55 protein-coding genes (2 of these 55 running past the window's edge) are annotated in these 55,411 nt (G+C 71.4%); 36 read left to right on the top strand and 19 right to left on the bottom strand.

Annotated features, from left to right (window positions below; genetic code table 11):
• The 3 genes from ABZZ17_RS09480 to ABZZ17_RS09470 form a co-directional block, all read right to left on the bottom strand.
• A protein-coding gene (locus tag ABZZ17_RS09480) for a hypothetical protein (RefSeq protein WP_356873796.1) crosses the window boundary here: on the bottom strand, positions 1 to 2,873 show its 5' portion. 148 nt of this gene lie to the left of the window's left edge; 2,873 of the gene's 3,021 nt are visible here — the first part of the coding sequence; it begins with the start codon at positions 2,871 to 2,873; its stop codon lies beyond the left edge, outside the window.
• Positions 2,873 to 4,735: an HSP90 family protein gene (locus ABZZ17_RS09475; protein WP_356873794.1), complete on the bottom strand. Its 1,863-nt coding sequence runs from the start codon at positions 4,733 to 4,735 to the stop codon at positions 2,873 to 2,875. The genes ABZZ17_RS09480 and ABZZ17_RS09475 overlap by 1 nt, the downstream gene beginning before the upstream one ends.
• 106 nt (positions 4,736 to 4,841) lie before the next feature.
• On the bottom strand, positions 4,842 to 5,828 hold the full coding sequence (locus ABZZ17_RS09470) for a hypothetical protein (protein WP_356873792.1): 987 nt from the start codon (positions 5,826 to 5,828) through the stop codon (positions 4,842 to 4,844).
• Positions 5,829 to 6,145: 317 nt separating this feature from the next.
• On the opposite strand from ABZZ17_RS09470, the gene ABZZ17_RS09465 reads away from it, so the two are divergent.
• The 7 genes from ABZZ17_RS09465 to ABZZ17_RS09435 all read left to right on the top strand — a co-directional run bounded on the left by ABZZ17_RS09465 (position 6,146) and on the right by ABZZ17_RS09435 (position 14,341).
• Positions 6,146 to 6,757 (top strand): hypothetical protein, encoded by a 612-nt coding sequence (locus ABZZ17_RS09465; protein ID WP_356873790.1) that lies wholly within the window; start codon positions 6,146 to 6,148, stop codon positions 6,755 to 6,757.
• Positions 6,758 to 6,871: 114 nt separating this feature from the next.
• Positions 6,872 to 7,540, top strand: a complete 669-nt coding sequence (locus ABZZ17_RS09460; RefSeq protein WP_356873788.1) for a toxin-antitoxin system, toxin component — start codon at positions 6,872 to 6,874, stop codon at positions 7,538 to 7,540.
• A 2-nt stretch (positions 7,541 to 7,542) separates the two neighbouring features.
• Positions 7,543 to 8,748, top strand: coding sequence for an MAB_1171c family putative transporter (locus tag ABZZ17_RS09455; protein ID WP_356873786.1), 1,206 nt, complete (start codon positions 7,543 to 7,545; stop codon positions 8,746 to 8,748).
• Between the two features lie 40 nt (positions 8,749 to 8,788).
• Positions 8,789 to 9,970, top strand: a complete 1,182-nt coding sequence (locus ABZZ17_RS09450; protein WP_356873783.1) for an MAB_1171c family putative transporter — start codon at positions 8,789 to 8,791, stop codon at positions 9,968 to 9,970.
• A gap of 66 nt (positions 9,971 to 10,036) precedes the next feature.
• Entirely contained in the window at positions 10,037 to 11,248 is a 1,212-nt protein-coding gene (locus ABZZ17_RS09445; protein WP_356873781.1) for an FAD-dependent monooxygenase, read from the top strand.
• Positions 11,249 to 11,344: 96 nt separating this feature from the next.
• Positions 11,345 to 12,607, top strand: coding sequence for an NADH:flavin oxidoreductase/NADH oxidase family protein (locus tag ABZZ17_RS09440; RefSeq protein WP_356873779.1), 1,263 nt, complete (start codon positions 11,345 to 11,347; stop codon positions 12,605 to 12,607).
• A gap of 318 nt (positions 12,608 to 12,925) precedes the next feature.
• A complete protein-coding gene (locus ABZZ17_RS09435) occupies positions 12,926 to 14,341 on the top strand; it encodes an FAD-dependent monooxygenase (protein WP_356873777.1) in 1,416 nt (471 codons plus the stop codon).
• Positions 14,342 to 14,364: 23 nt separating this feature from the next.
• Here ABZZ17_RS09435 and ABZZ17_RS09430 read toward each other — a convergent pair whose 3' ends face one another.
• The 3 genes from ABZZ17_RS09430 to ABZZ17_RS09420 form a co-directional block, all read right to left on the bottom strand.
• Positions 14,365 to 15,474, bottom strand: a complete 1,110-nt coding sequence (locus tag ABZZ17_RS09430) for a PP2C family protein-serine/threonine phosphatase (RefSeq protein ID WP_356873775.1) — start codon at positions 15,472 to 15,474, stop codon at positions 14,365 to 14,367.
• A gap of 171 nt (positions 15,475 to 15,645) precedes the next feature.
• Positions 15,646 to 17,091: a DUF692 family multinuclear iron-containing protein gene (locus ABZZ17_RS09425; RefSeq protein WP_356873773.1), complete on the bottom strand. Its 1,446-nt coding sequence runs from the start codon at positions 17,089 to 17,091 to the stop codon at positions 15,646 to 15,648.
• A gap of 7 nt (positions 17,092 to 17,098) precedes the next feature.
• Positions 17,099 to 17,341, bottom strand: a complete 243-nt coding sequence (locus tag ABZZ17_RS09420; protein ID WP_356873771.1) for a hypothetical protein — start codon at positions 17,339 to 17,341, stop codon at positions 17,099 to 17,101.
• Between the two features lie 341 nt (positions 17,342 to 17,682).
• Between ABZZ17_RS09420 and ABZZ17_RS09415 the strand changes: the two genes are divergently transcribed.
• The 6 genes from ABZZ17_RS09415 (at position 17,683) to ABZZ17_RS09390 (ending at position 21,616) form a co-directional block, all read left to right on the top strand.
• The gene (locus ABZZ17_RS09415) at positions 17,683 to 17,976 is read left to right on the top strand and encodes a hypothetical protein (protein WP_356873769.1); all 294 of its coding nucleotides are present in this window, start codon (positions 17,683 to 17,685) and stop codon (positions 17,974 to 17,976) included.
• Between the two features lie 76 nt (positions 17,977 to 18,052).
• Positions 18,053 to 18,550: a DUF2975 domain-containing protein gene (locus ABZZ17_RS09410; RefSeq protein ID WP_356873767.1), complete on the top strand. Its 498-nt coding sequence runs from the start codon at positions 18,053 to 18,055 to the stop codon at positions 18,548 to 18,550.
• The gene (locus ABZZ17_RS09405; RefSeq protein WP_356873765.1) at positions 18,550 to 18,771 is read left to right on the top strand and encodes a helix-turn-helix transcriptional regulator; all 222 of its coding nucleotides are present in this window, start codon (positions 18,550 to 18,552) and stop codon (positions 18,769 to 18,771) included. Before ABZZ17_RS09410 ends, ABZZ17_RS09405 begins: the two co-directional genes overlap by 1 nt.
• Before the next feature lie 218 nt (positions 18,772 to 18,989).
• Positions 18,990 to 19,691, top strand: coding sequence for a hypothetical protein (locus ABZZ17_RS09400; RefSeq protein WP_356873763.1), 702 nt, complete (start codon positions 18,990 to 18,992; stop codon positions 19,689 to 19,691).
• A 132-nt stretch (positions 19,692 to 19,823) separates the two neighbouring features.
• On the top strand, positions 19,824 to 20,378 hold the full coding sequence (locus ABZZ17_RS09395; RefSeq protein WP_356873761.1) for a toxin-antitoxin system, toxin component: 555 nt from the start codon (positions 19,824 to 19,826) through the stop codon (positions 20,376 to 20,378).
• A gap of 2 nt (positions 20,379 to 20,380) precedes the next feature.
• Entirely contained in the window at positions 20,381 to 21,616 is a 1,236-nt protein-coding gene (locus ABZZ17_RS09390; RefSeq protein ID WP_356873759.1) for a DUF6545 domain-containing protein, read from the top strand.
• A gap of 65 nt (positions 21,617 to 21,681) precedes the next feature.
• Here the strand turns inward: ABZZ17_RS09390 and ABZZ17_RS09385 are convergent, their stop codons facing one another.
• Positions 21,682 to 23,292, bottom strand: a complete 1,611-nt coding sequence (locus tag ABZZ17_RS09385; protein WP_356873757.1) for an FG-GAP-like repeat-containing protein — start codon at positions 23,290 to 23,292, stop codon at positions 21,682 to 21,684.
• A gap of 452 nt (positions 23,293 to 23,744) precedes the next feature.
• On the opposite strand from ABZZ17_RS09385, the gene ABZZ17_RS09380 reads away from it, so the two are divergent.
• The 3 genes from ABZZ17_RS09380 (at position 23,745) to ABZZ17_RS09370 (ending at position 26,046) form a co-directional block, all read left to right on the top strand.
• Entirely contained in the window at positions 23,745 to 24,308 is a 564-nt protein-coding gene (locus ABZZ17_RS09380; protein WP_356873755.1) for a hypothetical protein, read from the top strand.
• Positions 24,309 to 24,419: 111 nt separating this feature from the next.
• Positions 24,420 to 24,683: a hypothetical protein gene (locus tag ABZZ17_RS09375; RefSeq protein WP_356873753.1), complete on the top strand. Its 264-nt coding sequence runs from the start codon at positions 24,420 to 24,422 to the stop codon at positions 24,681 to 24,683.
• 214 nt (positions 24,684 to 24,897) lie between these two features.
• Positions 24,898 to 26,046 (top strand): DUF475 domain-containing protein, encoded by a 1,149-nt coding sequence (locus ABZZ17_RS09370; protein WP_356873751.1) that lies wholly within the window; start codon positions 24,898 to 24,900, stop codon positions 26,044 to 26,046.
• Positions 26,047 to 26,197: 151 nt separating this feature from the next.
• Here ABZZ17_RS09370 and ABZZ17_RS09365 read toward each other — a convergent pair whose 3' ends face one another.
• The 3 genes from ABZZ17_RS09365 to ABZZ17_RS09355 are packed head-to-tail and all read right to left on the bottom strand — an operon-like array spanning position 26,198 to position 27,976.
• Entirely contained in the window at positions 26,198 to 26,659 is a 462-nt protein-coding gene (locus ABZZ17_RS09365; RefSeq protein ID WP_356873749.1) for a protease inhibitor I42 family protein, read from the bottom strand.
• A 28-nt stretch (positions 26,660 to 26,687) separates the two neighbouring features.
• Positions 26,688 to 26,816: a hypothetical protein gene (locus ABZZ17_RS09360; protein WP_356873747.1), complete on the bottom strand. Its 129-nt coding sequence runs from the start codon at positions 26,814 to 26,816 to the stop codon at positions 26,688 to 26,690.
• A gap of 23 nt (positions 26,817 to 26,839) precedes the next feature.
• Entirely contained in the window at positions 26,840 to 27,976 is a 1,137-nt protein-coding gene (locus ABZZ17_RS09355) for a barstar family protein (RefSeq protein WP_356873745.1), read from the bottom strand.
• Between the two features lie 266 nt (positions 27,977 to 28,242).
• Between ABZZ17_RS09355 and ABZZ17_RS09350 the strand changes: the two genes are divergently transcribed.
• The 3 genes from ABZZ17_RS09350 (at position 28,243) to ABZZ17_RS09340 (ending at position 30,419) form a co-directional block, all read left to right on the top strand.
• Positions 28,243 to 28,842 (top strand): TIGR03086 family metal-binding protein, encoded by a 600-nt coding sequence (locus tag ABZZ17_RS09350; RefSeq protein WP_356873743.1) that lies wholly within the window; start codon positions 28,243 to 28,245, stop codon positions 28,840 to 28,842.
• A gap of 164 nt (positions 28,843 to 29,006) precedes the next feature.
• Entirely contained in the window at positions 29,007 to 29,558 is a 552-nt protein-coding gene (locus ABZZ17_RS09345) for a hypothetical protein (RefSeq protein ID WP_356873741.1), read from the top strand.
• Positions 29,559 to 29,597: 39 nt separating this feature from the next.
• Positions 29,598 to 30,419 carry an APH(3'') family aminoglycoside O-phosphotransferase gene (locus tag ABZZ17_RS09340; protein ID WP_356873739.1) on the top strand — a complete coding sequence of 274 codons (822 nt, stop codon included), beginning with the start codon at positions 29,598 to 29,600 and terminating at the stop codon, positions 30,417 to 30,419.
• A 126-nt stretch (positions 30,420 to 30,545) separates the two neighbouring features.
• Here the strand turns inward: ABZZ17_RS09340 and ABZZ17_RS09335 are convergent, their stop codons facing one another.
• Positions 30,546 to 30,968, bottom strand: coding sequence for a MarR family transcriptional regulator (locus tag ABZZ17_RS09335; RefSeq protein ID WP_356873737.1), 423 nt, complete (start codon positions 30,966 to 30,968; stop codon positions 30,546 to 30,548).
• A gap of 162 nt (positions 30,969 to 31,130) precedes the next feature.
• Here ABZZ17_RS09335 and eno point away from each other — a divergent pair, with 162 nt between their 5' ends.
• From eno to ABZZ17_RS09320, 3 genes are all read left to right on the top strand, one after another.
• A complete protein-coding gene (gene eno / locus ABZZ17_RS09330) occupies positions 31,131 to 32,438 on the top strand; it encodes a phosphopyruvate hydratase (protein ID WP_356873735.1) in 1,308 nt (435 codons plus the stop codon).
• Between the two features lie 246 nt (positions 32,439 to 32,684).
• On the top strand, positions 32,685 to 33,689 hold the full coding sequence (locus tag ABZZ17_RS09325) for a helix-turn-helix domain-containing protein (protein ID WP_356873733.1): 1,005 nt from the start codon (positions 32,685 to 32,687) through the stop codon (positions 33,687 to 33,689).
• A gap of 136 nt (positions 33,690 to 33,825) precedes the next feature.
• Entirely contained in the window at positions 33,826 to 34,251 is a 426-nt protein-coding gene (locus tag ABZZ17_RS09320) for a hypothetical protein (protein WP_356873731.1), read from the top strand.
• Positions 34,252 to 34,281: 30 nt separating this feature from the next.
• Here ABZZ17_RS09320 and ABZZ17_RS09315 read toward each other — a convergent pair whose 3' ends face one another.
• A complete protein-coding gene (locus ABZZ17_RS09315; protein ID WP_356873729.1) occupies positions 34,282 to 34,731 on the bottom strand; it encodes a VOC family protein in 450 nt (149 codons plus the stop codon).
• A gap of 98 nt (positions 34,732 to 34,829) precedes the next feature.
• Between ABZZ17_RS09315 and ABZZ17_RS09310 the strand changes: the two genes are divergently transcribed.
• The 6 genes from ABZZ17_RS09310 (at position 34,830) to ABZZ17_RS09285 (ending at position 40,536) form a co-directional block, all read left to right on the top strand.
• Positions 34,830 to 35,411: a TetR family transcriptional regulator gene (locus ABZZ17_RS09310; protein WP_356873912.1), complete on the top strand. Its 582-nt coding sequence runs from the start codon at positions 34,830 to 34,832 to the stop codon at positions 35,409 to 35,411.
• Between the two features lie 265 nt (positions 35,412 to 35,676).
• Positions 35,677 to 36,069 (top strand): hypothetical protein, encoded by a 393-nt coding sequence (locus tag ABZZ17_RS09305; protein ID WP_356873727.1) that lies wholly within the window; start codon positions 35,677 to 35,679, stop codon positions 36,067 to 36,069.
• Positions 36,070 to 36,221: 152 nt separating this feature from the next.
• A complete protein-coding gene (locus ABZZ17_RS09300; RefSeq protein WP_356873725.1) occupies positions 36,222 to 36,626 on the top strand; it encodes a type II toxin-antitoxin system PemK/MazF family toxin in 405 nt (134 codons plus the stop codon).
• 161 nt (positions 36,627 to 36,787) lie between these two features.
• A complete protein-coding gene (locus tag ABZZ17_RS09295) occupies positions 36,788 to 38,788 on the top strand; it encodes a sel1 repeat family protein (protein WP_356873723.1) in 2,001 nt (666 codons plus the stop codon).
• Between the two features lie 229 nt (positions 38,789 to 39,017).
• Positions 39,018 to 39,617, top strand: coding sequence for a hypothetical protein (locus tag ABZZ17_RS09290; protein ID WP_356873721.1), 600 nt, complete (start codon positions 39,018 to 39,020; stop codon positions 39,615 to 39,617).
• A 136-nt stretch (positions 39,618 to 39,753) separates the two neighbouring features.
• Positions 39,754 to 40,536, top strand: coding sequence for a sulfite exporter TauE/SafE family protein (locus ABZZ17_RS09285; RefSeq protein ID WP_356873719.1), 783 nt, complete (start codon positions 39,754 to 39,756; stop codon positions 40,534 to 40,536).
• A gap of 49 nt (positions 40,537 to 40,585) precedes the next feature.
• Here the strand turns inward: ABZZ17_RS09285 and ABZZ17_RS09280 are convergent, their stop codons facing one another.
• Positions 40,586 to 41,032 carry a DUF1772 domain-containing protein gene (locus tag ABZZ17_RS09280; protein ID WP_356873717.1) on the bottom strand — a complete coding sequence of 149 codons (447 nt, stop codon included), beginning with the start codon at positions 41,030 to 41,032 and terminating at the stop codon, positions 40,586 to 40,588.
• A 90-nt stretch (positions 41,033 to 41,122) separates the two neighbouring features.
• On the opposite strand from ABZZ17_RS09280, the gene ABZZ17_RS09275 reads away from it, so the two are divergent.
• Positions 41,123 to 41,701 carry a TetR/AcrR family transcriptional regulator gene (locus tag ABZZ17_RS09275; protein ID WP_356873715.1) on the top strand — a complete coding sequence of 193 codons (579 nt, stop codon included), beginning with the start codon at positions 41,123 to 41,125 and terminating at the stop codon, positions 41,699 to 41,701.
• Positions 41,702 to 41,864: 163 nt separating this feature from the next.
• Complete coding sequence (locus tag ABZZ17_RS09270; RefSeq protein ID WP_356873713.1) at positions 41,865 to 43,028, top strand: PP2C family protein-serine/threonine phosphatase; 1,164 nt, start codon at positions 41,865 to 41,867, stop codon at positions 43,026 to 43,028.
• 28 nt (positions 43,029 to 43,056) lie between these two features.
• Here the strand turns inward: ABZZ17_RS09270 and ABZZ17_RS09265 are convergent, their stop codons facing one another.
• Positions 43,057 to 45,816: a SpoIIE family protein phosphatase gene (locus ABZZ17_RS09265; protein WP_356873711.1), complete on the bottom strand. Its 2,760-nt coding sequence runs from the start codon at positions 45,814 to 45,816 to the stop codon at positions 43,057 to 43,059.
• A 233-nt stretch (positions 45,817 to 46,049) separates the two neighbouring features.
• Between ABZZ17_RS09265 and ABZZ17_RS09260 the strand changes: the two genes are divergently transcribed.
• From ABZZ17_RS09260 to ABZZ17_RS09250, 3 genes are all read left to right on the top strand, one after another.
• Complete coding sequence (locus tag ABZZ17_RS09260; protein ID WP_356873710.1) at positions 46,050 to 46,793, top strand: class I SAM-dependent methyltransferase; 744 nt, start codon at positions 46,050 to 46,052, stop codon at positions 46,791 to 46,793.
• Between the two features lie 400 nt (positions 46,794 to 47,193).
• Complete coding sequence (locus ABZZ17_RS09255; RefSeq protein ID WP_356873708.1) at positions 47,194 to 48,558, top strand: diacylglycerol kinase family protein; 1,365 nt, start codon at positions 47,194 to 47,196, stop codon at positions 48,556 to 48,558.
• Between the two features lie 87 nt (positions 48,559 to 48,645).
• Positions 48,646 to 48,882 carry an amphi-Trp domain-containing protein gene (locus ABZZ17_RS09250; protein ID WP_356873706.1) on the top strand — a complete coding sequence of 79 codons (237 nt, stop codon included), beginning with the start codon at positions 48,646 to 48,648 and terminating at the stop codon, positions 48,880 to 48,882.
• 98 nt (positions 48,883 to 48,980) lie between these two features.
• On the opposite strand, the gene ABZZ17_RS09245 is transcribed toward ABZZ17_RS09250, so the two are convergent.
• The 3 genes from ABZZ17_RS09245 to ABZZ17_RS09235 form a co-directional block, all read right to left on the bottom strand.
• Entirely contained in the window at positions 48,981 to 50,591 is a 1,611-nt protein-coding gene (locus tag ABZZ17_RS09245) for an FAD-dependent oxidoreductase (protein ID WP_356873704.1), read from the bottom strand.
• Between the two features lie 127 nt (positions 50,592 to 50,718).
• The gene (locus ABZZ17_RS09240) at positions 50,719 to 51,258 is read right to left on the bottom strand and encodes an EF-hand domain-containing protein (RefSeq protein ID WP_356873702.1); all 540 of its coding nucleotides are present in this window, start codon (positions 51,256 to 51,258) and stop codon (positions 50,719 to 50,721) included.
• A 145-nt stretch (positions 51,259 to 51,403) separates the two neighbouring features.
• A complete protein-coding gene (locus ABZZ17_RS09235) occupies positions 51,404 to 52,048 on the bottom strand; it encodes a GAP family protein (protein WP_356873700.1) in 645 nt (214 codons plus the stop codon).
• A 249-nt stretch (positions 52,049 to 52,297) separates the two neighbouring features.
• On the opposite strand from ABZZ17_RS09235, the gene ABZZ17_RS09230 reads away from it, so the two are divergent.
• On the top strand, positions 52,298 to 53,338 hold the full coding sequence (locus tag ABZZ17_RS09230; protein WP_356873698.1) for a vWA domain-containing protein: 1,041 nt from the start codon (positions 52,298 to 52,300) through the stop codon (positions 53,336 to 53,338).
• A gap of 204 nt (positions 53,339 to 53,542) precedes the next feature.
• Positions 53,543 to 53,875 (top strand): carboxymuconolactone decarboxylase family protein, encoded by a 333-nt coding sequence (locus ABZZ17_RS09225; RefSeq protein ID WP_356873696.1) that lies wholly within the window; start codon positions 53,543 to 53,545, stop codon positions 53,873 to 53,875.
• 74 nt (positions 53,876 to 53,949) lie between these two features.
• Here the strand turns inward: ABZZ17_RS09225 and ABZZ17_RS09220 are convergent, their stop codons facing one another.
• Both ABZZ17_RS09220 and ABZZ17_RS09215 read right to left on the bottom strand, forming a co-directional pair.
• Positions 53,950 to 54,288 carry a hypothetical protein gene (locus tag ABZZ17_RS09220; RefSeq protein WP_356873694.1) on the bottom strand — a complete coding sequence of 113 codons (339 nt, stop codon included), beginning with the start codon at positions 54,286 to 54,288 and terminating at the stop codon, positions 53,950 to 53,952.
• 171 nt (positions 54,289 to 54,459) lie between these two features.
• On the bottom strand, positions 54,460 to 54,975 hold the full coding sequence (locus tag ABZZ17_RS09215) for a hypothetical protein (RefSeq protein ID WP_356873692.1): 516 nt from the start codon (positions 54,973 to 54,975) through the stop codon (positions 54,460 to 54,462).
• Positions 54,976 to 55,344: 369 nt separating this feature from the next.
• Between ABZZ17_RS09215 and ABZZ17_RS09210 the strand changes: the two genes are divergently transcribed.
• A protein-coding gene (locus tag ABZZ17_RS09210; RefSeq protein WP_356873910.1) for an STAS domain-containing protein crosses the window boundary here: on the top strand, positions 55,345 to 55,411 show its 5' end (the start). 329 nt of this gene lie beyond the right edge of the window; 67 of the gene's 396 nt are visible here — the first part of the coding sequence; its start codon is at positions 55,345 to 55,347; its stop codon lies beyond the right edge, outside the window.

The following is a 55,411-nucleotide window of genomic DNA, read 5'->3' as shown; positions in this document are numbered from 1 at the left end:
GCCGCGATCCGGACGGCTTCGGCGCGCGGTACCTCGCCGTCCGCGCCGCCCGCCTCGTAGGCGACCACGGCGCCCTCCGCCTCGACGAGTGCCTCGGGGAAGCGGTCCACCTGGGCCAGCACCCGGGCGCGGCGGTAGCGCACGGCACCGTGCTGGTACCAGTGGACGAATTCCTCGTCGTCCTCGGGTACGGCCGCGCGCACCGCGTCCGCCCGTGTCAGGTGTTCCAGTGCCGCGTCCAGACCGTCCGCCTCCCGGGCGAGGACCGTCGTCCGGGCGAACTCGCACATCATCTGGATGACGGGGGACGGGTTGGGCGCCTGCTCGTGTGCGTCGACCGCGCGGCGGTAGGCGGTGTCGGCCGCGTCCCAGCGTTCGCCGAGGGCGAGGGTGACGGCTGCCTCGGCCGCCACCATGGTGTGGAGTTCGCGGTCCTCCTGCCAGGCGGCGACGGTGTCGGCCAGCCGCAGGAACTCCTCGGCGGCGGGCAGGTACTCCTCCAGTTCCCGCAGTCCGCGGGCCAGCGTCAGGCGTACCTGGGCGATCAGGCGCTCGTTGGCGGCTGCGGCGGCCCCGTCGGACAGGACGGACTCCAGTACGGCGACGGCGTCGGCCTGCTGGCCGCAGCGCATCAGCACGTCGGCGAGTTGCAGCCGGATGTCGGTCGCTTCCTCGAAGGAGCCGTGCCGGTCGTAGCGGTCGGCGGCCTCCGAGTAGTGGCGGACCGCGCCCGTCGTGTCCCCGACGTGGGAGGCGGCGTGGCCGAGCAGGCCGTACGTCGGGGCGAACGGAAAGTCCGTTTCGTCGTACCGTACGGCTTCGGCCAGGGCCTGGTGCAGGGCCTCCACGGCTTCCTCCGGCTGCTGCCGGGCCAGCAGGACCTGGGCGAGCTGGCCGCGGATGCGGGGAGCCCGCCACGGGCGTCCGGCAGCCGTCAGGTCGTCCAGGGCCGCGCGGAGCTCGGTCTCGGCCAGGGCGAAGTCGCAGCGGCGTGCGGCGGCGTCGGCCGCGAGGCACCGTGCGCCGGCCACCTGGTGGCGTACGGACAGCCGTTCGGCCTCGACGCGCAGCCGGTCGCGGAGCGCTTCCGACCACTCCCCCACAGAGTCGTGTTCGCTCTCGTTCTCGTTCTCGTCCAGCGCCACGTTGTGGGCTGCGAGAGCGCACGCGTACAGCACGGAGAGGTACTCCCGTACGCGTTCCGCGGCCGTGTCCGCTCCGGAGGCGGCCGCCTCCTCATCGGTGACGCCGTCGGCCGGCGGCGCTGCCGTCATGAGGTCCTCGGTGAGGCGCAGGATCTTGTCGACGGTGGCCCGGACCTCGGTGGCGTCCGGGCGGTCGGCCGTGCCCTGGCCCTGCTCCTCGCGCGCCCTCTCCTCGTGCGAGCCGGTCTGCCGGGTGAAGGCGAACGCCCGCGCGGACAGGGCGTGCCAGGGCTTGCCCAGCGTGTCGTACAGATCGGCCGCGCGCTCCAGCTCGGCGACGCACTCCTCGTCGCGGTCCGCTTCCGCCAGCTCGTGGGCGCGGTGTTCCGCGACTTCCGCCAGCAGCAGGTCCGCCGGGCCGAGGAGGTCGTCGTGGGCGCCGCTGCCGTCGTCGAGACGGGCGGCGATGCGGTTCCACAGCCGGTGGCTGCCGGGGTCGCCCGCGAGGTTCTTGCGGCGTGCCTCCCGTACCAGCTCGGCGAAGTCCTCGGGGATCTCGTGCGCCGCGGCGCCGTCCCCGCCGGGCACTGCCGCGGCCCAGGCCGGTGCGGCCGGTTCGGCGCGCTTGGTACGCAGGCCGAGCGGCAGCGGCTCGTCGAGCAGCGGGGGCTGCGCGAGCCGTGCCCTGCGCCGTTCCCCGACGGAGGTGGTGCCGTTGCGGGCGTCGAAGGCGGCGGCGAGCGGGCCGGCTTCGGCGCGGACGTGGGCGAGCAGTTCGCCGGCGGTCCATGCCCGGCCGGGAGGTCCCGCGACGGCCGTGTCCGCGTGGCCGGCGCCGACGATGCGGGCCAGCAGCACCTCGACGCCGGTCAGGAAGCCCAGCCGGGACAGGGGGGCGCCGGTCGCCTCGAACAGGGGACGGTTCTCGGCGAGCACCTCCAGGCCCCGTCCCTCGTTGCGCGAGAGGGCGCAGAACTCCAGGTGCAGGCCGACCTCGTCCTGCATGCCGTTGTTGCCGCGCACCTTGCGGTAGCCGGCGAGGTGGTGGGAGCGCGCCTCGTCGGTGCGCCCGGTACGCAGCAGGGGCAGCAGTGCGCGCGCCTGGCTCATCTGCGGTTCCTCGCTGCACCCCTGTTCGCCGGCGAGGACCGGGTTCCAGCGCGCGAGGGCTTCCGCGTCGTCGCCGGCGGTCACCGCGTGGGAGGCGAACTGGCGGACCTCACAGGCCTCGCAGTCGCTCAGCTCGCTGCGACTGCGGGTGGCCCACAGGTCGTAGGCGTCGTCCACGCCCTTTCCCGTGTGGGCGGCGACGTGGTAGCGCATCGCCGCTACCGGCTGCATGTCGTGGCCGGCGTCCGCGTAGCGTTCCCGCATCCGGTCGATCCAGCCCTCGACGCTCGCCAGCGGTACGTCGGGCACCTCCAGCAGGGAGGTGGTGACCCATTTGAACCGCCAGAAGACCTGGTGGGCCTCCCACTCGCTGAACGCGCCCGGGTCGGTGTCCCACAGTTTGAGCAGCCGGGCGAAGACCACCGGCGCCTTGCGGTGCTCGCCGGTGAACTCGTACGCCGACATCAGCTCCAGCAGCGCCGTGGCCAGTACGTCCGGCTTCTCCAGTGCTTCCGCCGCCTCGGTGAGCTCCTCGGCGGTGACGGTCCGCTGCAGCCCGTGCGGCCGGGCGTTGTTGTCGCGGAGCGCCTCGAACACGGCCTCGGGAGTGTCCAGCATTACAGTTCCTTCCGGGGCTCGGCGGCGGGCGCGTCCGGGCCGGCGTTGTGCATGGCGTGGGTGAGCAGACCGATGAACGCGCGGTTGAGCAGGGCGCTCTCGCTGGCGCGCAGCGGCCGGCGGCTCAGCAGCAGGGCCTGCCCGTAGAGGGCTTCGGCGGTGGTGACCGCCAGCCCGCGCTCGCCGATCGTGACCGCCTGGCGGACCAGAGGGTTGAGGTGGTTCAGGACGAGCTGGGCGGGCGGGGTCTCCTGGCGCAGCGAGCCGAGGATGTCCGCCCACAGGCCGTCGCCGTCCGCGGCCAGGTTCGAGCGGGTCCGCTCGTGGCGCGCCTCGCGGTTGTCGAGCAGCAGCGCGGGCGCGCTGACGGGCTGGAAGTCGCGCAGCACGACGTCGCAGTCGTGCACGCCGATCGTTTCGCGGGCCACGGCGAGGAAGGAGGCCGCACGCAGCTCCGTGGCCGGGTCCACGGCGTCCAGGTGGGCGGTGACCAGGGCCGGATCGAGGTCGGCGACGGCCGTGCCGGGGCGGATCTCGGGCAGGCGGTGCACCAGGTCGCGGTCGTAGGTGTAGCCGCCGTTGACGACGCCCAGGCCGGCGGCGGAGGCGATGGGGGCAACCTGCCGGAACTCCTCGACGCTGCGGGTCACGAGCACCGTGGGGTGGGAGCGGAGGAACTCCTCCAGGGTGACGTTGCCGTCGGTGGTCTCGAACGGCAGCCACGGCAGTACGACGCGCAGCAGTTCGTCGTCGTACCGGGCCAGGGCCTTCACCGCGAGGTGGTGCACGTCGATGAAGCGGTGGAGCAGTGCCGGGTCGCTGGCCGCCAGCCCGGTGAGCCAGTCCCGGATGCGCTCGCCGAGCGCGTCGCGGACTGCGGCCAGGGTGCCGTCCTCGTACAGCGACTCGCGGGACGCGGTGGGCCGCAGGCTGGAGGTGTCGACCACGCAGCGCACGAAGAACGCCCACTCGGGGAGCAGTTCGGGCGCCCGGTCGGTGAGCAGCATGCCCTTGAGGTGCACGCGGTGTCCGGCGCGCTGGGCCGGGCTCACCGAGGTCGGCAGGACGTACGCGACACCGCGCAGCCCGGCTGCCGGCAGGTCCAGCTCGATCGTGTCCAGCGGGGTGAACTCGAACAGGTCCCTGCAGTACGCGGTCAGGGCCTCGCGGCGGGCCAGCGGAGAGCGGTGCTGCTGCTCCCAGGGCGGTGTCGCGTTGACGCGTTCGGTCCCGCCGTGCGGGCCGGCCACCCTCACCTCGTGCTTAAGGAGGCTGCCGTAGTGCCGGGCCAGCCCGGCCACCGTCTCGGGGCGGGTCCACTCGGCGGCGTCGGCGCGCGGGGTGAGCCGGACCGTCGTACCCGGCTCCGGCACGGCCGTGGCGGGCAGGGTGCGGATGGTGTAGCGGCCGTCGGAGTGGCCGCGCCATTCGACGGCGGGCGCCGCCGGATCGGCCGCGGACCGGCTGATCACGGTGATCTCGTCGGCCACGACGAAGCAGGCGAGCAGGCCGATGCCGAACTGTCCGATGAACTCGCCGCGGGCGGCGTCCAGGCCGGCGCCGTCGAGTCCTCCGTCGGGGGTCCGCTTCGAGCTGCGCCCGATGGTGGCCAGGAACCGGTGGACGTCGGCCTCGGTCAGGCCGATGCCGGTGTCGGTCACGGTGAGCGTGTCGCCGGTCCGCAGGGTGATGGTTCCGGGTGCGCCGGGCTGTACGGCCTGTCGGGCGGTGATGGCGTCGGCGGCGTTCTGGAGGAGCTCGCGCAGGTAGACGCGGGGGCTGGAGTAGAGGTGGTGGGAGAGCAGGTCGACGAGGCCGCGCAGGTCGACCTGGAAGGTGTGCGAGTTCTCGGGGTGGGTCACCGGACGGAGTCCTTCTGTGGGCATGCCCGGGCAGGGCACGGCTGAGCGGCCCCGGCAGGGAGCGGGGCGTGCGGGCGACGGGGACGGGCCTGGCCTGGAGGCCGGATCAGCGGCCGGCTGCCGAGCGGTGCTTGCGGTAGGCGGCGGCGGGATCGGAGCCGTTCAGGTACTGCCAGGGCGACTCGGTGACGGCGCCGTCGGTCGCCAGGAAGCACTCGCGTGCGGCCGTCCGGTCTCCGCCGAGCGAGAACGCCATCGCGAAGGAGTTGAGCACTTGCAGCTGCTGGTACGGGGACGCGGCCTGCCCGAAGCCCGGGTGCCGGTAGGAGTGCTCGGCGGCCTCGTGCAGGGAAGCCCGTACCTGGGGGTCGCGCATGTAGCGGTCGTCTGCCCCGGAGTCGAGCGAGAGCCAGTGCTCCAGGTGCGCGTCCGCGACGAGCATGCCGAGCGCCGATCCGCCGGGAGCGGCCGCGGCCGATTCCCGTGCGAAGGCGTGCATCTCCTCGTGGGAGCCGCCCCACTTGTGGCAGACCTGCTGTAGCCGCTGGGTGTGCGCACCCAGGTGGTGCGGCGCCCGCCGTACGGCCGCCTCGAAGCGCCGCAGCGCCTGCGTGGAGCCGACCTGGAGGCCGCGCCCGGTCACCAGCAGGCCGTACCAGGGAGCCGTCAGCCGCGGCTCGCGCTCGGCCGCTTCGTACAGCCACTGCTCCGCCAGCCTCAGCCGGCTGTGGAACACCTCGAACTGCTCGCGCGACACGTGCTGGGCCCGGGCCGCGGTACGCGCCTCCCAGGCCCAGGAGATGTGCCGGAACCCGGCGACGAGCCGCGGCAGCGCCGCGTCCGGTTCGGCCTCGACGGCCGGTACGATCCACCGCTCCACGCCCGCGGTGTCGGCAGCCGCCCACAGCAGCTCCGTACTGTCCCCGCCGTCGGGCCGTGCCTCGAACAGCCTGCGCACCGTGGCCCAGTCGGCTGCCCCCGCAGCCTCCCGGACCTGCTGGACGTCCGGCTGCCCGGAGTCCTTCTGCAACCGTGCGGCGGGCCGTCCCGTCCACTTCCCCAGCGTGCGCCCCATGTCGCGGAGCAACGCCATGTCCCACCCCTTGTTGTGTTCGAACGGGCGGCCGACGAAATCGCTGCCCGTGAGGGAAGTGACTATCACGCGCGTCCGACAATCGCATATTCGTTTCGGCTGCCCTGGCGCCGAACAGGGCGGCGGACAGGGCACCGAGCAGGACACCGAGCAGGGCTGCTCAACGGCTTCGGAGGAGCGTGCGGGGCGCCTCGATCGCCCCGCCCGTCTCATGAAACGATCGTTTCATTGCGAATCTGACCGTTTCCGTGATCTAGTGTCGGCGCGGGTCGTGGGTTCATCCGACCACCTCCCCCTTTCATCCCGCCGGAGGGTGCATGAGCGACGGGTACGAGCAGCTCGCCGAGACGGTCCGTGAAGTCGAAGGGCTCCAGGCGGAATCGGGGCTCGACAGGGCGTCGGTCTTCAACCTTCCGGACCTCTCCTTCCACACCTCCCTTCCGGAAGCCGACGTCCGGCGACTGCTCGACGGTGAGCGCGTCGCGTCGCCGACGAGCGGCCCGGCCGAACTGGCCCGCCGTATCGCGTTCCTCAGGGACACCCGGCTGACCGTGGACAAGGACACGGGCAGCCGGCGTCAGTACACGACCGCCGAGATCGCCGCCGGCAGCGGGATGACGCCTCAGTGGCACGGCAAGCTGCTGAACCGGAGCACGCCGAACATCTGGCACGGCGCGGGCCTGGCCAAGTTCTTCGACGTCCCCATGGAGTACTTCACCCACACGCCGCCCGAGGCCGTGAAGCGGGTTCTGGACAGCAAGGTCATCCCGCACCTCACAGCGCTCCTCAAGAACCCGTCGGAGGCGGTGAGGAATCGTCACGCCATGCAGGTCCAGCTCCGTCTCGGCGACAAGGAGCTGCCGCCGAACCTGGAGACGGCGCTCATGGCCTTCGTGGACGCGATCGTACGAGAGGGCTCCGGCCCCTAAGGTCGGGGACGGCGCGGGACGCAGGGAACCGACGTGACCTTCGGTCACAGGAGCGGCCGGGGCAGGCCTCGGCCCAATCACCCATCGGAGGGAACGCAGAGTGGGGACATTCGGATGAACGAACGGCAGACGGCCGGCTTTCGCAAGGGGGTGCGCGCGGCTCTCGGCAGGCTGACACCTGCCGAGGGTCTGCTGGCCGCACCGTGGACCCATCTGGCGCGGCGGTCCACCGGGCGGAAGATCGCGAAATTCCGCGACGAGGTGTTCGCGGGTCTCGACCGGCCGATCCCTTCGGATCCGGACAGCTTGTTCGAGGTACTGAGGGCCGAGGTCGAGCGGCGTCTCAACGAGGACCGCGGGGAGGCGCCGTTCCGCCCGGTCCACCTCTACTTCCGTGAGTTCCCCGATGACACGGCCAGCGGCCTCACCGCGAGGTTCGACGACCGGCTCGTCATCATCGTCGAGAGCCAGACGACCACGCTGCACCAGTTCGTGATCTTCGCGCACGAGATGTGGCACGCCCTGAAGGGGGACTGCCTGTCCCACGGGGCCCACAGCCACGTCGCCGCGGCGGCCGCCCGGTCACTGGGTGGTGAACTGGCGAGCGACGACCTCGTCGCCCTGGCCGCGAGGAGCCACGTTGAGACCGAGGAGGAGAACGACGCGGAGGAGTTCGGCCTGCAGATGGGGGCCCGGCTGCGGGAGCACCTGAAGGGTGGCGGTGCCGTGCCGATCGACGGTGTGGCGGGCCGGATCCAGTCCAGTATGGGCAGGGGCTACTGAGCATGACCGGATCGGACTACTACATACCCGCCGCCGTCCTGGCGATCGCGTTGGTGGTGAAGGCGCCCTCGTTCTGGCGTACCTGGCACTCACCGATGTCGAAGTCGATCTTCGTGATCCTCGCGTCGTCGACGGCGGGCTTCGTCTTCGGCGCGCCGCCGACGATCGAGCGGGTCAACCGGATCACCGGCGTCCCGAACATCTCGGCGCTCATCGTCTACTGCATCCTGTCGTGCCTGTCGTGCGGATCGCTGGTGCTCCTGATGCACTGGCGCGGAGGCCCCGAGGAGACCGTCCGGCGCCACACCAGGATGTGGATCGCGGCGACCGCCGCGGTGATGACGACGTTCTGTGTCCTGTTCTCGCTGAGCGACGTCCCCATCGAGCAGCAGCGCGACTTCGACACCTTCTACGCGACCACCCCGTACGTGCGGGAGATGATCGTCCTCTATCTGACCGCGCACACCGCCACGAGTCTCGTGGTGGCGACGAAGTGCTGGCGGTGGGCCCGCGAACTCCGGGACCTCCAGGCGGCGTGGACCCACTGGGGCCTGCTCATCCTGGTGGCCGCGTTCGGCCTCACCCTGTCGTTCGCCCTGTTCAAGTTCCTGGCCGTCGGCGCCCGCTGGGCCGGTACGGATGCCTGGGACCCGCTCAGCACCGACATCGCCCCTCCCCTCGCCGGGCTGGGCGCGGCCATGACCACCATCGGTTTCCTGGTACCGGTCGTCGGGCCGCGGCTGGGGTCCATGTGGGTGTCCTGGCGGGCCTACCGGGCGATGGAGCCCCTCTGGCGTGCCCTCGAACCGTTCGCGGGCCCGGGGAAGCCGATGCGGATCCGCCCCACCTCGTCGCCGGAGATCCGGGCGATGGCCAGGTCCACCGACATCTCCGACCGTCTGCTCAACCTGGCGCCCCACCTGGACGGCAGCCGCCGCGAGGCAGCCGAACGGTACGCCTCCGCGCAGGGCTGCGAGCCGGAGGCCGCCCTCATCTTCGCCGAAGCGGCCACGATCCACGCCGCCCTGGTCGCCGCGGAGGGCGCGGGGACGCAGGCGTCCGGGCAGCTGCCCGCGACCGCCGCGACGAGTGCCGCGTTCCCCACCCGCGTCTCCGGAACGAACGGTCTCGCGCGACTGAGCGTCCAGTTCGCCAAGATCCACCGTTGCGACTCCCCCGTCGGCGCCGCCCACTCAGAGAGCAACTGATCATGCCGACTCCCGCCCGCGTGGCCGACGGGAGCCGTCGGTGAACGCGGGAACGGCGTACCTGTCCTCGGCCGCCGGCTTGTTCGCCGCCACCGCCGTCAAACTCTGGGCGCTGCGAAGGAACCCGCGGGACCCGCTCCTCAGGACCGTCACCGCGACGCTCTTCATCGGCGGGCTGCTGTTCGTCACCGCCGCTCCCCCCAACCTCGCGGCCATCAACGCGGCGTTCGGCGTACCGAACATCGCGGCACCCATCGTGTACTCGATCCTGACCGCGTTCGACGGCGTCAGCATCGTGTTGCTGATCCACTGGCGGGGTAACGACGACGCGCGCGTCACCCTGCGCCAGACCCGGCTGTGCCTGACGACCTACGCCCTGGTGATCGTGGCCATATACGTCCTGTTCGCACTGGGCGACGCGCCGGTCGAGCGGCTCCGCGACCTGGACACCTACTACTGCGGCACGCCCTGGATCCGCGAGATGATCCTCCTCTACCTGGCGGCGCACAGCGTGGCGGCCGTCACCATGGTGGTCCTCAGCTGGCGTTGGTCGAGGCAGGTGCCCGGCACCCTGAAGGCCGGGCTCATTCTGATCGCGGTCGGCGCGGTGGGCACCGTCGCCTACGACCTGTTGAAGTACACGGCCATCACGGCCCGCTGGCTCGGCCACGACTGGGACTGGCTGAGCACCCACGTCGCCTTCTCCCTGGCCGGTATCAGCGCCTCCCTGGTCTCCGCCGGTTTCCTGCTGCCGCCCATCGGACAGGGGGTCGGCTCCCGGTGGCGGGCCTTCCGCCGCTTTCGCCGGCTCCAGCCCCTGTGGCTGGAGATCCGCCCTGAGATACCTCCCACGAGTCCGGCGCCGATGCCGTGGTGGCGGCCCGTGGAGCGCCGGCTCATGCAGCGCGAGAGGGACATATTCGACGCGGTACTGCGGCTGGCACCCTGGTTCGACCGTTCGACCGGCGCGAAGGTCTACGCGCTCGCCCTGGCCGAGCACTCCGAGGGCCTCCGGGCCCGCGGCGAGGCCGATGCCTCCGTGATAGCCCGCGCCGTCATCCGGAAGGGCCGCGCCGCGCCCGCGGTCGCTCCGGAGCACCGGTGGTCGGTCAGCTCCACCGAGGACTCCGACGACCTCGTCAACATGTCCACGGCCATGCTGCGCTCACCGCGAGTGGAGGTGACACGGCAGTCCACGGCACTCGCCGAGCACGGTGCATGACCGCGGCGAACACGCCGGGAGCCCGCTTCCCTCCGCCGCACTGAGGCCCCTCACAGAGAGATGACCATGACCACCACACACCCCAAGCACGTCGAAGCCCTGATCATCGGCGGGGGGTACGCGGGCCTGCTCGCCGCCTCCGTGGTCGCCCTGGCCGGATACGACGTCCTCGTGCTGGCGGGCGGTCCGTCCGCCGCCCACCCGCGGGGAGCGGACCGCGAACCCGCTCGGCACGGCGAGGTCCTCCACGTCGGCGGCATGTGGGACGTCAACGATCTGGCGTACGGATCGGGTGCGATGCTGCGGCAACGAGGTGCTCGGACGTTCCCCCTCCCCGTCGGCGACCACCTGTCGCGGACGCGCCCGCGGGCCTGGGGAACGCGTGAGGTGCTCACCTGCAGCCGCGACCTCCTGACCGGCGTGCTGCGCGAGGTCGTCGTCGCCAACCCCGCGCGCGAGCGGGACACCAGCATCGTGGACGGCGCCCGGGCCGTCGGGCTGATAGGTGACCAGTCCGCGGTGCTCGGGGCGCGCGTGCGGTTCGAGGACGGGACGGAGCAGGAGGTCACCGCCCAGCTCATCGTCGACGCGAGCGGCGCGGACGCGTGCACCGCGGCCTGGCTGAGCGATCTCGGCGCCGCCCCCGCGCCGGTCACCACGCGCGGCACACCCGGGTTCTCCGCAGGCCGTCTCTACCGGGCGCCGGAAGGACAGGCCGACGTTCCCCTCACCGCCGTCGCGGACGGCGCCCGCAGCGCGGTGCTCGTTCCGGTCGAGGACGGACTGTGGGCCGTCACCCAGACCTCCTCGGATCGCGAACGGATCGCCTGCGCGGACGCCTTCACCGCCGCCGCGCTGGCCCTGCCGGACCCGAGCGTGGGCCGGCTCATCGACGGCGCGGAGCCCGTGGGCGACGTGGTCGTCTCACCCACTCCGGCCCTGCGCTGGCACCGGTACGAACGCGTCCGCGGGCCCCGCGGCCTCGTCGTCGTCGGAGACGCCCTGGCGACCTTCAGTCCCCTGGACGCGCGGGGGCCGCTGGCGGCCGAGGCGGCCGCCCGAGCCCTGCGCGTGGCACTCGGACGGGGCATCAGCCACCCGACGGCGTCCCGCAAGGCCCAGCAGGCGATCGCCGAAGAGGTCGCCCAGCTGTGGTCCGATCCCCGGACGGGTCCGATGGGCGGGGGCCGGTTCAGGCCCGTCGCCCCGAGCCTGTCCGAACGCCTCGCGCTCGCACGGGCGGCAGCGGGCCGGGTCCTGGGGTTGCGCTCCCGCTGAGCCGGAACCGGCCGGGCCCCGCACGGGCCGAGGCAGGCACCGTAGCCGCGAGCCACGACCGCACTTCACGTGACGACATCCAGAGGGGAATCTTCCATGTACCTGTCCACACCTCTCGTCTTGCGGAACGGCAACCGCATTGCGAACCGAATCGCGAAGGCCGCCATGGAGGAGAGCCTCGCCCGCCAGCCCGGCCAGCTGCCCGGGCCGGAGATCGAAGAGCTCTACCGCAGTTGGGCGCGCGGCGGGAGCGGACTGATCGTCACCGGCAACGTGATGGTGGACCGGCGGGCCCTCACGTCTCCGGGAACGATCGTGCTCGACTCCGAAACCGACCTGGCCCCCTTCCGCCGCTGGGCGGCCGCGGCCGGCTCGGAGGGGGGACAGGTCTGGATGCAGATCAACCACCCCGGTCGGCAGGTACGGTCCGACCTGCCCGGTGTCGCATGGGCGCCGTCCGCCATCGGCGTCAGCCTCGGGAAGCACACCAGCGCGTTCGCCCGCCCCACGGCGATGGCCGAGGCGGACATCCAGGCCACGATCGGCCGGTTCGCCACCACGGCGCGTCTCGCGGAGGAGAGCGGGTTCCACGGCGTCCAGATCCACGCGGCCCACGGCTACCTCCTCAGCCAGTTCCTCTCTCCCCTGGTCAACCGCCGCACCGACCGGTGGGGCGGCAGCCTGGAGAACAGGGCCAGGCTCCTGCTGGAAGCCGTACGCGCGGTACGCACGGCGGTGTCCCCGGGCTTCGCCGTCAGCATCAAGATCAACACCGCTGATTTCCAGCGCGGCGGATTCGACGTCGACGAGGTCGAACGGGTACTCACCTTCCTCAAGGACCTCGACGTGGACCTGGTGGAACTGTCCGGCGGGAGCATGGAGAGCGCCGCGACCATGGGCCGTACGGCCGACGACCGGCAGCTCGGCCGGGAGGCGTACTTCCTCGCCATCGCCGAACGGCTCGTCGCCTCCGCGCCCATGCCGCTCATGCTCACGGGGGGCATCGGTCGGCGCGCGTCCGCCGAACGGGTCCTGGCCAGCGGTTTCGCGATGGTGGGTCTGGCGACCGCCCTGGCACTCCGTCCCGACCTGCCCACGCGCTGGCAGCGGGGAGAGGACGTCGAGGTCACCGCACCACGCCTCAACTGGCGGGACACGGACATCGCCAGCGCGGGCGTCCTGGCCCTCGTCCGGGCGCACATGAGCCGCATCTCCCGCGGCCGGCCGCCCCGTACCCGGACCTCCGCACGCCTCGCCCTCACCCGTGACACCCTGCGCAACCGAGGGATGATCCGGGCGTACGGGCAGTGGCTCGCCCAGAACCCGGCGCCGGAGGAGACCACGCCCATCAGCGGCTGACGGACCGGAATCGGCGGGCGCGACCGCTGGTGCCGAACCCGTTCACACCTGCTCGGGAAGGCCCCCCTGCCCCTCCGGGGCGGGCACCCACTGGTAGACCGCCACGCCACCCTGATCGGGACCCCGCACGTAGCGCCCGATCTCACGACTGCCACTGTGCGCGGCCAGGGTCACTTCGGTGGCCTGGATCCCCTCGACGCCCTCGAGAGGACCTCCGACAAACCGCGTAGTGATCATCATCGGATTCTAGAGCTCCGCATCGGCGCTCCACTCGACTTCCGCCATACCGGCCAGCGCCGGGGCAGAGAGCAGACCCGCATGGCCACCACCCCTCCGCGCCGTCCCCGAGTCCTCGTCCTCGGAGGCGGGTTGAGCGGCACGCTGGCCGCGGCCGCCCTCGCTCCGTACAGCGACGGCGTCGACATCGTCGAACGGCACGCCCTGCCCGACACCCCGCGGCCCCGTCGCGGACTTCCCCAGACCCGCCACGCCCACCTGCTCTGGTCCGGCGGAGCCGACGCGATCGAATCGCTCCTCCCCGGGACCACCGACATGTGGCTGAGCGCCGGCGCGCACCGGGTGCCCATTCCCAACGGCATGGTCTCGTTCTCCCCCGGCGGGTGGTACCGGCGGTGCTGGCCCGAAGCGCAGTACGTCATCACCGCCGGCCGTGACCTCGTCGACTGGGCCGTCCGCACCCAGGCTCTGGCCCTTCCGGGAGTCCGGCTGCTGTCCGGGGCCGAGCCGGTTCGCCTCCTCGGCACCCGCGCCCGGGTCACCGGTGCGGTCGTCCGGCGCGCGGACGGCACCGAGGAGTCCTTCGGGGCCGACCTGGTCGTCGATGCCACGGGCCGCTCCTCGCGGGCCCCGGCCTGGCTCGCCGAGCTGGGTGTCCCGGCCGTCACCGAGAGCGTCGTCGACGCGGGGGTCACCTACGCGAGCCGGCGCTACAAGGCGCCCGTCGACACCGCCGACTGGCCCGTCGTCAACGTTCAGGCCGATGCCCGACTGGACGGGCCCGGTACGGCCGGCACCATCCTCCCGGTCGAGGGCGGCGCGTGGATGGTCAGCCTCTCCGGCACCCGTGGCGGCGAGCCCACCAGCGACGAGGCCCACTTCACGTCGTTCGCCCGCCGGATGCGAGCCCCCCTCATAGCCGAGTTCCTGGACCGGGCCGAGCCCCTCGGCCCGGTGGCGGTCGCCCGGAACACGGCCAACCGGCGCCGCCACTACGAGAAGACCGGCGTCGAGGGCTTCATCGCGCTCGGGGACTCCGCCACAGCGCTCAACCCGATCTACGGGCACGGCATGTCCACGGCGGCCCAGGGTGCCCGGGCGCTGCGTGGGGTGGCCATGAAGCACGGCATCTCGTCGAAGGGGTTCGCGCGGCGCGCACAGCGTGCGATCTCCCGGCCCGCGGCGGCCGCATGGCTGCTCGCCGTGGGCCAGGACGCCGCTTTCCCCGGGTCGGTCGGGAAGACGCCCAACTTCGCCGATCGCCTCTCCGCCCGGTACATCAACCGGCTCGTCACGACCGCCGGCTCGGACTTCACCGTGGTCAAGGCCCTCACCGACGTCATGACCCTCCGGGCGAGCGTCATGGTGCTCGCCTCGCCGCGGGTGCTCTTCTGCGCGATCCGCGGGCCGCGTCTCCCGCCCTTGGAGGGGCCCGCCCTGACCCCGGTCGAGGAAGCGGTGCTCCACGGCCGGCCCGCCCCGACACCCACCCCCTGACCGGCCTCGGGCTCCGCGGCCGATCAGCGGGACTGCGCGCCTCCGGGTTCGCCCAGGCGTACGGCGAGGGCGGCGATGTCATCGTCGAGGCGTCCCCTGCTGTAGTGGACGAGGTCACGGTGAAGGGCAGTGAGCAGTTCACGGGGCGGCGTCGGGGGCTGTCGACGCATCCAGGCGGCCAGCGGGAAGAACTCGCCGTCGCGGGCCCGGGCCTCGGCGATCCCGTCGGTGTAGAGGAGCAGCAGGTCGCCGGGGGCGAAGTCGAAGGTGTCGACGGTGTAGTGGTCTCCGATCAGCTCCGCGAGGCTGAGCAGGGGTGAGGGCGTGGCGGTTTCGAGGACATGGAGTTCGCTGGGACTCAGGAGCAGTGGTGGGGGGTGTCCGCAGTTGAGGATGTCGATGTGTCTGCCCTCGTGCGGGATTTCGACGAGGAGGGCGGTGGCGAACCGCTCCATCGGCCCGTCGGGGGGGAACGCGGCGTTGTAGCGGGTGCTGCTGGCGTCCATCCTGCGGGCGACGTCGACCATGTCGGTCTCGTCGTAGGCCGCCTCCCGGAAGGCGTTGACGATCGCCGCGGCCGCCCCGACCGCGGGCAGGCCCTTGCCCCGTACGTCGCCGATGAGCAGCCTGACCCCGTAGGGCGTGTCGACCACCTCGTAGAAGTCCCCGCCGATGCGGGCCTCCGCCGCTGCCGCGAGGTACAGCGACTCGATCTCGACGCTTCCGAAGCGGCGCGGCATGGGGCTCAGCACCACTTGCTGTGCCGCGTCGGCGACGAGCCTTACCTGGAAGAGGGTGCGCTCCCGCTGGAGCCGGGCGTGGCTTCCGTACGCGGCGGCCACGGTGACCGCGACGATCCCGGCGGCCGTCCACCACGTTCCCAGATCGGGGAAGACGAGGCCCAGGCCGATCATCAGGAGGAGGCAGACCGTCCCGAGCAGGACGGTGGGGAGTACCGGCCACATGGCGGCGGCCAGGGCCGGGGCGGCGGGCAGGAGACGGCTGAAGGCCATTTCCGGCGGAGTGGCATAGGCCAGGCTGGCGATCACGACGGTCAAGATGACCGGCGACAGCCGCACAAATCTCCCCCGGCCGTAACGCCGACGGAGCCGCGGCCGTCCAGACTCGATCACACCCCTAGACTATCCGGGCAATAGGGGCAAAGCGCTCTGGCGGACGGAGTCGGCCACCCGCCCGACCCATGCCCGACGAGTCGCCCCCGAGGCCCGCGCACCCCTCGGATTCCCGCCCGCCCTTTGCCGCACCACCCTCAGAGCCCCCCTCCTGTCCGAACATGCATTCTATTAAGTGGAAGGGGCCAGGTGGGTTTCCGGGCGGCTGTCGTCGACGAGCTGGACCTGGAAGGAGGCGCGTCGGGGAGAGGCCGGCAGTCGCCCCGCCCCCAGGTCCGTGAGCAGGGCCATCGGGTCGGTGCCGAGGGTGACCGTGCAGGGCCGGCCGTCGAGCCGCGCCCGGACGAGCCCGAGGTCCAGTTGGAGTACGTCGCTCAGCCAGCGGACCGAGGGGCGGACGCGCCGCAGGTGGTCCGCGAACGCGCATGCCTCCTGCGAGGCGAAGGGCTGGGGCGGATGGGTGCGCATGAAGCCGCCCAGCAGCTCGCGGGTGCCGGGCTCGCCGAGGGTGAGCAGGAGCAGCCTCAGGGTGTAGCGGAGGGCGCCGGCCAGGGCGCTGCCCCGGAACTCTCCGATCAGTTCACGGAGCAGGGGGAGGGCGGGGTCCGCCGCGAGGTCCCTGGCCAGCGGGGTGTCGAGGTCGCGCCCGATCGCCAGGCTGCCGAGGGTGTGCTCCCACTCCTGTGGGCTGATCGTGTCCCGACCGGGATCTCCCGTGCCGTCGGGGAGCGGCGGCGCGGACGTCGGAGGCGGGAGCGGCGCCGGGCAGCGGCCAGGCCACGTCTCGCGCACCCTGATCAGCAGATCGCGGACGGCCTGGGCGTCGAGCCGCGGCACGGCCGAGGGCGTCACTTCGAACAGGACCGCCCGGAGCGCCGGCAAGCGGGGCAGGACCCTTTCGGCGAGTGCCAGCAGGTCCTCGTCGGGCAGGCCGCTGTGGGCGTCCAGCCAGTACCCCCGGTGTGCGAAACCCCCGGCCAGGTGCACCTCCCACACTCGCTCCAGCGGCAGGGCCGCGAGCAGGTCGTCCAAGCGGCCGCGGCCGTTGCGTTCGTTGGCGAGGACGTTGTGCAGGTCGAGGAGCAGGCCGCAGCCGCTGCCCTCGACCACACCGGACACGAACTTTCCGTCGGACAGTTCGCCGGGGCGTGGCCGGAGGTAATTGGCGCCGATCTCCACCGCCAGCGGCACCGGGAGCGCGTCCGCCATCGCCCGGACCGACCGGACCGCGTACCGGACGCCGTCGGGCGTCTGGCGGGGCGGAAGCATGAAGCCGGTGTGGAAGTCCGATCCCGCGCCGCCGACCCGGTTGAACGCCAGGTGTTCGCTCACCCACGGCGCTCCGAGCCGTTCGGCGAGTTCTCCGAAGAGTGCGGCGTTCCTCCGGTCGGGCAGTCGGCAACCCCCGACGGGGTTGCCGACTCCGTGAAGCAGCCGGCTGCCCGGCAGGTCCGCCAGTCGGCGCAGTACGTCCTCGTCCGTGGAGATCGCGCCGTCCGTGCGGGACCGCCAGAGCGCCTGCGGTTCGATCTCCACGACGTCCAGCACGTCGGCGCAGGCGTCCAGCACCGGGTCGAGGCCGGGGACGTAGGTGAGGCCCACGCCGAGCCGCGTCATGGTCCCGCTAACCGCCGAAGGAGATGGCGACGCCCTGCTGGACCTGGCCGGCCGGGTTCACCACGAAGTCCTTGGCGATGTTGATCCGGAGGTCGAACCCCGAGTGACAGGTGGGGCAGCCGAGTTGGTCCATGACGTTCTTGATGACGTCCTGCATCTGGTCGAGGTCGTTCGCCAAGGACACCGGTACGGTGACGTTGACGGGTCGCCACGGGTCGGGCACGGGCCCCCTGATCGTGCTGTTCGACATGACGGGTCCTCCGTTCTGGCCGCAGCCCACTCCCGTGGAGCCGATGTGCTGCGCCCTCGACGGGTGATCCTGGCGCATCGCCCTCGTGGTCGGTGAGGAGGCGCGCGTGATCGGCACCGGGAGAGCGGCCCCGCTCACCTGGTTGGCGGCGAGCTGTGGTCAACCTCGGGGGCCCGGGTGAGGGTGGTCGGGCAGGGGCGGTGCCCGTCCGGGAACCGGCCCGCAGGCGGAGGCCGAAACCGGCGGTACCCACCATCACGGAGTCGATGATGTCGCATGCCTATGAGGTCAGAGTCCCCTCTCTCTTCTGCTCGTCGCCTCAGGCGCCCGGGATCCACGGTGTGGACCGGGTCAAGCTCCTCTGGGACGGGGAGGAGATCTGGCAGGACGACGCGAGCACCGGTGAGACGAGAAGGCCCGAGGTGACCCGCCCGCTGGTGGGATCGGGCGTCCTCGAACTGGCCGTGAGACCGGCGGCGGACGGCAGCGTGTGGGACGTCATCGGCTCGCTGTCGCTGAGCGATGCGGATCTGGGGGGAGGCATCCGGACCACCCGCTTCGTGAAGCGCGGGGCGGACTACGAGCTCTCCTACGAGGTGGCGATGGACATGACCGACCACCAGCCCCACGAGTAGGCGTACGCCGACCGGGGACAGGAACGACCGACAGGGATCCATTGACTATCGATCACAATCGATCGATTATCGATGCATGCATCGCTTCTTCATCACCGTGCTGCGCGGTGGCATCGCCATGGCGATCCTCTTCGGCCTCTTCGGCCAGCTCGTCGTCATCCCCACCACGGCAGCCGACGAGGTCGACCGATTCGCTCCGTACGCCCCGTACGCCTTGCCGTACACGGTGGTTGCCATCGCAGGGGTCGCCTGCGTTCAGGTCGTCCTCGCCGCGGCATGGAGGCTGCTCACCATGGTCGAACGTGATGCGATCTTCTCCTCGGCGGCCTTCCGGTGGGTCGACACCATCATCGGAGCCGTCGTCGCGGCGACACTGCTGGCTCTCGCCGTCACCTGCCACCTGACGGTCGCCGACATCCCCTCCCCCGATGACGGTATGGAGCTCATCAGCGCCCTGGCCGCCGCGACCGCGACCACCGGCGTCGGGGCCTGCCTGGTCATGCTCATCGTCATCATGCGCGGCCTGCTGCGCAACGCGACCTCCATGAAGAGCGAACTCGCCGGGGTCGTTTGATGGCCATCATCGTCGACCTCGACGTACTGCTGGCCCAACGCAAGCTCTCGGTCGCGGAGTTCGCCGCTGCCGTCGGGATCAGTCCCGCCAACATCGCGGTGCTGAAGAACGGCCGGGCGAAGGCGGTCCGCTTCACCACGCTCGACGCGATCTGCCGCACGCTCGACTGCCAGCCCGGCGACGTGTTGCGCTGGACGCCCGACGAGGCGGACGAGGGTTAGCAGTTGTGGAATGTCGCCAACCGGTCCTCGCACCACCGGCGCTGCCCGCCGGCCGAGAGTTCGGCGGGCAGCCCGTCGCACCGGCGCGGGGTTCCGGCTGGTATAACAACGTTGGTTGACGAAATTCAGCCATGGTTGCCCGGCTATGGCAGTGACGTTACTGTCTGGCTCAGCAGGACCGTCCGCATCGACATTCACCACCGTCCCGGGAGTTTGGCGTGAGCGAAAGAGCTACTCCCGATCCCGTGGAGACCGCGCGGCGCATCGCCTCCCTGGCAGAACGGGTGGGGCTCACCCGTGCCGAAGTGCTGCGGGTGGAAGGTGAGGGCGGTCTGTCCTTCGCCTCGGGGCTGCCTCCGGAACAGGTGGAATCACTGTTGCGCGGACGGCAGGGCACCACGTCCCCTCAGGGAGTCCGCGGGACGACCGATGCGGAAGAGCGCCACCGCCAGGTGGTCGACCGGATCCTCTTCCTGCGCAGGACCAGACTGAAGGGTTCCTCGGACGGGAGCCTGCGGCCGTACTCACTCGCGGAGATCGCGGCCGGGGCCGGGACGAGCGCCCAGTGGCTCGACAAGATGATCAGGGCCGGCAAAGCGCCGAACCTCGACCACGCCGCAGGCATCGCGGGTTTCTTCGGCGAGAAGATCGAGTTCCTGGTGGATCCGCCTGACGACGCCTTGGACCGGGTCCTCCAGCAAATCCACAAGGATCTCCTGGAGAAGACCGTCGAGCGTCAGAGCCAGGATCTCGAAAGGCTCAAGAGCGCCGGACCCGGTGGCGGCGACTCCGAACTCGGCATCGTCGCCTACGCGGCCCGGGCTCTGGCCGAGGTTCCCGACGACACCGCACAGCCGCTGATCGCCCTGATCGAGTCCGTCGCCAGGCGGGCCCGCGAAGAACGGGCGCGGGAGAAATAGGGGGGACCGACGTCCTTGTGACGTGCTGCTCACCACCACCTGGCCGGTCAAGGGGAGACCGGCCCGCGCGGGAGCAGCTCCGGTGGGTTCGGACGCCGGTGCGGTACGACATAGGGGGACGAGGTGGGGTACGTGCTGGGCACCTCCCGCGAGATGAAGCGATACCGAGACGAACTCTTCGCCGGGGTCGGTCGGCCAGTGCCGCAGCAGCCGCGCGAACTGATCCAGGCGCTGTGCGCGCACGTCGCGGCCAGCGTGGGGCGCGAAGTCCGAGTGATGTTCGAGTCCTTTCCGGCCGACACCGTCAGCGGGCTCTGGATCGACATGGGCGACTTCGACCTCATCGTGGTGGAGGAAAACACCTCACCGCTCCACCAGATCGTGATCGCGGCCCATGAACTGTGGCATCGCAAAGAGGCGCACCACGGCCGGCCCGGCGGACACGGCGGGCACGGCGGCCTCGCCGGAGACGCAGCGGCCCGGTTGCTCGGAGACCGTTGGCAGTTGGCCGACGCTCTGGCCCACGTGGCCGCGCGCGGGGACGTCGACCTCGACGACGAGGAACGGCGCGCGGAGACCTTCGGCCGTCTGGTGGGCGCCAAGTTCCGCCCGTACCTGGGGAGGCAGGGCGACCCGGCATCGGGGGAAGGCCTGGTCGGCCGCATCAAGGCGTCACTGGAAGGCTGAGCGTGTACGAAGGCGTCAACTACTACGTGTCGGCGGCCGTGCTGGGGGTGACCTTCCTGGCGAAACTGCCGGCCCTGCTCCGGCGGTGGCGCAGCCCGACGGTCCGCGCGGTGAACGCGCTCCTCGTGCTGCCCTGTGCGGGTCTACTGCTGTCGGCCCCGCCCACGATCAGGTTCGTCAACCGGGTCACCGGCATCGCCAACCTCTCGGCCCTCCTGGTGCACTGCACCATCTGCGGGATCGCGTACGCGTGTGTGGTGCTCATGGAGTACTGGCGTGGCGAGGCACACGAACAGGCGCGCACGCGCCGACGGGTGCGCGCCTGGAGCCGCGGCTACGGTCTGGTGACCGCCTCCATCGTCGTGCTCTTCTTCCTCGGGGACAGGCCCGTCGAGCGGCCCAGGGATTTCGACACGTACTACGCCACCACGCCCTTCATCCGGGAGATGGTCGTCCTCTATCTCCTTGCTTTCGTCGTGGCGGGCGTGGCCACCGTGCGGGCGTGCTGGAGGTGGGCCGTCGAGCTCAGCACCGCCAGGCGGTGTCCCGACGTGTCGCGCGGTTGGGGTGCGCTGCGGACGGGGTTGCTCGTATTCGTCGTCGTTTCGCTGGCCGGCGTCCTGTTCGGCTCGTTCAAGCTGGTCGCGATCCTCGCGCGGTGGGCCGGTCACGACTGGGAAGGCCTCAACCAAGGGGCGACGCTGCTCATGTCGCTCACAGGCGTGATCATCGGGCTGGGCTTCCTGGTGGCGGCCTTCGGTCCCCGGCTCGGCGAGCACGTCTGGCGCCCGCTGCTGACGATCATCGCCTTGCGCCACTTGTGGCGCATCGTGTGTCACCCCGTCACCGGTGCGGGCAACAGCCTGCTCCTGACCACGCCATGGTATTCGAGCCCGGAGCAGCACCTGGTGGCCCGGATCACGAGCATCCACGACTGGATGCTGAAATTGCGTGCCTACTGCAGCGACGAGGTGCGCGCGGCCGCCTACCAACAGGCCAAGGACCACGGAGAGCGGGAGGACCGGGCGGTCGCCATCGGCCTCGCCACCATGCTTCGGGCCGCCACGGCAGCCCGTGCGCGCCAGGCCGGGGTGGACGACCAACAGAGCGCCAGGGCCGCGGCGTCGCTTCGCTCGGCTGAGGCCGTGTACCCGGACATCGTCGTGCGCGTCTCTCGCGTGCTGCCCTTCGTGCCCGAGGGGGAACCCGCCACCGCCACCCGGGCACCCGCCGGGTAGAACGCCCCCGTGGCGCGGGCGCCCCCGGTGTGACCGTTCCGGGGACGCCGTCGGGTCGTCCGCCGTCAGCGCAGGGACTGGATCCAGCGCCAGCCGCCCGCGCCGATGGTGACGGACGGGCCGAATCCGGTCCCCGCCGCATCGCCCGGGAGGAACAGCAGGTCACCCGTGGAGGCGCCCTGCGGCGCGGTGGTCAGGAGCAGGTCCGCCCGCCCGTCTCCGTTGGCGTCGCCGGCCGTCCCGGCCAGCGGGTACGAGGTCCTCGGTGCGGAGCCGATGACGGTGGGGGCGGGGAGGGCCTGCGCTCCGGCGGACAGGAACTGGCGCAGCTGTCCGTCGGCGGCGCGGGCCCACAGGTCGGCGCGGCCGTCCTGGTTGAGGTCGCCGGGGGCGAGTATCTCGGGCAGGTCGGCGGGCTTCCACTCCGGGCCGCCCAGAACCACGGCGTTGCGGGGCAGGGTGGGGTTGGTGCCGACGCTGCCGCGGTGCAGGTAGAGGCCGTTGACGCTGCGGCCCACCAGATCGGGCTGCTTGTCCCCGTCGACGTCGCCGACGGCGAGGATGGTGGCGTGTGCCCAGCCGGTGGGGCGTTCGCCCATCGCGATGCGCTCACCGAGGTGGCCGTTGCCGGTGTTGGGGTAGACCCACAGCTCGTCGCCGATCCGGGCAATGACGTCCTCGCGGCCGTCGCCGGTCCAGTCTCCGCGGTGGCTGACGTCGGCGCCCGCGAAGCCGCTCGCGCCGATGACCTGGTGCGGGGCGAAACGCCCGTCGCCGAGGCCGGGGTAGAGGCGCAGGGAGCCGTCGTCCTGGACCGCGAGCAGATCGCGTACGCCGTCTCCGGTGAGGTCGCCGGCCACCGGCGTGCGCGTCTGGAACGCCGACGCCGAGCGGACCATCAGGTGGTCCTTCACCTTGGTGTAGCCGGTCTCCACGGTCTCGCTGCGCAGGTCGCGGAAGTCCTGGCGGGTGAAGAAGGTGAAGCCGAACTTCGAGACGTACTTGGTGCCGGTCTCGCCGTCGACGAGGGTTGGCGCGCCCGAGCGGCACTCCGTGGCACCGGCCGTCTTGCACGCCGTGGAGAAGTACTGCTGATCGGTGCTGTCAGCCTCGGCGAAGGACAGCGTCCCGGGCCGGCCCGCGTAGACGGGGTCCATGTGCGCGTAGTCGGGCCGGGCGTTGAAGTCTCCGGCCAGGATGACCGGCAGGCCGTTCGCCCAGGTCTCGATGCGCTGCAGCAGGGCGGGGGTGTCGTTCTGCGCGGCGTCGTCGCGCCGCAGGTGTGTGCCGCAGGCCAGGACGGCGCGCCCGTCCACGGGTGCCTTGGCGCAGACCACCGAACGCTTTTCCCCGGTGAAGCCGGGCGGCGTGAGTTCCGCGGACATGCCTGCGACCTCGCTCTGCGGTGCCTTGACCAGCAGGGCCTGACCGAAGCTCTTGTCCTCACCCCACTTGGCGCATCCGTCGGCCGTCTGGGTGCTGGTCCACACGCCCGCGTAGCCGGGCAGCACCTCGCGCAGCCGGTCGTATTGGCCCTTGCACATCTCCTGGAGCATCGTCACGTCGGCGTCCCAGTCCGTGACGTGGTCCCGCACCCCGTCGGCCCAGGCAGCCGGCGGCATCTCGCTCTGGCACTTCGCGTACGCGCCGCACACGTTGTACGAGATCGTTCGCACCGGTGGTGTGCCGGCGGGAGCCGTGGCCGATGCGGCGGACGATACCGGCAGGCTGGAGAGCAAGGCGGTCGCCGCGAGGACTCCCGTGGCCGCCCATGCGCCGAGCGTTCTTCTTCTACTCACTATTTCCACTCTCGAACGAACACGGATGGAAGGCCGCCGGTTCACGCGGCCGGAGCGCGACAGTGCGGGGCGCGCACGCCGTGGACCATCCGAGTGGGGGCGCGGCCTGACCTTACGCGGTGCACGCTGATTTGACTAGACGAAAGTTGATGGACAATCAACATCTGTTTATTGCATTCACTTCGAGCCGCTCAGCTATGATTCCGTAGAAGTCGGGGGGCTTCCATCGAGAGACGTCCTGCACTGGCGCATCTCTCGACGGCTGGACACGAGCCTTCACATCCGCATGGAATCCGGGCACGACCGGAACGCGATAAGGAGAGCTCAGCATGGCGAACCTGCGCAGACGGACCTCCCACATGAGGCACCGCCACTACGGCTACCGCCTGGAGCAGCTCGCCTTCGTCTTGCTGCTCTGCGCCCTCGCCGCCACCTGGAGGACTTCCTGGGCCGGGGTCGCCGCCCTCCCCGGCCAGTTGCTCGTCACCCTCTCCAATGCGATGCAGATCCGGCACAGGTTCGGGCCACCCTGCACGGAATGCGTCAAGGACATGCCGCTCAACCCGGAAGAAGCGGTTCAGGGGCGCCGGTCCCGATGGGCGCTACGAGCGGCACATCGCCCTTCCGCGTTCCTGGGCGTCGCCCTGCTCTCCCTCGGCCTCCAGACAGCGAGCTTCTGGCTGCAGGTCGAGGCACTCGGGACGGGCCGCATGCCAGGGTCGGCGTACGTGTTCCTCAGCGTGGCGATCGGCCTCACCCTGGCAGTCAACTGGGCGGCGTACACGCACAACCGCCTGATGCCGTGGTGCCCGTACTGCCGTGACGAAGGGGACGGCGACGACTCGTCGACGCCCAGCCCCGCCGACGACCGGGACCATCCCGTACCGGCGTGAGCTCAGGGCCGCGCCGAGCCCGGAACACGACGCCACCGCCCAGAACCGACACGGCGACCCGCCCGAAGACACCCTCGCCCCCAGGGGCGCACACCCGAGGAGACGATGCCCATGACCACGGAGCAGAGCGCCCGTGAGGCCGTACGCCGGATTCTCGGCGAGACCGCCCGCGCCGACATCACCGCCTTCCCCGCCGGCAGTGTCTCGATCACGATCCACAGCGGAGACCACTACGCCTCCATCAGCGGGGCAACGGATTCCGGATGGGGCTGGGAAGTGGACCCGGGGTGCGACAACGGTTTCACGGGGTACCCGAACGTCGTGGGCGCCCTGGACGAAGCCCTGCTCGCCGTACGCGAGCAGTTCGCCGCCTGATACGAGGCGCAGGCCGGCCGCTTCCGCCGCCGACGCCAGGGCGACCATCCGACGGGCAGCCGACCGCCCAACGGCACTGCGCCGAGCCGAAGTTGTGAACCGCCGGCCAGGTGATGGGTCAGGGCTGCGGGGCGCCGGCTCTAGACTTCAGGGTCAACGTTTCGCAAAGCCATGTGCGGCGCGGGGAGCCCCGCACACGACGATTGGGTGGCCCATGCTTCTGAAAACGTTCGGCTGGTCGTTCGCGGTCACCGCGCTCGGCCTGATCGCGGCGGTGTTATACGGGGGATGGGCCGGCTTCGGCGTCGTGGCGATCCTGTCCATCCTCGAAATCTCGGTGTCCTTCGACAACGCCGTGGTCAACGCCGGGATCCTGAAGAAGATGAACGCCTTCTGGCAGAAGATCTTCCTCACCATCGGTGTCCTGATCGCGGTCTTCGGCATGCGCCTGGTGTTCCCCGTCGTGATCGTCGCCGTCAGTGCCCAGATCGGGCCGATCGAAGCGGTACAGCTCGCGCTGGACGACAAGGACAAGTACCAGCAGCTGGTGACCGACGCCCACCCCTCGATCGCCGCCTTCGGCGGGACGTTCCTCCTGATGATCTTCCTTGACTTCATCTTCGAGGACCGCGACTTCAAGTGGCTCGCGTGGCTGGAGCGTCCGCTCGCCAAGCTCGGCAAGATCGACATGCTCTCCGTCTGCATCGCGCTCATCGTGCTGCTCGTCTCCGCGATGACCTTCGCCACCAACGCCCACCAGTACGGCGACGTCCACGCGGACAAGTCGGAGACTGTCCTGATCTCCGGCATCGCGGGCTTGATCACTTACCTGATCGTCGGTGGTCTCTCCGGATACTTCGAGAACAAGCTCGAGGAAGAGGAGGAGCGCGAGCACGAGGCCGAGGAAGCGGCCAGGGCGAGCGGCTCGAAGCTCCCGGCGGTCGTGATGGCCGGCAAGGCCGCGTTCTTCCTGTTCCTCTACCTGGAAGTACTGGACGCGTCCTTCTCCTTCGACGGTGTCATCGCCGCCTTCGCGATCACCAACGACATCGTGCTGATGTCGCTCGGCCTCGGCATCGGCGCGATGTACGTCCGGTCGCTCACGGTCTACCTGGTCCGCCAGGGCACCCTCGACGACTACGTCTACCTGGAGCACGGCGCCCACTACGCGATCGGCGCGCTCGCCGTGATTCTGCTCGTCACCATCCAGTACGAGATCCCCGAGGTCATCACGGGCCTCGTCGGCGTCCTCCTGATCGCCTGGTCCTTCGTCTCCTCGGTCCGGCGCAACCGCAGGCTAGCCGCGGCCGAGGCGAAGGGCGCGGGCTCCGACGAGATGGCCGAGGTCTCCTCCGGCGTCTGAGCCGGGCCGCCGGCGCCTGCCACTGCCCCCACCTTCGGCGTACTGCAGGTCCTCGATCAGCGTGACCGGCCAGGGGCATCGCTCCTGGCCGGGGATCGCGTCGGTGACGTGGCCGGCCCGCCTCTCGTTTGACGTGGCCGCTTGCTCCGGGTCAGCTGACGGTGACGGTGTAGGTGATGCGCTCGGGTGCCTGGGAGGGGGTGCTCGCCCCGGTGGTCGGGGTGGCGGAGGGGCCGGTCGTCTCGGGGGGCACGGTGGAGGTGTTGCCCTGACAGGTCGTGAAAGTGCAGTGCAGCAGTGTGAACCGGGTGGTCCCCTTGCCCTTGGCCTCGAAGGTGAAGGTGAGCCGGCCGCCGGCACCGGGGACCGCTTCGTCGCCGGAGTCCGACGCGTAGGCCCGGCCGCGGCTGACCAGCACGGAGCTGTCGGGCTCGGGGTCGACCAGGTACCAGTACTCGCGGGTGGAGGCGTTCTGGTCGACGGTGAGCGTGAAGCGCTCGCCCCGCTCGGCAGTGATGCTGGTGTCGTTCACCGGGCGGCTCGCGGTGCTCGTGGAGCCGTCGGCCGGTTCGCCGGTGCCGGAGCCGCAGCCCGTGGCGAAAGCGAGGAGCACGGACGCCGCGATCGCCGCACCGCCCCTGCTACCGCGGAAGACGTGCGCTGTACGCGTTGGGGAGATCACTGTTCGAAGCCTTGCCCATGTAGCCGTTGATGACGTCGTCCTCACTGACCCAGGTGGTCGAGCCCCAAGGGTCGTACACCTGAAGCATGTCACCCTCCTGGGCGATGACGGTCACCGCAGCAGGACCGTGACTCCGCGCCGTTCGAGGAGCCGCACGACCCCCTCGAAGTAGGGGAGCCGCTCCCCCGCGTCTTTCGCCCCGTCCTCCAGTGCGCGGCGTGCGACCTCGGAGTCGTGCCAGATCAGGGTGAAGGGCGGGATCACCCCGAATCCACCGGCCAGGCAGTCCTCGAAGGCGTTCCACTCCCGGCCGAAGTAGCGGCCGGGTCCGAGCAGGGCCTCGGCGATCGCGCAGTGCAGCCCGGGCACGTCCGTGACGAACCGGCCGTCGACGTGGTACTCGCCGCCGGACCGGTCCGGCCGGGGCGCGGGCACCCGCCAGGCACGCGTGGAGAGTTCCAACCACTCGGCCCTGCCCTGCGCGTCGTACGCCGCCCACACGTTGGGCTCCGACGGCGGGCCCTGACACCACTTCTCCCAGACTGGGCGGACCGCCGGCGACGGCCGGCCGTCGCCGCCGTCGGTGAGGGTGATGTCCTCCAGCCCGTCGCCGAGCACGGACGGGCGCGCTCCGTCGATGGCCAGGCCCACGACGCGGGAGGCCATCACGCCACCATGCCGATCCAGTACCAGGAGTTCGGCCCAGTCACGTGCCCAGCGGCGCGGTTGCTGCGTCCCTACGAGCAGTGGCTCCACGGCCTCGCAGCCGATCAGCTCCATCGGGACGGGGGCCGGATCGTCTCGCGACTCGAACAAGCCGTCGACGGCGGAGCACCGGCTCGGACGTGCGGCGGCGGCCGTCGTTCCCCCGGAGAGCTCGAACCGCGAGGGTGCGGACAGTTCGACGAAGCTCTCGTCCTTCCTGACGCCGGCGCCGAGCACGATGTCGTACAGGGCCGGATCGGCGGCGTGAGGCTGATGGGCCACCACGACCGCATCCACGAGGGTCCACCACTGCACGGGCTGCTCGTCGTCCCAGACTTCGACGCAGAGATCGCCCAGACTCCGCAACGAGACGTCGGGCCCGGCCAGGACATCGCCCAGAATGCCGTCGGGACCGCATCCGCGCAGGGTCAGCACCTCCCGTGGCAGCGGGACCGGGTCGACGAACAACCCGTCGACGCCCGCACACCTCCCCCAGAGCTGCTCGACACCGTCTTCGTCCTCCCGGACCAGGAGGTACTTCACCGGGAAACCCCGGTCCCACCCGACGTGATCTGCGACGCGCACCCAACCCCCGAACATGCGAACGGCCTTCGCGCCTACGATACGGACCTCCCGGCCAGGGCCGGGAGAGGGGACCGCGGCGGCCCGGCACGGAGGGGCCGCAGGCCAGACCGGCGCCGAGGCCACCTCCGTCCGCCCGGTGGTGCGACCGGTCGCGGGCAGGTCCGGGTGTCAACCAGCTTTGCAATCCGCCACCTTGGCGGAAGCGTGTCGATAGGGTCGGGGGCATGACCACATCCAAATGGGACCTGCTCGACCAGGCGCACGCCGCGCTCCGCTCCGTAGCCGTCGGCATAACGGCCCAGGGGTGGGACCGTCCGACGCCCTGCGACCGGTGGAACGTGACCCAGGTGCTCCAGCACGCGGCCGGCGACCAGCTGGCCTACGCGTCCCGGCTGACGGGCGGCCCCGGGCCGGCGGAGGACCCGTTCCAGCCCAGCGGTGTCCTGTCCGGCACCCCCGCGGACCTTCTGGAGCCGGCACTCGAAGCCGCAGCCCAGGCCTTCGCCGGGGTCGCTCCCGGGACGGCCGAGGTGGCCGTCCCGCTGCCGCCGTTCACCGTCACCGCCGAGACCGCGGTCGGTGCCGCCGCCCTCGACGCGGCCGTCCACGCCTGGGACATCGCGGTCGCCACCGGCCAGAGCTCCCCCCTGACCCCCGAGCTCGCCTCGGCGCTGCGCCCCACCGCGGACCTCCTCGTCGAGCCCCTGCGCGGCTTCGCCTTCGGCCCCGCCCTCACCCCGGCCCCGGACCCCGCAACGGACCCCGTCGCCTCCCTCCTCGCCCACCTGGGCCGCACCGCCGACTGGGCCCGGCCGGAGGCGTGAGGCCGGTGCCGGGTGCCGGGTAACCGCGTACCCGGCGGGGCTGACGGAGCCCGCCGCCGGACGTCGTCACCTGGCACGCCTCTCCTCGCGTGGCGGCTGGCCCCTGTGCCGTGGCGGGGGTCCGTCAGCCGGTACGTCCGCTCCAGCCCGAAGGCAGACGCACGATGACGCCCGAACCCGAACCTGCCGACAGCGCCCTCGCCCCGGTCCCAACGGGCCGCCCCGCGCCCCTGACGCCGGCGACGCTGGCCGAGCGGGGCTTCGTCGGCTTCGTGCCGTTCGCCGACCTCCCCCACAGCGCCGTCCCCGCCGGGACGGGCATCTACGTCGTGCTGCGTCCCACCACCTCACCCCCGGTCTTCCTCGCCCGGAGCCCCGCCGGCCACCGCAAGGGCCGCGATCCCTCCGCGACGACCGCCACCCTGAACGGCGCCTGGGTGCCCGGCGCCCACGTGGTGTACGTGGGCAAGGCCGCCGGCCGCCAGGGGCTGGGCCAACGGCTGAACGCCTACCGTCGCCAGGGCGAGGGCCGCAACGCCGGCCACAGCGGCGGCGAGTACATCTGGCAACTCGCCGACTCCGGCACGCTCCTGGTCGCCTGGCGCACCGTGGCCGAGCCGCCTCCCGGCCGCGCCGAGGCGGAGCTGATCGCAGAGTTCACCTCGCTGCACGGGGCGCTCCCCTTCGCCAACCGCAACCGGGGCTCCTCGATGTGAGGGAGCGCATCCGTCCGCCATCCGCCTAAAGTGGCCGCCATGAGTGATCGTCCCGGATCTCGGACCGTCCCGCCGGTGCTGCCGGACGGCGGCAAGGGCGGCTGGCTGCCGGTCAGCACGGGCGAGTCGGGAGCCGCCGTCTTCCGCAGCGCGGACGGCACCCGGTACGCGAAGTGCGTGGTGGCGACGGACGCGGGTGACCTGGAGGCCGAACGCGACCGGGTCGCATGGCTCGGCGACCAGGGCATCCCGGGGCCACGGGTGCTGGACTGGCGCTCCGGTGATGCGGGTGCCTGCCTCGTGACCGGGGCCGTGTCCGGCGTACCCGCCGACCAGGTGGCCGCCGCGGACCTGCGTGCCTCGTGGGGACGCGTCACGGACGCGGTCCGCGCGCTGCACGCCCTTCCCGTGCAACGGTGTCCGTTCCGGCGGGACGTGGCAGGGATGGTCGCGACGGCGCGCGAGGTCGTGTCCCGCGGGGCCGTGAACCCGGAGTTCCTTCCCGTCGAGCAGCAGCACACGCCGGCCGCGGAGCTGCTGGCCCGTCTCGTCCCGCAGGTCGCCCGTCGACGGGAGCAGGAGGCCGCCGACACGGTCGTGTGCCACGGAGACCTGTGCCTGCCCAACATCCTCCTCGACCCGCGGACCCTGGACGTGTCGGGTTTCGTCGATCTGGGCCGCCTCGGGCTGGCCGACCGCCACGCCGACCTGGCGCTGCTGCTCACCAGCGCGCGGGAGACGTGGCCGGACGAGGAGCGGGCTCGGGCCGCGGACAGGGAGTTCGCCGAGGGGTACGGCAGTCCCCTCGACCACGACCGCCTACGCTTCTACCTCCATCTCGACCCGCTGACCTGGGGCTGAGCGGCGGTCCCGCTCGTCGGACCGGGCCGCCCGCATCCCGCACACGGCCTTCGGGACCCCGGGCGCAGCGCCGGGCCCGCCCGGGCACCCGGCGTCGCAACGGGGTGGACCTTTCCGGTCACGGCACTAGCGTGCGGCGAGCCGCTCCAGCAGGGCGGCGCTCCGCGCCAGCAACGCCCGCTCCTCGTCGGTGAGTTCGGCCTCGATGGCCTGTGCGAGCCAGCCGGCCCTGCGGCCGCGTTCCGCTTCGAGCGCGGTCCGGCCCCCGTCCGACAGCTCGACCAGCGACTTGCGGCCGTCCGTGGGGTGCGCCCGGCGCGTGATCAGGTTCTGCTCCATGAGCAGGCCCACCGCCCGGGCCATCGACTGGGGGCGTACGCGTTGATCGGCGGCGAGGTCGCTGGTGGTCATGGCGCCGTTGCGGTCGAGGGCACCGAGGACGGCGGCCTGGCCCAGCGGGATGTGGTCCTCGTGTTTGACACGTCGTGTGAGCTTGCCCATCGCGGTGCGCAGTTCGGTGGCGATGGCGGCGGCTTCCGGGGTGGGCATAGGGCACTTTACCCCGGCCCCCGGCAAGGCTGCGCACCTGATCTGCGCAGCAATGCTGCACAGCCAAACTGTGCAGCATTGCTGTAGGGTTTGGTTTGTCGGGCTCAGCGTCAGCGTTGTCGCAGCCGGGGCCACGGCACATGACAACGGGAAGGACCTCCCATGTCCGAAAAGGCAGTCGGAACCGTCGACGCCGCCATCGAGACCGTCACCGCCCGCCGGATCATCGACAGCCGGGGCAACCCCACGGTCGAGGTCGATGTCGTCCTGGCGGACGGATCCCTGGGGCGCGCGGCCGTCCCCTCCGGCGCCTCCACCGGCGCCCGGGAGGCCGTGGAACTGCGCGACGCAGACCCGGCGCGCTGGCACGGCAAGGGCGTCGACCGCGCGGTGGCCCACGTCAACGGGGAGATCGCGGCGTCCGTGCGCGGCCGGGACGCGGCGGACCAGGCGGGTCTCGACGCCGCGCTGGCCGCCCTCGACGGCACCGCCACGAAGTCCCGGCTCGGCGCCAACGCGATCCTCGGCGTCTCCCTCGCCGCCGCCAAGGCCGCCGCGGCGGCCCACCGGCAGCCCCTGTACCGCTACCTCGGCGGCGCCGACGTGCATCTCCTGCCGCTGCCGATGATGAACATCGTCAACGGTGGTGCCCACGCCGACAATCCGCTGGACTTCCAGGAGTTCATGATCGTGCCCGTGGGCGCGGACACCTTCGCCGAAGCCGTCCGCATGGGAAGCGAGGTCTTCCACACCCTGCGCCGCGACCTGCTGGCCGCCGGGCACTCCACGGGCGTCGGCGACGAGGGCGGCTTCGCGCCAGCGCTGCGTACCGCCGAGGAGGCGCTCGACTTCGTGGTGGCCGCCATCGAGCGCACCGGCTACCGGCCCGGCACGGACATCGGCCTGGTCATGGACCCGGCGTCGTCGGAGTTCTTCGGCGACGGGGTGTACGACTACGCGGGCGAGGGAGTGCGGCGCACGCCCTCCGAGAACGCCGACTACCTCGCCAAGCTCATCGACGCCTACCCGGTCGTGTCCATCGAGGACCCGATGGCCGAGAACGACTGGGAGGGCTGGCGCGAACTGACGGCCCGCGTCGGCGACCGCTGCCAGCTCACCGGCGACGACCTGTTCTGCACCAACGAGACACTGCTGCGCGAGGGCATCCGCACCGGCGCCGGCAACTCGATCCTGATCAAGGTCAACCAGATCGGCACCCTGACCGAGGCCCTGGCCGCCGTGGCCACGGCCCACCAGGCGGGCTGGACGGCCGTCATGTCGCACCGCTCGGGGGAGACCGAGGACACCACCATCGCGGACCTGGCGGTGGCGACCGGCTGCGGTCAGATCAAGACCGGCTCGCTCTCCCGCTCCGACCGCACCGCGAAGTACAACCAACTGATCCGGATCGAAGAGGAGCTGGGCGACTCGGCCCGCTACGCGGGCCGCTCCGCACTGCGCCGGGCGTGAACCCCGGGCAGAGGTAGCAGAACCACGCGGGCCCCCCGATCGTCATCGGGGGGCCCGCCGCGCGTGTCGGCAGCCTGCGGGGGCCGGCGCGCGGGCGGGACCGGAAACCGGATGGGACCGGGAACCGGATGGGACCGGCCGGAAGTCGTACAGCCCGCGGAGTGCACCTCGGCCATGGCGGATAATCGTTGGCGCACTGGGGGGAGCAAGGGGTACGTGGGATCAGCGGGTCCGAGGAGTGAGGGCATGGCTTCCGCCGAGAGGTTCGAGAGGTTCGAGTGGTTCTGTGACGCGGTGTCGGACCACGTCATGCCCGTGAGCCTCAGCACCAGTCGTCCGTCCGACTTCCACGCGGACGTCGCCGACCTGGAGCTCGGTTCCGTGCGGCTGTCGGCGCTCACCTTCTCCCCGGTGCTGTCGCGCCGTACGTCGGCTCATGTACGCAGGGGCGATCCCGAGCAGTTCCAGCTGGCGTTGGTCACACGAGGCGCCTTCCAGGTGGCCCAGCGGAGCCACCAGTCGCTCGTCGTAGGGGACCTGGTCCTGACGGACACCTCGCGCCCGAGCGAGGGGGCGAGCATCGACGAGCGGTCGACGGTCGCCATTCTGCAGGTTCCCCGCTCCCTCCTGCCGCTGCGGCACGACAGGGTGGAAGGCATCCTGGGGCAGCGCATCCGTGGTGACAGGGGTACCGGGGCGATCCTCGGCGGCTTTCTGAGGACCCTGCTCGTCCAGGGCCCGAGCTGCGGGCCGACGGAGCTGGCGAGCATGGGGTCCATCGCCCTGGATCTGGCGACCGCCTGCCTGGCGCAGCAGCTCGGCACCCCCGACGCGGCGCCGGCCGAAGCCCGAGCCCAGGAAACCCGTCAACGGGTCACCCGGTTCATCGAGAACAATCTGGGCGACCCGGACCTGACGCCCCAAGCCATCGCGGACCGGCACAACATATCCCTGCGCTCCCTCTACTCCCTCTTCAGTGACCAGCCCGTCAGCGTGGCGGGCTACATCCGCCAGGGCCGGCTGGAACGTGCGCGCGCCGAACTCGGTCGCCCGGAGTGGCGCGGCCATCCCGTGCAGACGATCTCGGCCCGCTGGGGCTTCTCCAGTGCCAGCGCGTTCAGCCGGATGTTCCGCGACGTGTACGGGATGACTCCCACTGAATACCGGACGGCCGTCCCTCGGTGCGAGATCGCACGGGATGTCGAGGAGTCGTGCACTCCACGCACAGGGCGTACCGCCACGCACGCCTAGGTTCGAGAGGCGGGGCCGGAAGCCGCCGCTCTGCAAGCATGTGAGCTGGGGCTGCGCCCGCGAGCGACCGCGACGAAGGTCCGGGCCGGAACCCCAGCCGTCTACCGCACCAATCCGACGGGGGATCACCACACACATGGGCAAGCGACTCAGGCTCGGCGCCGTCATCGCGGTCTTCGCAGCTGTTCTGGCATTCGGTCCGGCACCGGCAACGGCCGCTCCTGCGCCCGCCGTTGTCGAGCAGACCCGCTGGCTCACCAACGCCCCGAACTCCGGAATGGCACCCGTGTCCATGCACAGGGACATCTACCTCGTCGCCGCGACGTACACCTGGCAGGTGTACACCTGCCAGGACGGCTACACCTGCATCGACGGCGGCAGGAGCATCGCCCTCAACAGCGGCTGGTACTCCTGGGACTGCACTCTGACCCCGCAGGACGGGTACTACTCCGAGAACTGCTCGCTGGAGACACCGGGTTCCCCCAGGGCCACGTACGGCAAGGCCATCACGCTCGACAGTTCGGCCCATTACGACATCGGTAGCAAGCTCCAGGCGCGCTGACCCCCGCGGCCCCGAAGGCCGCCCCGGGAATCAGGCGTTCGTGTACTGGGCGGCGTACTCCTCGCCGGGCGGGACGACGGTGATGACGTCGATCAGCACGCCGTCGGGCGCGGCGAGGATGAAGTGGCGCTGGCCGAACTCCTCGGTGCGCAGAGGCAGTACCTCGGGCAGCCCGGCCTCCGCCACGAGCCTCTGGTGCTCGGAGTCCACGTCCGCCACCTCGAAGTTCAGGAGCAGGCCGCCCCGGAGCGGGTGCCGGTGGCCCTCGGGGAGAGTCGGGTGGGCGTGGTCGAGGAGGGCCAGCTCGTACTGCGGGGCGTCCGGCCGGCGCAGGCTGACGTACCAGTCCGCCTCGAAGGTCACCTCGAACCCGAGGTGACGGGTGTAGAAGTCGCGGGAGGCCGTCACGTCCCGGGTCGCGAGTACCGGGTAGAAGCCGCCGAGCTCGGTCGTGGGCGCGGCCGGGAGTTCGTTCGTCATGGCAGGGGGTCCTCCGGATCCATTTCACATACCTCGGGTATGTGAACCGTGGCGTTAGCATACCCCCGGTACGCGAAACGGAAAGGGCGGTGCGCGCGATGGCGGTCAACCGGGCGGAGCAGCGGGCGGCCACGCGGCAGGCGCTGCTGGCCGAAGGGCAGCGGCGGTTCGCGGCCGACGGGTACCACCACGTGGTGCTGGCCGAAGTGGCGCGGGCCGCCGGGGTCACCAAGGGCGCCGCTTACCACCACTTCGACAGCAAGGCGGGGCTCTTCCGGGCCGTCGTCCGCGAGGTCCAGCGGGAACTGGGCGAGCGGGTCGCCACCGCGGCCGAACGGCACGCGGACCTCTGGGAGCAACTGCGGGCCGGCTGCCGGGCCTTCCTGGCGGCGGGGACCGACCCGGCGGTGCGGCAGATCCTGCTGGTCGACGCCCCGACCGTACTGGGCTGGGACGAGTGGAGGACCATGGACGAGGCGTCCTCCGCCCGGCACCTCGCGGAGGCCCTGACGGCCCTCGCCGCGGCCGGAATCATCGCCGAGCAGCCGGTCGAGCCCTTGGCCCGGCTGCTCTCCGGGGCGATGAACGAGGCCGCGTTGTGGATCGCGCGGGGCGGGGACCCGGAGGCCGCGGAGCAGGCGCTCGACCGGCTCCTGGCAGGACTGCGCGTCCCGGCCTGACCCTCGCGCGCGTACACCTTCGTGATGGAGTCCTACGATCACACCATGGACGGCAACCCTTGGTTCTGGGACGAGGATCTGGCGGAGGGCCGCGAGGAGCGCGGAGCGGCGCGCGGCATGGTTCGCGGCCGTGCTCAGCAGGCCGGTCGGCCGCGCGGAGCGGCTACACGAAGGCAGGGTCTACGCGACCCTCTGGACCTTCCCGGAGCAGGTCAGGCTCCTGCTCCACACCTCGACCTGACGTTGGAAAGGACTCCAGGACTCCATGAGTTTCGACATCTTCGTGCTGCGGTTCGAGAACGGTGAGCCGGCGCCCCTGGACATGAGTGCCGCACACGAGGTCCTCGGCCCCTACGTGGTGGCGCGGGACCCCGAGACGGACTTCTTGCTGGTGAGTACGGCGGAGGGGGAGGAAGCGGGTGTGTACTTCAGCGACCCGACCGGCATCACCTTCAACCGCTTCGGAGGGGACGGGATCATGGACCTCCTGGCCGTCCTGCTGCGCCGGCTGGATGCCGTGCTCGTCGTCCCGGGCGGGCCGACCATGATCCAGCGGGACGAGGACCGCGAGCTCCTGCCCGTCTCCCTCAGGGACGAGTGGCCGGTCATCGTGGTCCGCACCGGCGCGGAGATCGAGCGGGCGATCCGGGCTTCCTGAAAACGACCACCAGCACCGCCCCGTCGTCGTGCAGATGCTCCACCCCGTACCCGCGTGAACCGTCCCGCGATCCGGCTCATCAGGCCCTCGAACGCCTCCTGCCAGAGGGCGGGGTCTACGCTGTGACCTGCGGCCACCGCTCTGGAGGACTTGTGCAACGTGGCGAAGTCTGGTGGGTCCGGTTCGACGAGCGGAGGTTGGTCGTACTGCTGTCGGGAGACGACGCGTCCGGGATCCGGGTGATGCAGGTCGTCGCTCCGGCGGGCGTCGACATGAGCGGTCTGGGCATCGAAGTGAGGGTGGGCGCCGGTGAAGGATTGCCGTTCGAAGGCGTGCTGCGGCTCGCGTTCCCGCGTCCAGGCTTCACCCCTTGCACGTGGCTGACCACTGTGTCGCGGGACGACCTGACAGAGCGGGCGGCCGTCCTGTCCCCGGCGAAGCTCAGCGAGATCGACGATGCCCTCCGACTCGCTGGACAAGCGCAGGAGCAGACCCCGGCGACGACCGCGAAGCTCAGCGAGATCAGGGACGCCCTCCGTCTCGGTGAACTCGGTTAGGGGGAAGAGGAGCCGACGGCGTGGGCGGTCCCGGCCACTTGGTCGACGCTGCCCGACTGTTGCCTCGGCGCCCCCCACCATCGAGATGACGATCTACGGCTGGAGTACACGCCCCGGCCCCCGTATCCGCCCCCGCCGTGGCCGCCTGACATGATCACGGAATGACACGCGGGGAAGCGCATGAGCACATACGCGACCAGGAAGCCGAGTTGGCAGCCGCTGCCGAGGCCGGACGGGACGGCGCGTACCGCGCCTACGCCACATTCCTCGGCGAGAGCGGCCGGATGGACCAGGCCCTGCCCTGGTGGGCCAAGGCCGCCGAGCACGGGGACGCAGATGCGGCGCGCACGCTCGCGATCTGCCACAAGGACCGCTGGGAGTTCGCCGAAGCCGAGCGCTGGTACCGCAGCGCTGCCGACCGTGACGGCGGCTGCGCCTTCGGGCTCGCCACACTCCTGAAGGAGTCCGGCGACCAGGACGGAGCACAGGAGTGGTACGCGCGGGGAGCCGCACTCGGCCACGTCCAGTGCCTCACCAACGGCGCGGTGCTCAAAGCCGCCCGCCACGGTGCCTTCGCCGAGGCACAGGCGCAGCTGGACGAGGCGGCCGAACTGGGTGACCGCAAGGCGGCCTCGGCCCGTCAGGTGATCGAGAACATCGTCGACGACCTTGAGCTCTGGGAGGAGCGGCTCGCGCGGGCGGAGGCTGACGGGGACGCCGAGGCCGCGTTCGAGGCGCTGAGTCCGCTGCGGGACCCGGAGTACGCGGGCATGTTCACGTACTACCCGAGCACGATCCGCGCGGCGGAGGTTCTCTACGCGCGAGCCGCGGCGGTCGGCTCGCACCAGGCCCTGGTCGAGCAGGCCCTCCTGGTGGCCCGCGACAGCGACCGGATCGAGGAGGCGCGCGCCCTGGCCGTACGGGCGCACGAGCTCGGCTACTCGGGGGCGGCCTACGTCCTGGGTGTCTGGGCCTTCGAGCGCGGTGACCAGCGCACGGCCGAGCATTGGTTCGAGACGGCGGCCGCAGCACCCGATGGTCACGACTACGCCCGCTTCTACCTCGGTCTGATCGGCATCGTGCAGCGTCGGCTGGACGAGGCCGAGCGATGGCTGCGTCTCACCGACGACGCCGAGGACGAGAACGCTCAAGACGGCGGCCTGCCCAAGATGTTCGTCGAGCAGCTCGAGGAGATCGCGGCGATTCGCGCCGACCCCGCCCGACTGCCCGACCCCGAACTCGCGGCGCGCCTGCCCGACTTGCGGACGGCCGCGGAATCCGGCGGTGTCGAGGAGTGCTTCGCGTACGCCGATGCACTCGACCGCCTCTACCGGCTGCCCGACGCCGCCGACTGGTACCGCAAGACCGGCACTCCGCGCGCGCTGCTCAAGCTCGGCCGCATGCTGCAGGACTGCCATGCCGACGAGACCCTGCTCGTACCGTACTTCGGTCCGGCCGCCGAGGCCGGGGACGCGGGGGCTGCGTACAGCATCGCCGGGATCCACACCCACGCGAAGAACGAGCGGGCCGCCGGCATCTGGACGCTGAAGGCGGCGGAGCTCGGTCACGTGAGGGCAGCCTGGGGCGTCGGCTGGGCCTCTGAAGAGCGGGGCGGGGACCCGCAGTTCGCGGAGCGCTGGTACGTGCGCTCCGCCGAGGGCGGTCTGGCGCGGCCCGCGTTCCTGGCCGGTCGCAGCATGGTGCGCTGGGGGCGGTACGCCGAGGCCGAGCGGTGGCTCGTGAAGGCGTGGGAGAACGACATCCCCGAGGCGGCGTATCACCTAGGCAGGGCGCTGCGCCGGCTCGGACGCACCTCGGAGGCCGAACAGTGGCTGCGCCGCGCGGTGGAGCGCTCCGGCGACTTCGACCCACCGCGCGGACCGCTCGGACGGCGCGTCGACGCCCGTCCTGAGCTGGCCGAGCTGCTCGTCGAGGCGGAGCGCGACGAGGAGGCCGCGCCACTCGTCGCGGACATCCTCGCCGAGTACCCGGGCCCCCTCGCCGGCCACCGCCTCGCCGGGCGACTGGCCCGGCAGCGCGGCGACCTGGCCACGGCCGAACAACACTTCGCGCAGATCGAGGAGCGGGACTCCGACCCCGGTACGCGGATGAGGCTGCGGGAGATCCGTGAGCTGCTGGCTCAGGTGACGCACGAACACTGAGCGGCGAAGCAGCCGGAGTTCGTACGAGGGCAACCGCCTGCGCTCGCTGATGCGACAGGGCCAGATACAGCCGAGCCGGTCCCCCGCCTTACGGCCGGTCGGTGTCAGTGGCACGCCCTAGCGTTTGCCTGAACCATTCACGAAGAAGGGCGCCGACCATGCCGTTGGACTTTCCTGTCACGATCAAGCCTCCGTCCCCGGACGGGGCGGTCGCCATGGAGGTGGCAGCGTGAGTCGCAGCCGACAGGCCCGTCTCCTGGCCCGGCACCTGAGCGATGCCACCGACGTCGGTGTGAACCTGATCCACGCCTGGGGGGCGGTGTGGAGCCTGCATTGGGAAGACGGACCCGCGATCGAGCAGATGCGTGCCCTTCTCGACGCCGCCCTCGCAGACAACGATCGGTACGGCGCCATGCGCGACCGCACGATCCACTGTGCGCGCTCGATTTCCATGCGAGCGTGGGCAGCGCAGGCCATCGCCTGCCAACGGGACGGCATCCTCGCCCGGGCCGTCTCCGAAGGCGTGGCCCAGCGTCTCGCCCTGGGCATGCGGTTGCCCGGCCCCGGCTGCGCCGACTCCAGTGACACCCACGAGGTCTACGCCCTCGTGAGCCACGTCCAGGAGCGGTGCGGGGAGACACCGTATCCGGATCGGGCGAGCGAGCCCGGGGACGAACCGCTCATCGAGCAGCTGTACGCGGCGCGTACCCGCGAACACCCCGGATCGCGGACCCTCAGCGCGAACTACATGGCGCATGCCCTGCTCGCCACCGAGCAGGCTCCCGCCGCAGACAAGCCGAGAGAGACGAACCACCCGTTCAAGGGCTGATCAGGCACGTGCGCCTGCGAGCCGGGCCGTACCTGCCGCTCGTGAACATCTCGTTGCCGGTTCGCGATCCCGCCACCGGCTCCGTCGATACTGACGGGGCGATCAAGGAGCGGCAGGAACAGGAACAGGGGCAACGGTGGAGTGGACGGTCTGGGCAGGGTTCGCGGCCGGCCTTCTGATCTCGACCGTGACCGCCCCGGTCGGGGTGTCCGGGGCGGTCTTCCTGCTGCCGGTCCAGCTGAGCGTGCTCGGCGTGCCGAGCCCCTCGGTCACCCCGACGAACCTGCTGTTCAACGTGGTTGCCGGGCCGGGCGCGCTCTGGCGCTACCGCCGTGACGGCGCTCTGCGCGACGACCTGGCCCGGCGTCTCGTCGCCTGGACGCTGCCCGGCGTCATCGTCGGCGCCGCCGTCCGCGTCTTCGCCCTCCCCGGCCCCGGCGTCTTCCGCATCCTGGTCGCCGCCTTCCTGCTCCCGCTCGGTGCATGGCTGTGCCTGCGCACCCTGCGCCCCACCCGCCGGCGGCCGGGGCCGGCCGAGCCGTCGGCACGCGTGCTCGCCTCCCTCGCCCTGACGGTCGGGGTGGTCGGCGGGATCTACGGCATCGGGGGCGGTTCCCTCCTCGGGCCGATCCTCGCGGCGCGCGGCATGTCCCTGGCCCGCATCGCACCGGCCACCCTCGCCGCGACCTTCACCACCTCCGTCGCCGGCGCCGCCGCGTACACCGTGCTGTCCAGGGCCAGCACGGGGCCCGTGGCCCCCGACTGGTGGCTCGGCCTGGCCTGCGGCTTGGGCGGGCTCATCGGCGGCTACCTCGGCGCCCGCCTCCAGCCCCGCCTCCCCGAGACCTTCCTGCGCCTGCTCCTGGGCGGCCTCGCCGCCGGCGTCGGCGCCCTGTACCTCGTCCAGACCCTCACCTGACCGGGCGCTCCAGCGTCTGCCGGCCCGCAGGGGGTGGCGGGCCGCGGGCTCAGGCGAGGGCGGTGACCAGCAGTGCGAAGGCGGCGATGATGACGGCGACGCGGACGTAGTGGTAGCGGTCCCAGCGGTTCGACTGCTCCTTCCAGTCCTCGGGCCGGTTCTCGGGGGTCCACGTCTTGCTCCGGTTGTTGATCGGGACGAGCAGCAGGAGCGACATGACCACGCTGAGGATCAGCAGCGCTCCGGCGGTGATGACGAGGCCGGTGCCGTCGTGGCGCCATCCGGAGACGGCCCAGACCGCGACGAGGACGAGCGAGCCGATGTACCAGACCGGCATCACGGCTCCGAGCATCCGGCCCCCGTGGGCGCGGCCGAGTTGGCCGCTGTCCTCGGGGAGGGCGTTCAGGATCCGGTTGATGACGAAGGCGACGGAGAACTCCACCCCCACCATCAGGCCGACGACCACGGTGGTGAAGACCTGAAGTGCGTTGAGCATGATGACCCCTCGGGTATCTAGCAGTGCTAGCTGATGAGGCAACGCTAGTACTACTGCCGCTCTGTTGTCTAGCGGTGCTAGGATCGAATCATGTCGGTACAGGAACGCAAGGAGCGCGAGCGGGCGGGCCGCGAACGTCTCATCGTGGCGACGGCCCGCGAACTCGCCGAGCAGCAGGGCTGGGACGCGGTCACGACCCGCCGTCTCGCCGAGCGCATCGAGTACAGCCAGCCCGTCCTCTACAGCCACTTCCGCGGCAAGCGCGAGATCATCGGCGCCGTCGCCCTCGAGGGCGCCGCCGAGATGGCCGCGGCGCTGCGGGCCGCGGCTGCCGCCGCGGACGGCCCGCGCGGGCGGGTCGTCGCCCTCGCCCGCACCTATCTCGACTTCGCCGAACGCAACCCGGCGCTCTACGACGCCATGTTCCAGCTCGACGGCGGCCTGGCGTTCGCGCGGGAGGACACCCCGGCGCCACTGAAGGACGCCTTCGCCGCCCTGCTGGAGAGCCTCGGCGAGGTCGCCGGGGACGGTGTCCACCCGGGACTGTTCACGGAGGTGTTCTGGGCGGCCCTGCACGGGCTGGCGACCCTGACCCGGGCGGGACGGCTGCCGCCGGAGGACGCCGAACGGAGGGTCGAGCTGCTCGTGGACCGGCTCGCCGTGGTCTGACGCGCCGTCCGGGCGGAGAGCCGGACCCCGGACGGGACGGTCAGCATCCGGCCGGGCTCCCCTCACGGCCGAAACGGCCCGGGTCGGCCAGCGGGCGGCAGGCCGCGCCGCAGGTCACAGGGTTCCGGAGGCCCCGGCAGGTTCCACGGGGCAGGCTGTTCCCATGAGGTCCCAACCTCGCTCAGCGATCAGGCCCGGGGCGTCCTCCCGACCGGGAGCCGGCGGTCATGGCGAGGTCCTGTTCACGCTGGCGCGCTGCGCGCCGTTCGCGATCGCGCTGGGCGTGCTGGGGATCGAGCTCTCGCCCGCACACGACCTGGTCACCGGCCCCATCCTGACCACGACGCCGGCCCTGGCGGCCTTGACGATGGGCCCCATGGGCACACTGACCGCGGCAGCCCTCGCCGCTGGTGTGAACGCGACCTCCGCGACCTACAACCAGTCCTGGGGAACCCAGACCCAGCTGATCATCGGCAACTTCCTGGGGATCACCGTCGTGTCGGTGGCCAGTGTCATCCTGAGCAACGCGGTGCGCACGCGCAGGCAGAGCGAGCTCGACCAGGTCCGCAGGATCGCGGTCGCGGCCCAGGAGGTCGTCCTGCGGCCCGTCCCCGAGCTCCTGGGACGGGTACGGGCCGCCAGCCTGTGCCTCGCGGCAGGTACGGGGGCGCAGATCGGCGGCGACCTGTACGAGGCCGTGCAGACGCGCTACGGCGTCCGGCTGATCGTCGGGGACGTCCGCGGGAAAGGGCTGTCCGCCATCCGCGCGGTCGCGGTGGCGCTGGGCGCGTTCCGGGAGGCCGTTCACTACGAGGGCGAGCTGCAGGAGGTCATGGAGCACTGCTCGGCCGCCCTGCGGCGCGAGGCCGCCGTACCGGGTACGTACTCCCAGGCCGACCTTCCCGAGGTGCTCATGGAGGGGTTCACCACCGCCCTCGTCGCCCAGGTTCCGGAAGACGAGGTGGTACAGCTGGTCAACCGCGGCCATCCCCCTCCGCTGGTGCTGCGCCAGGGCAGCGTTCGGGCCCTGACGCCCTCCTGTCCGCTTCCGCCCCTCGGCCTCGAAGACCTCTACACCGGGCCTCCCGCGAGACCCGAAAGTTACCCGTTCCTGCCCGGCGACCGCCTGTTGCTCTACACGGACGGCGTCATGGAAGCGCGCAACCGCGACAACGAATTCCTCCCCCTGCCGGAGACCCTGGAACGGATCCGGGCCGGCACTTCCCCGCAGGAGTTCCTGAACGAACTCCACCAGGCACTGATCCGCCACACCGAGGGGCACTTGGCGGACGACGTGGCGATGATCGTCGTCGACCGGCTCCCATGAGGAGCCGGTCCGGCCCCGTCCGGCCTGCTCACAGGGCCGGTACGTCGTCCCACAGGGCCGGCAGCTCGGCCTCCGGGCCTGCCCTCCCCACGGCGTCCGCCCCGTCCGCCCCGCTCGGGTACAGGACCTGCTCCGCCCAGATGATCTTTCCCTGGGCCGTGTAGCGCGTCCCCCACCTCTTCGCCATCTGGGCGATCAGGAACAGGCCCCGCCCGCCCTCGTCCGTCATGGCCGCCCGTCGCAGGTGCGGTGAGGTGCTGCTGCCGTCGGACACCTCGCAGATCAGGCTGCGGTCGTACAGCAGCCGCACCCTGATGGGCTCGGAGCCGTACCGGACGGCATTGGTGATCAGCTCGCTGAGGATGAGTTCGGTGGTGAATCCGACCGCGTCGAGACCCCACTCCTCCAGCTTCCGCGCGCAGGAGGCACGTACCCGGCCGACCTCCGCGGGATCCTTCGGTACCTCCCACCGGGCAACCCGGGCGGGGTCCAGCAGCCGCGTACGAGCTACCAGCAGCGCGGTGTCGTCGCTGCGGTCGCCGGGCACCATCGAGGTGACGAGGGCCTGGCAGATCGCCTCCGGGCTCCGCTCCCCCGCCACGCCGGACAGCACGCCCCGCAGCTTGTCCAGACCGGTGCCGACGTCCCGCTCCGGTCCTGCGACGAGACCGTCGGTGAACAGGACCAGCCCGCTCCCCTCGGGCAGTTCCAGCTCCGCGGCCTCGAACGGCAGGCCGCCCAGGCCCAGCGGGGGGCTGGCCGGGACCTCGGGAAAGTCCACGGTGCCGTCGGGGAGGATCACGGCGGGCCCGGGATGACCGGCCCGGACCACGGTGCAGCGGCCGCTGACCGCGTCGTACACCGCGTACAGGCAGGTGGCCCCGATGATCTGGGCACTGTCCCCGACGGCCGGCCGGTTCTCGTCGGTCCGGACGACCAGGTCGTCCAGGCTGGCCAGCAGTTCCTCGGGGGCCATGTCCAGCGCGGCGAAGTTGTGGATGCCGGTACGCAGCCGGCCCATCGTGGCCACGGCCTGCAGACCCCGGCCGGTCACGTCCCCGACCACCAGGGCGACCCGGGCACCCGGCAGCGGGATGACGTCGAACCAGTCGCCGCCCACCGCCTTGGCGGGCAGGTAGCGGTGCGCGACCTCCACGGCGTCCTGCTCGGGCAGGGCACTGGGCAGCAGGCTGCGCTGGAGCGTGACGGCCGTGGTGTGCTCGCGGGTGAAGCGCCGGGCGTTGTCGATGCTGACCGCCGCGAGGGCGACCAGTTCCTCGACCAGGGAGACGTCCTCGTCGTCGAACGCCCCGGACTTCTCCGAGCGCCAGAAGGAGGCCATGCCGAGGGTGACGCCCCGGGCCCGGACCGGCACAGTGATCATGGAATGGATGCCGAATCCGACGATCACCTCGGCCAGTGCGGGGTCCTGCTCCTGCCAGCCGGAAAAATCGGGCAGCTCCGCCTCCAGCACCGTACGTCCGCTGGCGAAGCCGAACGCCTGCGGACTGTTCGGCGCGAGGCTGATCAGCCGGCCGAGCGGATACAGCGGGTGGTCCTCCCGGATGGCGCCGAGGGCGATCCTCCGCATGTCCAGTCCCACCGGTTCCTCGCCCCGCAGTACGGGCTCCAGCAGATCAACGCTGGCGAAGTCGGAGAACCGGGGAACGGCCGCCTCGGTCAGCTCCACGGCGGTGTGCACCACATCGAGGGTGGTACCGATGCGCACGCTGGCGTCGTACAGCAGCCGCAGCCGCGTCCGAGCCGCCTCCGCCCGGACGGCCAGCGCCTCCAGCTCGGTGGTGTCGCGCAGCGTCGCCACACTGCCGGGCGGCCCGCCGTACGGGCCGGTCGGCCGCACGCTGACGGCCAGCAGCCGCTCACCGGCCTCGTGCAGCTCGTCGGTCGGACTGCGGCCGGAGGTCAGCAGCGCGACGAGGTCCCGGCCGAGGCCGAGGTCGGCGATGCTCCGCCCCTCCGCGTCGGCGGGCAGTCCGAGCAACCGCCGCGTCTCGTCGTTGGCCAGCAGCAGCCGGCCGTCCCCGCCGACGATGAGGACGCCCTCACGGGCCGCGTGCAGGACCGCGTCGTGGTGCTCGTACATGCGGGCCATCTCCGCGGGGTCCTGGTTGTGGGTCTGCCGCCGCAGCCGCCTGCCCACCAGCGCCGAACCGGCGGTACCGAGCGCGAGCACGATCGCCGCTCCCCCCAGGAGGGCCGGGAGCTGGCGGTTGACCACGGAGCTCACGCTCTGGACGGTGATCCCGACCCCTACGGTACCCACGGCCGAGCCGTCAGGCCCGATGACGGGGACCAGCGAGAGCACGGCGAGCCCCTGCGTGGTCTCGTCGATCTGCGTCTGGGCCTCCTTCGGCACCTCGCCACCGCCCGGGACCCGCTCCCCGATGAGGGCCGGGTCCGGGTGCGTGTAGCGGATTCCCTGCGGGGAGTACACGACGATGAGGTCCACGCCGGTCTCTTTGCGGATCTGCTCGGCGCGCGGCTGCAGCACGACGCTGGGGTGGGTGCTCGTCATGGCCGCGGCCGTCCCGGGAGCGTGCGCGAACGTCTCGGCCACGGCCATCGACCGGTCCCGAGCCTCGCGCGTGTTCTCGCCGCGCGCTTCGAGGATCAGCGTCCCGACGGCCGCGGCGACCAGCAGCACCACGACCGCCACCTGCAGCAACAGGACCTGGCCGGCGACGCTGCGCACCCCGAGGAAGGAGCGCCGGGGAGGCCCCGGGGATGCGCGTGGCGGCGGGGCCGCAGACCGACCGAACCCGGACATACTCCCTTTCTAGCACTCGGCGTGGCCGGGAGCGTCCGCTGCGGCCCCGGATCCGGTCGCGACCAGGGGCCCGCCTGTGCGGGAGGCCGGGACGGTGACCGTATTTTCGTGGTTTCCGCCAAGCCTGACGCTCTGCCAGGTTGGGAGAGACTTCCAGCCAGAGGCCACGGCCCGTCCCGGTCACGGGCGGCCGGGGCCGATGACATGGTGCAACGAACGGGGAGGACGGCACGATGAGTGCGCAGCAGCAGTACGACGAGATCGGCGAGGCTTACGAGGGGTTCAAGGCCCTGCCCCTGGAGCAGTACGCGGTGGTGCCCGGCTTCCTGTCCCTGGTCGGGGACGTGACCGGCAAGTCGGTCCTCGACCTGGCATCCGGCACCGGCTTCTACAGCCGGGAGTTCAAGCGGCGCGGCGCCGCCGACGTCCTCGGGATCGACATCTCCGGCGAGATGGTCGCCGTGGCGCAGAAGCTGGAGGAGCAGAGTCCGCTGGGCGTGCGGTACGAGGTGGGCGACGTGTCGGAACTGCGGACCTTCGAGCAGCCCTTCGACGTGGGCCTGGCCGTCCAGCTGCTCAACTACGCGCCGGACATCGCCACCACCGAGCTGATGTGCCGCCGCATCCACCGGAGCCTGAAGCCCGGCGCCGAACTGTTCCTGCTCAACCAGTCGCCCGACTTCCGCTTCGACGGGCCGTCCCCGGAGAGGTACGGCTTCCGCAGCGAGCTCACCGGGGAGGAAGGCGAGACCGGGCCGCGGGTCCGGACCACGGCACTGCTCGACCCGCCGGTGTCGTTCGTCGCCAACCGCCCGCGCCGCGACGTCTACGAGAAGTGCCTGGAGGCGGCCGGATTCAGCGAGCTGACCTGGGTTCCGGTCGAGGTGTCCGAGGCCGGCGTACGCGCGTTCGGCGCGGACCACTGGGCCGACCTCTACGCCAACCCCCCGCTGGAAATGCTGCGCTGCCGCGCCTGACGGCGTCGGCGGCCCGCGCCTCCTGACCGCCCCGGCCATGGGGTCAGGGGGCGCGGGCGCGCACCCCGGCCGGGCCGGCTCCGGTCAGGGTTCGGGGTGGGGCTCGCCGGCCAGCCGCGCGCGCAGCCGGCGGGCCGTGTCCGCGGCCTGCAGACCGCAATGCTCCTCTGCGGCACGGCATTTGTCGCCCGGATCGTCGGATCTCCGAAGCTGAGCCATCCGGTGGATTCCCGGTGGCTCGTGGTCCGGCACAGGGGACGGCGCAGGGGCGGTGGCACACTGGGCGAGTGGCGCCGGTAGCGCCGCCGCACGATGCGCACCGCCGCGCCGGGCCGTACGGGGACCGCAACCGGTGCCGGCGACAGCTCGTGGTGAGGACCGGCCAGAGGGCGTGAGGACGATGTCACCGTCGCATCCAGCCGGCTCGGCTCCCCGCGCCAGACTGCTGGCCCGGCTGGCATTGCTCTGCGCGCTGGGGGCGGTGGTGGCGCTTGCCGCCGCCGCCGGCCGGGGCGGTCTGCTCGTCCTCACGGTCGGGGCGGCCGGCGCGGTGCTCACCGCCGCGGGTACGTGGTGGGTCCTGGCCCATCACGGGGCGGTACGGGTGGCCGGAGCGCTGCTCGTGGTGGGCGCGCCGGTGGCCATCCTGGTCACGTACGCTCTGGCCGATCTGTGGCCCGTGGCGCTGACCGCCATCGCGCTGTGGGGTGCCGCCGTGGTGTGCGCGGGATCGGCGCTGCGCGCGGTACGGAAACCCGACGCCATGCCGGCGGTCGCCGGTCCCCTCCCCCGGCATCCGGTGCTGATCATGAACCCGAAGTCCGGCGGCGGCAAGGTCGGCCGTTTCGGCCTGGTCGAGAAGGCCGAGGCGCTGGGCGCCCGGGTCGTGCTGCTGGACACGACGGTCACGACGGATGTCGCCGCGCTCGCCCGTCGGGCGGTGGCCGAGGGCGCGGACCTGCTCGGGGTGGCGGGGGGCGACGGGACCCAGGCCCGGGTGGCCGAGGTGGCGGCCGACCACGACCTGCCGTTCCTCGTGGTCTCCGCGGGCACCAGGAACCACTTCGCCAGGGATCTCGGTCTGGACCGCGACGACCCGGCCCGGTGTCTGGAAGCGCTGGCCGACGGGGAGGAGCTCCGGGTCGACCTGGGCGTCGTGGGCGGTCACGCCTTCGTCAACACGGCCTCGTTCGGCGTCTACGCGGAGGTCGTGCAGCGCCCGGACTACCGGGACGCCAAGGCGGACACGGCACTGGACGCGATGCCCGACCTGCTGCTCGGTTTCACCGGTCACAGGCTCGACGCGGTGACGGACGATGCGCGGCTGGAGTCCCAGCAGGCGCTGCTGGTCAGCAACAACCCGTATGCCACCCCCGAGCCGATGGCCGCGGGCGGCCGGAGGTCCCGGCTCGACCGCGGAGTACTGGGGGTCCTCGGGATCCGGGTGGACAACGCGGCCCAGGCGACCGACGTCGCGCTCCGGGGTGCCAGGTCGGCCGGGCTCCAGGTGCTGGCCTCCCGGCGGATCAGCATCAGCTCGGGCACGGAGAGCATTCCGGTCGCCGTCGACGGAGAGGCCCTGACCATGCCGGTGCCAGTCGTCTGCACCGTCCGCCCGGGCGCGTTGCGCGTCCGCGTGCCCCGGGATCGCCCCGGGTCCCCGGTGTCGCTGCCGCCCGTGCAGTGGCGTGAGGTCGTCGGCCTGGCCTTCAGCCGGCCGCGACCGGCGGCGCAGGAGCGGCCGGGCGGGGTGGGTGCCCGGTGACGCGGGCGCACGTGCCCGGCCTGCCGCGCGGCCTCACAATGAGACTCACCAGGTGTTCGCGCTGTTCGTAGCGGATTGGAGACATCCGTGAAGGACCTCAAGTTTGAGCAGAAGAGATCCCTGTCCCGTCTCGAGGCGGCCGATCAGCTCTCCGCGCTCGCGGAGGCGCTCCGGCACCGCGGCACGGCCGAGCTGGAGCTCGGACCCGGGACGCTGACCCTGCGGATCCCGGACGAGATCCACACCGAGGTCGAGGTAGAGGTGGAGGACGGGGAGATCGAGCTGGAGATCGAACTCAAGTGGCCGACCGCGCGGGCCTCCTGATCCGCGTGGCAAGCGGGTCACCGTCCACGCGTACCGGAGAACGCGTGGACGGCCTTGGCGGCCCAGGCAGGATGACGCCCTGAACCGGTCGGTTTCCGTCAGAAGCCGCAGACGGCTCGCGCGTCCCGGAAGCGCTCGGGATGCCGCCGCCTGTACTCGACCAGGCACTGGGCCACGGCGGCCCCTTCGCCCACGGCCGCGCCGACCCGCTTGACGGAACCGGAGCGCACGTCGCCCACCGCGAACACGCCGGGCACGCTGGTCTCCATCGGCAGCGCGTCAGGGCCGGCCCCGCCGGTTCCGGTCAGGACGTACCCGCGGTCGTCGAGTTGTAGCGCCCCGCCCAGCCAGTCGGTCGACGGGTGACCGCCGATCAGGACGTACAGGCTGTGCGCGGACACGGTTCGCTCCCCACCGTCGCGGGACCGCAGCCCGAGCCCCGTGAGAGCGGTCCCGCCGAGACACTCGGTCACCTCGGTGCCCAACAGGACGCGCAGGCCGGGGGTCCGCTCGATGCGCTGCACCAGGTAGCTCGACATCGAGGCGCCGAGGTCGGTGCCCCGTACCAGCAGGGTGACGGAGCGGGCGTAGCGCGCGAAGTAGAGGGCGGCCTGCCCGGCGGAGTTCCCCGCGCCGACCATGTACACGTCCTCCCCCACGGTTGAGGGGGCGTCGGACAGGCACGAACCGTAGTAGACGCCGGAGTTGAGCAGTCGGTCGACGCCGGGAGCCTTCAGGCGGTTCCAGTCCACACCTGTGGCGACGACCACCGCGGCCGCCGTCACCGAGGCCGTCTCGTCCGTTCCGGCCTTGACGAACTCAACGGTGTGATCACCCGTGGCGGTCGGGGTGACCCGGCTGGCCACCCGGGTGGGCTGCCACTCGACGCGTGCCCTGCGGGCCTGTTGCAGGGCGCGCTGGGCGAGGTCACCGCCCGTGAGTCCCACGGGGAAGCCCAGGTAGTTCTCGATCCGTGAGGTCGATCCCGCCTGCCCGCCGGGCGCGTCGTCCTCGATCACGACGACGCTCATGCCCTCCGCGGCGGCGTACACCGCGGCGGACAGGCCGCCGGGGCCACCGCCGATCACCGCGACGTCGTAGTGCGTCTGTTCGGCCGGCCTGATGAGTCCGAGCCGCTCGGCCAGCTCGCTGACCGACGGATTCACCATCTCGGTGCCGTCGCCGAGGCGGACGGTCACCGGGGCCTCCCGCACGTCCTCCTCCTCGCGGAGCCAGCGGAAGATCACGCCGCTGCGGCCGAGGAAGTCGCGCACCGCGTAGGCGGCGGGTGAGGAGCGGCTGCCGCGCACCTCGGCGGTGGGCAGATCGCCCTGGCAGTCGGCGTTCCACGTGCACAGGGAATCGTCGAGCGCGCCCCTGAGCCCGGCGGGGTCCCCGGCCGGGGTCCCGTCGCCCCCTGCGCCTGCGGCAAGGGCGTCGGGTACGGAGCCGGAGTGTCCGGCCGGCGACAGCCAGCGCACGCCGGGGTGCCCGGCACCGAGGTCGGGGGCTTCATCGGCGAGCACGGCCGCGACGGGTACCTTCCGGTCGGCCAGCGACCTCAGCGCGCGGACCACTTCCGCGGGCCCAGAGGCCTGCAGTACGCGGAAGGAAGTGCGGTACCAGCTCTGCACCAGCTTGGCCGTCTCGTGCCGGCGGAGCGGATCGGAGTCGGAGACGACGATCACCGGCAGTGCGGCATCGGCCATCACGAGGTCCTCCAGTAGGTCTTGAGAGATTGGCTTCCGCTTCCAGTCAACGAGCGGGGAACCGATACGAACCGGCTCCGGGGAAGCCACCGCGGGCGGGGGCGCGGGAGCACCCCCGCCGCACCTCTCAGAGCCGGCCGAAGAACTGGTTGCCGCGGGCCGTGTGGTTCTCGCTCGTGTAGTACTCCTTCATCGCGGAGCTGATCTCGTCACGGCTCAACTGCCCGTCCCCGTCGACGTCCAGCCGGTTGAACGCCTCGTCACAGGTCTCGCGGGGCAGGCGGAACATGCCGTGGAGCAGGGAGGTGTACTCCTCGCGGCTCAGCATGCCGTCGCCGTCGCGGTCGCCGAGCTCGGTCCAGGCGTTGCTCATGTTCCGGAGCCGCTCCCAGATCCTGTTCTGGTCCGTGACGATCCGCGCCCGGAACGACGTCCGGAACTCCTGTCGGTCGACGCCGCCGTCGCCGTTCCGGTCCATCCGCTGGAAGACGGTGTCCCAGAGGTCCGCCAGCGAGCCCCGGAGTCCTTCCACGGCGTCCGGGGCGAGACCGAGCGACTCGGCGAGCTTGTCCGAGAGGGCGGTGACGTCCGACTTCTCCAGCCGCCCGTCGCCGTCCGAGTCGAAGACATCGAACGACCGGTCCAGCTTGATGTCCAGAACGCTCACGACAACATCCCCTTCACTCCATGTAGTCGCCCCGCTACAGCGCGGGGCAGCTCAGGAAACCACACGCCCCGGCCATGACGCACTCAAGGAACGGGCCGACTGGGCGTTCCGGGTGACGTAGGCCCGCCCCTGAACCGGACGTACGTCAGGCGACCAGCTCGTAGACGGCCCGGGCCGTCAGCCACAGGCCGACGAACAGGGAGAGCCCGACCACCAGCTGTTCCTGGTGCCGCTCGAGCCAGGTCCGCAAGGCGTTCAGCCTGGCGCCCGAGGCCTCCGGTGCCCGGACGGTGTACATCTCCATGACGATCAGGCCGAGCGTGGCCAGCAGGCAATAGCCGGTCAGGGCGACCCAGGCGCCGATGGAGGAGAGGTCCGCGGCGACGACGGTGGCGGCGCCGGCGCCGACCAACGCCCACGGCTGCAACAGCCAGGCCAGCCCGGCGGCCGTGGCCAGGGAGGCTCCGTCCACCCGGGCGGTCCAGTGCGGCGGCCCGTGCGGGCGCGGGGGCCGGCGGTGCCGGTGCAGGCCGTACAGCACCAGCCCCACGCCGATGGCGAGTTTCACCCAGGACACGGCGGTGGACGGGGTGCTGTGGTGAGCCGGCGGCTCACCGCCGGTCAGCAGCAGGACGCACGCGATGACCACGACCAGGTTGGCGAGCCACGACAGCAGGAACGCCAGGCCCTTCCGGACTCCGCGCCGCGAGGAGAGCAGCAGGATGAAGGCGCTGTTGTGCAGGGGGCCCAGGGTGATGGCCGTACCGATGACGACGAGGTCGAGAACCATCGGCGCGGTCACTCCCGGAGGTCGGGGCCGTCCGCCGCCGTGGAACGGGGGCCGGCTGAAGGGGGTCGGGCGGCGCTGTCACGGCTCCGCATCCCGACTCTGCGGGTGCCGGCCCGACCGGTCAAGGAGGCCACGCGCACGTCCCCGAACGCCGCATCCCGGAGGGGCGGGCCGGTCGTCCGGACAAGATCGATTGTCAGTGGTGGATGGCAGGATCGAAGTATCGAGTCGGAAAGAGGGGGAGCTTCCATGTCCGGAATGCAGAACTACATCAATCACGTCGCTCTCGTGCTGGATGCCAGTTCGTCCATGTCGCACCTGAGCGGCAAGGTGGTCGAAGTCGCCGACCAGCAGATCGCCTATCTGGCCCGCCGGTCGCAGGAACTGGACCAGGAGACCCGTGTCACGGTGTACGTCTTCGCTGACAAGGTGGAGTGCGTCATCTACGACAAGGACGTGCTGCGCATGCCGTCGTTGAAGCAGCTGTACCGGACCGGGGGAATGACGGCCCTGCTGGCGGCCACGCTGAAGTCCCAGCGAGAGCTGGCCCAGACGGCCCAGCTGTACGGCGACCACAGCTTCCTCACCTTCGTGCTGACCGACGGTCAGGAGAACGCGAGTCACCGCTGCCCGGACGCGCCCGCCAAGACCCCTCGCGCACTGGTGCAGGCCGTCGCCAAGATGATCGAGACGCAGCAGGACAACTGGACGCTGGCCGTCCTCGTGCCGGACCAGATGGGCAAGCGCGAGGCCATGCAGTGCGGCTTCCCGAAGGACAACATCGCCGTGTGGGACGCCACGAGCACACACGGTCTGGAGGAGGCCGGGCAGGTCATCCTGAAGGCGACCGAAAGCTTCATGGTGGGCCGCACCAAGGGCATTCGGGGATCGAAGGCGGTGTTCTCCGTCGGTGCGGAAAAGGTCAACAAGAAGAGCATCGAGGCAGCCGGTCTCACTCCGGCCGATCCGTCGGGGTACCAGCTGGTTCCCGTGACCCGGGCGGCGGCGATCCGGGAATGGGTCATCGAGGCCGGGCACGATTACCGGACGGGTTGCGCTTTCTACCAGCTGAGCAAGTCGGAAAGCATCCAGCCGCGAAAGCAGATCGCGGTGCTGGAGAAGAAGACGGACCAGATCTACACGGGGCCGGAGGCGCGGGCCCTGCTCGGTCTGCCGGACACGGAAGTCCGCGTCAAGCCGGACCACAACGACGACTTCACGATCTTCGTGCAGAGCACCAGTGTCAACCGGAAGCTGGTGGCGAGCACGCGGCTGCTGGTGATGGTCTGACCCGTCAGAGCCGGCAGTGGTTCGGTTGCCGGGGGCGGGCGGGCACACGGCGCGGGGGGGTGGATGCCCTGCCATGCGGGGTACCCACGGCGGATCTACGGTGGGAGGGAGGCCCCGGCGCTCGCGGACGCCCGATGCTCCCGCCGTGAACCCACTCGGCCCTGCGTCGGAGCACACGGGAAAGCACACGGGAAGGCAAATGGAATGGCCACCGCATCAGAAACCCCAGTCCTGGACACCCTCGCCGCCATGACCGTCGACTCGATCGAACGGTGCGGGCTGGCCCCGGACATGCTCATGCTCACGCGGATCGCGGCCCTCGCCGCGTCGGACGCTCCGCCGATCTCGTACCTGGCCCACATCGACCCCGCCATCAGGACGGGCGTGACCGTCGAGCAGCTCCAGGACGTCCTGGTCGCCATCGCCCCCATCGTGGGCACCGCCCGCGTCATGACGGCGGCGGGCAACCTCACCTCGGCCCTCGGGATAGCCATCGCTGTCGCCGACGCCGAGACCGAGGCCCAAGCCCGGCACTGAGAGCGGCCACCAGCCGGCCTCGGCGCCCGGCGCGGCCGACGACGAGCGCGCTGCCGAGGGTCAGGGTGCGGCGTTCACGACTGGTCCCAGGCATCGACGGTCAGCATCTGGTCGTCGCGGCAGGCCGCCATCCGCTCGGGGTGCATCCAGGAGGAGTGGATGGTGCTGCCGCCCGCCGGGGGCCCGTCGGCGAGCAGGGGCAGCACGTCTGCGGCACGGATGACGTAGCGGCAGGGGTAGCCGCCGCCCAGCAGTTCCTCGGCCTTGCCCGACCGCTGTAGCTCTGAGACCCAGTTGAGTCCGCCGATGCCGACGGACCACGAGGCGAGGATGGAATCCTCGCGGCTGTGTATGACGTTCAGGTCCCTCTCCTGCGGAGTCTGGGTCGAAACGGTGATGTTCCATCCGAGCATGCGCCAAGCCCCTGCCTTTCCGGTGCTGTTCGTCGCATCTTGGCACCTTCTCCGCGCTGTGGGAGGCGGATTTCCGCCCGGCCTTCACCGGGAGTGGACGGCCGCAGGCCCTCCAGCAGATCGCGAAGGATCTGCTGGAGGGCCTCCGGCCGTGCGGTTGAGGGTGGAGGACTAGTCGTCGGGGAACGGAAGGGGGAACGGGTCGGGGATCACGCCGATCAGCACGACCGAGCCGTTGATCTGAGCGACTTCACCGATCGCGTCCCCTTCGGCGTAAATGAACGCGAGCAGCGGAACGAACATCGCCTCGAGTTCCGGGAAATCCTCTACGGCGTCGCCCAGAACCTTTTCCAGAGCCGAGGCCGCACTCGTCACCATGGTGACCGCGTAGGGATTCAGATGAATCTTGTACCCGAGGTCCAGGAATCCGTAGAGCTCGCACCAGATGCTCGGGCCGCTCTCGTCGCGGGACTGCGGAGCGGAGGCGCGCAGCTTCGCCAGGATCTCTTCGTCCGCGACCACGGCGGGCCGCGCCCTCGCCTCCAAGGCCTGCCGCGCTGACGCCTCCAGATCGAGCCCCGAGCCGAGGCTGCCGCTCTCCTCCCGCTTACGGGCGAAGACTTCCTGGATCTTCTGGACTCTCGCCTGAACCTGTTCCTTGTCGACTTCTCCTAGGCCTTCGGACACGATTATCCGCCCTCCCGTATGGTCCGCCGATGGGCGAGGTCCATTCAGCCCGAAAGGCCCCTGGCTGTCCACAGCTCGATCCGGCCAAATTCTTCATGCCCGGAGCCGGTGCGCCCGCCATCTGATTCCGGGTCGAAGAATCGTGACCGGCGTGACGGGAGATGTCAGAATCATTGTTGTGGAGCCTCTGAATTGCAGGCGATCTCCGCATGTTCGAGCGCGAGTTCGAGAATCGGGTGTCCCCGCCGCGGTCAAGCCGACAGCGGTCCGCCAGCGCGTCCCGTACCGGTCCTGCCGGGCAGCACGCCAAGATGATGGCCCCCGGCGGGCACCGGCTTCCGGGTGACGGGAGGCACCGCATTGAACACTGTGGACGTCCAACACCGCGACAGCACCCTCTGGGTCGGCGTCGACGGAAAACTCGACGCGGACACGG

The sequence above is a fragment of the Streptomyces sp. NPDC006512 genome (genome assembly GCF_040611935.1).
Lineage (GTDB): Bacteria > Actinomycetota > Actinomycetes > Streptomycetales > Streptomycetaceae > Streptomyces.
Note: the sequence above shows the minus strand (reverse complement) of the source record. Positions and strands in the feature narration are given on the sequence as shown.

Excerpts from the sequence above, each read along its gene's own strand:
- ABZZ17_RS09320 (WP_356873731.1), top strand. The coding sequence starts at position 33,826 with ATGGGCAAGCGACTCAGGCTCGGCGCCGTCATCGCGGTCTTCGCAGCT.
- ABZZ17_RS09345 (WP_356873741.1), top strand. The coding sequence starts at position 29,007 with ATGACGCCCGAACCCGAACCTGCCGACAGCGCCCTCGCCCCGGTCCCA.
- ABZZ17_RS09255 (WP_356873708.1), top strand. The coding sequence starts at position 47,194 with ATGTCACCGTCGCATCCAGCCGGCTCGGCTCCCCGCGCCAGACTGCTG.
- ABZZ17_RS09310 (WP_356873912.1), top strand. The coding sequence starts at position 34,830 with ATGGCGGTCAACCGGGCGGAGCAGCGGGCGGCCACGCGGCAGGCGCTG.
- ABZZ17_RS09465 (WP_356873790.1), top strand. The coding sequence starts at position 6,146 with ATGAGCGACGGGTACGAGCAGCTCGCCGAGACGGTCCGTGAAGTCGAA.
- ABZZ17_RS09405 (WP_356873765.1), top strand. The coding sequence starts at position 18,550 with ATGGCCATCATCGTCGACCTCGACGTACTGCTGGCCCAACGCAAGCTC.
- ABZZ17_RS09245 (WP_356873704.1), bottom strand. The coding sequence starts at position 50,591 with ATGGCCGATGCCGCACTGCCGGTGATCGTCGTCTCCGACTCCGATCCG.
- ABZZ17_RS09460 (WP_356873788.1), top strand. The coding sequence starts at position 6,872 with ATGAACGAACGGCAGACGGCCGGCTTTCGCAAGGGGGTGCGCGCGGCT.
- ABZZ17_RS09435 (WP_356873777.1), top strand. The coding sequence starts at position 12,926 with ATGGCCACCACCCCTCCGCGCCGTCCCCGAGTCCTCGTCCTCGGAGGC.
- ABZZ17_RS09370 (WP_356873751.1), top strand. The coding sequence starts at position 24,898 with ATGCTTCTGAAAACGTTCGGCTGGTCGTTCGCGGTCACCGCGCTCGGC.
- ABZZ17_RS09420 (WP_356873771.1), bottom strand. The coding sequence starts at position 17,341 with ATGTCGAACAGCACGATCAGGGGGCCCGTGCCCGACCCGTGGCGACCC.
- ABZZ17_RS09425 (WP_356873773.1), bottom strand. The coding sequence starts at position 17,091 with ATGACGCGGCTCGGCGTGGGCCTCACCTACGTCCCCGGCCTCGACCCG.
- ABZZ17_RS09410 (WP_356873767.1), top strand. The coding sequence starts at position 18,053 with ATGCATCGCTTCTTCATCACCGTGCTGCGCGGTGGCATCGCCATGGCG.
- ABZZ17_RS09360 (WP_356873747.1), bottom strand. The coding sequence starts at position 26,816 with ATGCTTCAGGTGTACGACCCTTGGGGCTCGACCACCTGGGTCAGTGAG.
- ABZZ17_RS09260 (WP_356873710.1), top strand. The coding sequence starts at position 46,050 with ATGAGTGCGCAGCAGCAGTACGACGAGATCGGCGAGGCTTACGAGGGG.
- ABZZ17_RS09275 (WP_356873715.1), top strand. The coding sequence starts at position 41,123 with ATGTCGGTACAGGAACGCAAGGAGCGCGAGCGGGCGGGCCGCGAACGT.
- ABZZ17_RS09280 (WP_356873717.1), bottom strand. The coding sequence starts at position 41,032 with ATGCTCAACGCACTTCAGGTCTTCACCACCGTGGTCGTCGGCCTGATG.
- ABZZ17_RS09265 (WP_356873711.1), bottom strand. The coding sequence starts at position 45,816 with ATGTCCGGGTTCGGTCGGTCTGCGGCCCCGCCGCCACGCGCATCCCCG.
- ABZZ17_RS09380 (WP_356873755.1), top strand. The coding sequence starts at position 23,745 with ATGGCGAACCTGCGCAGACGGACCTCCCACATGAGGCACCGCCACTAC.
- ABZZ17_RS09270 (WP_356873713.1), top strand. The coding sequence starts at position 41,865 with ATGAGGTCCCAACCTCGCTCAGCGATCAGGCCCGGGGCGTCCTCCCGA.
- ABZZ17_RS09235 (WP_356873700.1), bottom strand. The coding sequence starts at position 52,048 with ATGGTTCTCGACCTCGTCGTCATCGGTACGGCCATCACCCTGGGCCCC.
- ABZZ17_RS09350 (WP_356873743.1), top strand. The coding sequence starts at position 28,243 with ATGACCACATCCAAATGGGACCTGCTCGACCAGGCGCACGCCGCGCTC.
- ABZZ17_RS09325 (WP_356873733.1), top strand. The coding sequence starts at position 32,685 with ATGGCTTCCGCCGAGAGGTTCGAGAGGTTCGAGTGGTTCTGTGACGCG.
- ABZZ17_RS09440 (WP_356873779.1), top strand. The coding sequence starts at position 11,345 with ATGTACCTGTCCACACCTCTCGTCTTGCGGAACGGCAACCGCATTGCG.
- ABZZ17_RS09340 (WP_356873739.1), top strand. The coding sequence starts at position 29,598 with ATGAGTGATCGTCCCGGATCTCGGACCGTCCCGCCGGTGCTGCCGGAC.
- ABZZ17_RS09375 (WP_356873753.1), top strand. The coding sequence starts at position 24,420 with ATGACCACGGAGCAGAGCGCCCGTGAGGCCGTACGCCGGATTCTCGGC.
- ABZZ17_RS09470 (WP_356873792.1), bottom strand. The coding sequence starts at position 5,828 with ATGGCGTTGCTCCGCGACATGGGGCGCACGCTGGGGAAGTGGACGGGA.
- ABZZ17_RS09445 (WP_356873781.1), top strand. The coding sequence starts at position 10,037 with ATGACCACCACACACCCCAAGCACGTCGAAGCCCTGATCATCGGCGGG.
- ABZZ17_RS09225 (WP_356873696.1), top strand. The coding sequence starts at position 53,543 with ATGGCCACCGCATCAGAAACCCCAGTCCTGGACACCCTCGCCGCCATG.
- ABZZ17_RS09455 (WP_356873786.1), top strand. The coding sequence starts at position 7,543 with ATGACCGGATCGGACTACTACATACCCGCCGCCGTCCTGGCGATCGCG.
- ABZZ17_RS09315 (WP_356873729.1), bottom strand. The coding sequence starts at position 34,731 with ATGACGAACGAACTCCCGGCCGCGCCCACGACCGAGCTCGGCGGCTTC.
- ABZZ17_RS09305 (WP_356873727.1), top strand. The coding sequence starts at position 35,677 with ATGAGTTTCGACATCTTCGTGCTGCGGTTCGAGAACGGTGAGCCGGCG.
- ABZZ17_RS09335 (WP_356873737.1), bottom strand. The coding sequence starts at position 30,968 with ATGCCCACCCCGGAAGCCGCCGCCATCGCCACCGAACTGCGCACCGCG.
- ABZZ17_RS09220 (WP_356873694.1), bottom strand. The coding sequence starts at position 54,288 with ATGCTCGGATGGAACATCACCGTTTCGACCCAGACTCCGCAGGAGAGG.
- eno (WP_356873735.1), top strand. The coding sequence starts at position 31,131 with ATGTCCGAAAAGGCAGTCGGAACCGTCGACGCCGCCATCGAGACCGTC.
- ABZZ17_RS09230 (WP_356873698.1), top strand. The coding sequence starts at position 52,298 with ATGTCCGGAATGCAGAACTACATCAATCACGTCGCTCTCGTGCTGGAT.
- ABZZ17_RS09295 (WP_356873723.1), top strand. The coding sequence starts at position 36,788 with ATGACACGCGGGGAAGCGCATGAGCACATACGCGACCAGGAAGCCGAG.